This window comes from Kitasatospora sp. NPDC029312 (assembly GCF_055569215.1).
Map to the genome: position 1 here is coordinate 110,501 of NZ_JBVHXY010000009.1, position 56,594 is coordinate 167,094.

Consider the following 56,594-nt stretch of genomic DNA (forward strand, 5'->3'; position numbering starts at 1 on the left):
CGCTGGACTTCCATGAGCCGACGATGGGCGGCGGCGCCTCGGTGGTCGCACACCCCGCGCCCACGCCCCGCATCGGACGCCTCCGCTGCCGTTCTCCGTCACTCGGAATCGCTAGGGCGGGCGGAGTCATCCGAAGCGACATCCTTCCTGGTCCCATCAAGGGTGCCTGGGCGGGATGACCCGGCCCGGCTGATCTCGGACGGCGGAGGGCCCTCAGGTGTTCAGGGTGTGCCCCGTGGTGGCGTCGACGTGGTCGGGGACAGGGTCGTGGCGGTCACCGACGGTCGGGGTGCCGGCGGGCTCGAACATGAGGATCGCGGCGCCGGCCGGGGCATGGGGCTTGTGCTCCGTGCCGCGCGGCACGGTGAAGACGGCGCCCTGGGGAAGCACGACGGTGCGTTCGCCGACGGGTTCGCGCAGGGAGATGCGCAGCTCGCCGTCGAGGACGAGGAAGAACTCGTCGGTGTCGTCGTGGGCGTGCCAGAGGTGTTCGCCCTCGACCTTGGCGATGCGGACGTCGTAGTCGTTGACGCGGGTGACGATGCGGGGGCTCCACAGGGCGTCGAAGGTGGCCAGGGCCTGGGCGAGGAGGATGGGTTGGTTGCTCATGGGTCCATCCTGGGTCGTGACGGGCGCTCGGTGTGAGTGCTAGAAATGGCACATGCCGCAAGGATCCTCGCAGTCGGCGCGCCCGGCGGGCGGCGTGCACCGGGTCGTCGTGATCGTCGACGAGAACTCGAACCCCTTCGAACTCGGTTGCGCTACTGAGGTGTTCGGGCTGCGCAGGCCGGAGGTCGGCCGTGACCTCTACGACTTCCGGCTCTGCTCCCCCGAGCCGGGCATCCTGATGCGGGACGGCTTCTTCACCCTGACCGGGGTCGCCGGGCTGGAGGCTGCCGACACCGCCGACACCCTGATCGTGCCCAACCGCCCCGACGTCGAGGTGCCCCGCCGGCCCGCCGTACTGGACGCCGTCCGGCGGGCGCACGCGCGCGGCGCGCGCCTGGTCGGCTTCTGCAGCGGCGCGTTCACCCTGGCGGAGGCCGGGGTCCTGGACGGGCGCCGGGCCACCGCGCACTGGCAGTGGGCGGATTCCTTCCGGGCCAGGTTCCCGTCCGTCCGGCTCGAACCGGACGTGCTGTTCGTGGACGACGGCGACATCCTGACCGCCGCAGGCAGTGCGGCCGCGCTCGATCTCGGGCTGCACGTGGTGCGCCGCGACCACGGCGCGGAGGTGGCCAACGCGGTGAGCCGGCGGCTGGTGTTCGCGGCCCACCGGGACGGCGGCCAGCGACAGTTCGTGGAACGCCCGGTGCCCGACCGGCCTGGCGAGTCGCTGGCTCCGCTGCTGGCCTGGGCCCAGGGGCGGCTGGACGCGCCCCTCACCGTCGCCGACCTCGCGGCGCGCGCGGCCGTCAGCCCGGCAACCCTGCACCGCCGCTTCCGCGCCCAGCTTGGCACCACGCCGCTGGCCTGGCTCACCGGCGAACGACTCGCCCTGGCCTGCCGCCTGATCGAGCGCGGCGAACCCCGGCTGGAGGCGGTCGCGCGGCGCAGCGGGCTCGGCACGGCAGCCAACCTGCGCGCGCTGATGCGGCGCGAGACGGGCATCTCGCCGTCGGTGTACCGGCAGCGGTTCGGGCCGGGACGAGCTGACACGGGGGACGAACGGACGGCAGGGACGAACTGACGGGGACGAGGGGACGATCCGACGGCCGAGGACGAACCGACGGCGGGGGCGCTGTCGGCGGCTCCGGTCTACAGCGTCCGCACCTGCTGACCCGGCCCTGACCGCGCCGGCACCGGTCCCCCTCGCCCCACGGGAGCAAGAGGCCGCACGCGTGGGCCCAGCGGCTCAGCGCCGCGAGACACACCTGCGGAGCTCGACGCGCTTCGCTGCGAGACGGCCGTCGGGTCGCCCGTTCCCGGATACAGCCGTATCGAGGTCGCGGTGCGCCTCGCGGCGCGCGGCGCACGGCAAGGCCTGAGCGGACAACCCGCAGACTTCCCCCACCGCCCCGGACGGAGCCTGCCGAGGTCTCGTCGGTCCGGCTGCAGGCGGCCCTGGCGGGCGGCTGGCGCGGTTCGCCCCGGGGCGGGTGGGTGGAGCCGCCGAAAAGTGATCCGCGCGAGGTCGTCACACATCCGCGCCGGGATCCGTCGGATCAGTGAAAGCACCGATCACCCGAGAGGAACCCGACCATGACCGCCCCCGCGACCGCCGGCCGTTCGATCACCACCGAGATCCCGCGGCGCCCCCGCCTCGCCACCGACCCCGGGGAGCTCGTGCCCGAACTCGCCGAGGTGTCCGCCGCGTTGTTCAAGGCCGTCGGCAATCGCTCGGTCCCCCGCAGCACCATCAGCCTGGTCCAGCTGCGGGCCGGCCAGATCGCCGGCAGCACCTACCTGACCGTCCTGCACACCGGCTTCCTGCGCAAGGCCGGCGAGTCCGAGGAGCGCATCACCTCGGTCGCCACCTGGCAGGACTCCCCGTACTTCACCGCATCGGAGCGTGCCGCCCTCGCCCTCGTCGAGGCCTCGCTCCAGCCCAACCCGCACGGCGAGCGCGTCAGCGACGAGCTGTACGCCGAGGTCGTCGAGCACTACGACGAGAAGGCGCTCACCACGCTCATCATCGCCATCGGCCAGGTGAACTTCTTCACCGCCATCGCGCTCATCGCCAAGCCCGTCCCCGGGCGTTCGTTCACCGACCCCTGGGCCTGACCCGCCACCCCTCCACCCCGGGGGGGGGGGGGGGGGGGGGGGGGGGGGGGGGGAGGGAGGGCCGCCCCCCGCCTCCCGTGTGCCGTTGGGGGGAGGGGGGGGGGGGTGGTGTACGTAGGGCACGGTGTGGTGGGGTTGTTCCTTCTCCCCCCCCCCCCCCCCCCCCCCCCCCCCCCCCCCCCCCCCCCCCCCCCCCCCCCCCCCCCCCCCCCCCCCCCCCCGGGCCCGACCGCTTCGCACCCGCAGACCGAAGGATCAGGCCTGGTCAAGGTGCCACCGATTCCTCCGGCGCCGCTCACACGTGAATATGATCGCCGTCCCGAGCGTTGCATCAAGCAACTGCACCGCAGGACCGACGATCAAGGGGAACGAACGCATGATCGCACTCTCGGACGAGCCGATGACCTGGGTCATGGCCGGGGACAGCATCACCCAGGCCGTCCACCACACCCACGGCGCCCGCGGCTGGGTGGAGCACGTACAGGAACGCGTGTGCTGGCAGCTCGAGCGGCTGACCGACATCGTGATCAACTCGGGCGTCTCGGCCTGGAAGGCCACGGACGTGCTCGCGGCGTACGACTTCGTCATCGGACGGTTCGCCCCGGACGTGCTGTCGCTGTCGCTCGGCACCAACGACGCCCGCGCCGGCCTGGACGGCGTCAAGGAGTTCCGCGACGCGATGCGCGAGATCATCGACCGCTCCGCCGGCGCACAGATCGTGCTACACACGCCCCTCGTCGTCAGCCACGCCGGCCGTGCCTTCCGCGCCGAACAGCCCGCCTACTGCCAGGCCGTCCGCGAACTCGCCGAGGAGACCGGCGCCCAGCTCGTCGACCACGAGGCCCACTGGCTCGCCTACTTCCCCGACGGCGAGGCACTCGGCTGGCTGGACGACCCCGCCCACCCCAACGCCGCCGGCCACCTCCAGATGGCCAACCACACGCTGCGCAGCCTCGGCCTGGGCGAACTCACCGAGCTGTGACGGGCCGCGGGCTTACTTGTCGAAGCCGGGCGGCCGGCCACCGGCGCTGCCGCGCCTGCGGCGACCGGCCGCTGGTCGGCCTTCTCCGGGATGACATGCCGATGCCTCGTTTCCGCAGGTAGACAGGGCGCTGCCTAACTCGTGATCCGCAGTCAGGACCGGAGCCGTCGGAGAAAGCCAGGAGCGAGCGTTGAAGATCGCTGGGTATAGTGCAGGCGCTTTGCCCCGATGACCCCATCGCCGAGGAGGCCGTCCCATGGACCCCGTCACGCTGATCACCGGTGGCTCGACCGGAATCGGCGCCGCCACCGCCCGCGCCCTGCTCAAGCAGGGCCACCGCGTGGCCGTCACCGGACGCGACGCGGGCAAGCTTGCCGCCTTCGCGACCACCGCGGGGGCGGGCGAGCGGCTGCTGACGATCACCGGCGACGCCGGCGAAGCGGATGACGTCGCTGCCGCCGTCCGCCACGTGCTGGACACCTGGGGCCAGCTGGACAACGTCATAGCCAACGCTGGTTTCTCCCTGCCCGGCAACCTGGAGACCCACGCCCCTGAGGACATGCGCGCCATGATCCTCACCAACGTCCTGGGCCCCGCCCTGCTGATCCAGGAGACCCTGCCCCACCTGAGGACCTCCAAGGGCCGAATCGTGATCATCGGCTCGGTCGCCGGTGTCCGCCACACCCCCGGCAACCTCTACTCCGTCACCAAGTGGGCCGCCCACGCCCTCGCCGAGAACACCCGCCTCCTGGTCGGCCAGGACGGAGTCGGCGTCACCGTTGTCGCCCCCGGCATCGTGGACACCCCCTTCTGGCACGCCCGCGGCGGCACCCCCGAGGCAGCCGCCACGATGACCGCCGAGCAGATCGCGGACACGATCGTGTTCGCCATCAACCAGCCCGCGGGCGTGGACATCAACCACATCACGATGCGGCCGACGGGGCAGGTCGGCTGAGGTAGACCTGCCAAGGGTCGAAAGGCTTAGCGACTTACGTGATCGACCGAACAACCCCTAAATCGTAGTTCGCACCACCCCCGCCGAATTCGCCACGTTCCTCCGAGCCGCCGAAGCGGGCGAGTTCGACTATCACGCCATCTGACCCGGTGGCCCTTCGCTCCGTGGAGCGAAGGGCCACCCAGAAGGCGTATCCCGCCAGCGGCAGTAGCACCAGGCGATGATTCCGCCCTCAGGATGAGCAGGCCTGTTCGCCTGCCCGACGGCGTCGGATGTAGGCGATGGTGAGGGCAGCGACCAGGGGCCCCCAGGCCAGTAGGGGTGCGTAGCAGACGTCCATGATCACGCCTGCCGTGTCGTGCGGGAAGTCGGGGTTGTCGAGCGGCCCTCCTGGCACCAGGGTGACCGCGGCGCACAGCCCCGTCACCGCAATGGCGCCCGCTGTGGCGGGTACGGCCACCGCCGGCGGCGGGATGCGGCGGCCGCCCAACCGCGGAATCCAGCGCGGCACCCGTTCGCCCCACGGCTTCACCAGGCCCAGCGTCAGGCAGGCGGCCGCCTGCGAGACCACCGACAGGATCAGCACGTAGACCATGATCGGGGTCCCTGTGTAGAGAGAACCGAGTCGTCCGGTGAAACCGACATCCGCTCCGAACCCGAGGGCGAGCCGCCACACACACGAAGGCACTGTGCAGAGCACCGTCGCCCACGCCGCACGCACCGCCCAGCGAGGGGCCGTGATCGGAGAATCCGATGGTGGCGCGGGCATCTGACGAGACATTGCGGGCTCCAGGGTTGAGCGAGGCGGACCAGCCGGTTTCACCGTGCCACCGCGCGGGACGCAACGGGATCATCCGCAAAGGCGGGACTGCTCCCCCGCGAGTGGGACCTCACCTCAACGCCCGGGACGATTTCGCGTTGGCGGTGACGCCGGGCCAGACCCGGGGCGGGGCTGGGTAGGCTCGTTGCCGGGGCCCGTCTCAGTGGCGGTGGCGGTTGTCCGGTTGGGCAGGGTCGCCGGGGTGTTCCAGTCCTGCCACCAGGGTGACGCGTCTCGCCCGTTGCCGGTCGAGCCGGCGGACGAAGGCGGTGCGGCGGGCGGCTTCGCGTAGGGCGGGGGTGGGGTCGTGGTCCTGCGGGATGGTGGCGGTGTCGAGGAGGGCGGCTTTCCACGGGCCTCGTCGAGAAGCCCGAGAGTCATGCCTCCACCACCAGGGCGACGGTCGGGGCGTATTGGCAGCGGCCGAACCACATGACCTTCGCGAGCGCCCAGTACGCGCCGGGGTCGGTGGATTCGGGGGCGGTGATCGCCAAATCGACGGTTACGGATGTACCGGCTGGGACGGTGAAGCCTCGGACGGGGTCGGCGATGGCTTCCCAGGTGCCCCACGGGGAGACGAGTTGCAGCTCGCCCCGGATCTCGCCGCGGGTGCGGTTGGTGAGGGTGAGACTGAGGGTGGCGCGGCCGCCGGGGGTGACGCGCAGGGTCTCGTGCGGGACGGTGACGGACAGGCCGGTGTCGCGGCCGGTGTCGGCTTTGGTGCCCTGCGCCGCCGTCCAGTCCTCGGGGGTGTCCCCGGGGACGGGCAGCAGGTCGGGCAGGTCGCCGACGGCGATGGTCACCACGTCCTCGATCTGCTGGCCCTCGTACTCGATGCGGACGGCGGCGAAGTGGAGCCCGGGTTCGACGTCCGGCGGCGGTGTCAGCGTCACCGGGAACCGCAGATGCCCGCCGGCGGGCAGCCGGTACGGGCGGCTGGCGAGGCTGGTCGTCCACCCCTCCGGGGGCAGGACGACGGCCGTGCCCTCGACGGCGGTGTCCCGGAGCTGGGAGGAGAGGGCGACGGACAGCGTCACCGCCTCACCCTCCGTCCGCAGCAGTCCCGGCGAGGCGCCGACCGACACCGGCAGGTAGCCGAGCGGCGCGGGGCCGCGGTTGTGCAGCCAGTAGCGGGCGTGGACGGGCTGGGCGGATTCGGCGGTCGGGCCGAGGACCGGTCCGTCGAGCACGGCCGCGATGGCGGGGGCGGCGAGCAGGGTGGCGATCCGCGAGCCGGGGAGGTCCAGGGCGTCGACGGCGGTGCCGAGGGGGCGTTCCAGCAGGTCGGCTGGTCGGACGTCGGCCAGTCCTAGCGCGCCGGTGAGCTGTGCCGTCCGGCCGAGGCCCGTGGACTCGATGAGGCGGACGGTGAGGTCGCTCCCGCCGGACGACGTCGAGCCGTGGGCGATCGGGTTCCCGGCCGGCTTGAGGGCGCCGAGCAGCACCTCGCGCTGCGGTTCGACCCGTAGCCAGGAGAGGGTGGCGGGTAGCGGGCCCTCCTGGGCCGCCACGATCCGCGTGTACAGCGGGTGGTTGAACTCCTGGCCGCGCGCGGGCAGCGTCTGCTCCCGCCAGTCGCCGTTCCCGCCGACCAGTGCGTAGGTGAACTCGTGCGTCCACTGTTGGAGTTGGAAGGACGCGCCGTCCGGCAGGGTGCGCCGGGGCGGGTCGATCCAGACGCCGGACGGCCAGCCGGTGCACGAGCGCATCAGCGACAGGTGCAGTGCGCCGGTGGCGTCCACCGCGAAGCCGGGCAGTCCGAAGGTGAGCAACGCGACGCTGTGGTCCGCGAGTTGATCGGATACGGGGCCGGGGCAGACGGCCGTGATCCGGGCGTCGGCGAGGTCGTCTTCCAGCGCGGCGGGGTCGGCGACGATCAGCGCGGGCAGCGCCCGAAGGTCGCGTAGGTCCGCGTCCGGCCGCCAGACGTCGGCGAGCGGCGTCAGCGCCGGCACCCACACCGCGCCGTGCGCCTTCAGGGCGGCCGCGTACTCCTCGCCGGCCCGATCGGTCAACTCGCGCGCGGCTGCGTTCACTTCCGGTCCTCCGACCACGATCCGGAAGTCGGGCAGGTTGGAGTCGACGTCCAGCCAGCCGTACCGCGCCCAGTCCGCCCCCGAGGTGGTCGCGGTGACCCCGACCCGGGCGAGCGCGACCACCAGCGGCCGGGCATCGGCGGCGTCGTCCAGCGTCGGCACGACGACTTCCGCCACGCCGAGGGCCCGCGAGCCGGTCACCGTACCGATCGGGTCGGTCAGCACCACCCGTGCGGTGGCGCCCAGGCCGAACCAGGTGTTGGCCGGGTTGTCCAGGGTCCACGGCGCCTCCGCCGCGTCGACGTCCGGCATCGCGAAGCCGCGCCCGATGACGGCGCCCGCCACCTCGCTGACCGGCAGCCCGCCGGGCACGTCCACCGGGAAGCGCAGCCGCAGCAACCGGTCGGCGCCGGAGTAGTCCACGACCCGGGTGCGGCAGTCGACCCGGTCGAGGCCGAGCCACGAGGTCACGGTCTGTTCGTACCGGACGCCGTCGACCGTTCCCTCGATCACCAGCCGCTCGCCGAGCGGCCCGGTCTCCCGGCGGACCGAAGCAGCAGAGGCCCCGGAGCCGACCACCGGCCCGCTCGGCACCAGGTGCCACGGGCCCTCGCCGAAGTCGGGGTGCTGCGGGTACTCCTCGTACACCCGCAGCTCATTGCCGATCCGGCCGTTCTGGATCAACTCCCGCCCGTGCAGCTGGTCGTAGACCGAGGCGAGCCCGCCGCCGCGCGCCGGATCGGCCGTCACACGGTAGCGGGCGTTGGCGATCGTGGTGCCCTCGGCGGCCGACCACGCGGAGTGAGTCGCGCCCTCGACCAGCCGCCAGGTGCGCCAGCCGAGCGCGGGGACGTCCTCGGCCAGGAAGCGCAGCACGCCCCGGTCGACGGCGCTGGGCACGGGCCGGCCGGCATCGTCCAGTACCCGAACAGAGCGTTCGCCGGGCGGGAGTTGAACCGCGACCAGGTCCGTCCGGTCGAAGGACAACGTGTTGGTGACCACCACCGCCGAACCCGCGCCCACCGTCGCACCGGCGCCCACCGTCGAGATCCGCGCCGTGAGCGCGTCCAGCGCCGCGTCCCGGACGGCGGTCGCCAGGTCGTACGCCTCCCGCCAGCCTCCGAGCAGGTCCAGGTAGACCTGGTCCGACTCCGATCCGGTGATGGCGTCGTGGTGCGCGCCGTAGGCGAGTTGGCGCCACACCTTGTCGAGTGCGGCGCCGGGGTAGCGTCCGAGTCCGTTCACGACGGCCAGCGTGGCGAGCTTCTCCGCATCCACCGCCGCGACCTCACCCGCGCGTTGGGCCTGCTTGGTGTCGATGTACGAGACGTCCTTGCCGGTGTAGACCGGGTTCATGTCGCGGGTCTGCGGGCTGGGCCGGCGGCCGGTGGCGGCCAGTTCGGCGCGGACGGCGTCGAGGAAGTCGCGCGGGGTGGCGCAGACGAACCGGGGCCAGAGGTACTTGGCGGCCCAGGAGCGGTGGATCTCGGTGACCCACTTGTTCGGCGGGGTGTAGTCGGTGCCGACGGGCAGCAGCAGGTTCTTCGTCGCGCCGACCGGCTTGAGCTTCCGGTACAGCTCGTAGACGGCCTGCTCGGCGGTGGCAAGGTCCGGGGCGGAGTCCATCCACCAGCCGGCCGAGTAGTGGTGCGGCATGTAGTGGGTGAGGACGCCGTCGCCGCCGGGCGCGATCCACTCGAACTCGCTCGGGAACTGCATCACCCGGGCGTCGTCCTTGGCCTCGCCGAAGTTCTTCTGGATCGGGCCCCACTGGTGGAACGGCCCGCGCGCCCAGGCGCTGCCGGTGAGGCCGGCCGCGGCGAGGTGGCCGGGGAACTGCGGATCGTGCCCGAACACGTCGACCTGCCAGGCGGTTTGCGGGTCGCCGCCGAGGATGTCGCGCTGGTAGCCGATGCCGTAGACGATGTTGCGGATGGTCGTCTCGGCGCCGGTGAGGTTGGTGTTGGGCTCGTTGTAGGTGCCGCCGACCAGTTCGACCTGTCCGCGTTCCAGGAGCAGGCGCAGGGTCTCGCGGCGTTCCGGGTGCTGGTCGAAGTACGGCTTCAGGTAGTCGACTTCGGCGAGCACGAACCTGTAGACCGGATCCCGCAGCGCGAGGTCCAGGTGTGCGTCGACCAGCGCGAAGCCGTTGCGCTCCCACAGCGGCCGGGTGGTGGCGTCGGCGGAGAGCAGCTCCCAGGGGGAGGTGTAGGCGGCCTGGGTGTTCCACCAGACCGGGTCGTAGTGGAAGTGGGAGACCAGGAACATCGTCCAGCCGGGCTCCGCGACCTCCACGAGCGCCTCCGCCGCGGCCGCGCCCGCACGTACGGTGACGGGCAGTCGCGCCCCGACGGCCGCGCCGGTGATCTCCAGCGGAACGTCGACCAGCCCCGTGCCGGTCGCCTCGCCGTGAACGCCCGGGCCGCTGACGCTGATCCGGGCGGCCGGGCCCTCGGTCGTCACCCGCAGGATCTGGCGGGGGGCGTCCTCGGGGCCGACGAACAGGTCGGTGCTCTCGACGGCGGTGATGGAGATGACCGGCACGGGGGCTTCCTTTCCTTGCCGAACCGAAGATCCGCAGGAGCGGCGGGGTTACGCGCCCCAGGCCTCGAACTCGTAGATGCGGGCGGCCGGATCGGTGGTCTGCGTGGGTTTGGTGACGACCAGGCGGACGTAGCGGGCGGTGGTGTCGACCTGGTGGGTGGTGGTGCCCGCGGTGTTGCCGGTCACCGTGCTGACGGTCGTCCAGGGGTCGGAGGAGCCGGAGCGGACCTGGATCGAGAAGTCCCGGGTGTTGTACGAGGCGCTCTCGCCGCCCGCCTGGGCGTGCTTGACCACGAACTTGTTCAGCTTCTTCGCCGAACCGAGGTCCACCTCCAGCCACTTGGCAGAGGTGAGGGTGCACCACTTGTCGCTGGTTCCGCCGTTGACGCTGCCGTTGACGGCCTTGGCGGGCCCCTCGTTGGCGTTGCACTGGCCGGAGGCGGTGGCCGGGCGATTCAGCGCCAGGTTGGCCGAGGTCGGCGGGGTGGCGGTCCAACTCACCGTGGTGGAGGCGGCGGTGGAGCGTCCGTAGGTGGTGGAGACCGCCTCCACGTCCAGGGTGGTGGTCGGTTCGGTGCCGGCCCGGTCGAGCCGACCGACGAAGTAGGCGTCATTGGGCGTCGCGCCGAGGAGGGTCCGGCTGCCGTCCGCGTTGCGCCGGTACACCTCGTAGTGGTGGACGTTGCCGCCGGCTGCGGCCGTCCAGGAGAGGCGCAGCGACTGGCTGGCGCCGGGCGTCACGTCGTTCGCGCCGAGGACGGTCAGCCCGCTCGGTGCCGCCGGAGTCTGCACCGCCCCGTCGTAGAGGGCGACTTGGCCGACCTTGAGGTCGTAGGCCGGGTCGGAGCCCACCACTTGGAGGGCGAGCTGGGAGATGGTGCGGCCCGCGTACGGTGAGAGGTCGAGGGTGTGGCGTTCCCAGCCGGTGCCGGAGTTGGAACCGACGCCCACGGTGGTGAAACTGCGCGGGGAGTCGGTGAAGGAGACGGCCGCCCTGAGCTTGGTCGGCCCGGCGGCCGGCGTCTTGACCACCAGGTCGAGCTTGGTGTTCGCCGCGACCGGCAGGCTGGTCTCGTACAGCCGGACGGTGTTGGTCGCGTTGAGGGTGCCGGTCAGTCGCAGCGAGGAGCCGCCCTGGTAGGCGTCGGTGAAGTCGATGGTCGGGCTGAGCTTGCTGCCGGTCGAGTCGACCACCCAGCGGTAGGTCGGCGGGACGTCCTGGAGGGAGAGGTTGTTCCAGCCGCCGGTGGCGACCCGGGTGCCGGCCGCGTCGTAGAAGTCGCCCTGGCCGGTGTTGAAGCTGGTGACGAAGGGCTTGGCGGTGATCGGCGAGGACTCGGCGACGTAGCCGGCCAGGCCGGGCCAGCCGGACGAGAGGTCGATCTCCGAGGGGTCGTTGTTGCCGCCGACCCAGTAGCGGGCGTCCTTGGCGTAGAAGTCGGCTCGGTCGGTGGCGGACTTCCAGGTCCACTCGGGCCGGTAGAGGCCGAGCGAGGTGGTGTGCGGCTGCCCGGGCGGGAAGAGGGTGTTCCAGTCGACGGAGGTGTTGTAGCCGTTGGCCTCGGTGTCGATGCCGGAGTACAGCTCGTACTGGCTGCGGCCGAGTTGTCGGGCGAGCGTGCGGGAGGAGTCCAGTCCGTCGGTCGTCCAGCCGAAGTTGAGGAACATCGAGTCCGAGGTGCGCTTGGAACCGTCCTGGAGGAAGGGCGAATTGGCGGTCGTGAGGGCGTTTTGCCAGTCCACCGCGCCCGAGGTGGTCATCGCGTCGTACCACATGAAGTCGGTGCTGCTCTGCGCCTTGGTGTACTGCATCAGGTTGCGCAGCTCGGTCGCGAGGCCCGAATCCCCGCCGCCGGTCTCCTGGTTGATGAACCAGCCGTCGAAGCCGTAGTACTGGGCGGCCTGGGCCAGCTTGTCGGCCACGGGGTAGCGGGTGCCGGACTTCCGGACGAAGTCGCGGACCCACTGGATCTGCCCGCCGTACGCGGCGGGCGGGAAGAACACGGTGCCGTACACCTTGACGCCGTTGCGGTGGGCGGCGTCGATCACGGTCGGGTTGGGGGCGAGGATCAGGCCCTCGCCGGCCGAGCCGCCCCAGAACACCAGCTTGTCGACGTACTGCCAGTAGCCGAAGGCGTAGTAGTTGGGGTCGGCGGAGCCCTGGGAGGGATTGTTGGAGGTGGGGGCGAAGGAGACCAGCGAGGCGATCTTCCCTTCGCCCGCCCGGGCGTTGGGGTTCGCGGCGAGCGCCGGATCGCTGATGCGGGGCTGAAGCGGGACGCGGGAGCGGTTGAACCGGGCGTCGGGGTCGGTGGCCGGGTCCCAGTTCAGGATGGTGCCGGGGTACCAGGAGGAGGCGTACGGCTGACTGCCCGGGGCGGCGGTGACGGCGGGCGCCGGGGCCGGTCTCGGTTCGGCCGAGGCGGAGGGGGTGGCGGTCAGCGCGGCCGTCGCGAGGGCGGCGCTGAGCAGCAGGGGGAGGCGTCGTGACATGCGGTGGCTCCGATCGAGCGGAGGGGGTGGGGACGGGCCCGCCGTGGCGCAAGGGGGCCCGGATGCATGCGGGCGTGCCGGTGCTGATTCGGATGACTCAGACGGTTCAGGCGGTACACACGGATCAGACGGATCACGGATCCCATGGATCCGGTGGGAACGGCGCCGCTGCTCACGAACCAAGACACACGCGGACGTACAGGCGCAGCGGGAGAGCTGGGCGAGGCGGGGCTGAGCGAGGCGGCGGGGGAACGCGTCGAGCGTGGCCACTCGGCGCAGCGAGGCTAAACCGGTTCAGGACCGCTGTCAACGACTCGCGCAGCAACCACCCCGCCGGGGGAAGCGGAGCCTCAACCGCCGATCGGCCCGCCCGGGGCAGTGACACCCGGGCCAGTGACACCCGGGGCGATGGCACTCGGAACGGTGACACCCGGCGGCGAGGTGGACTCCCGCACGGTCAGCCGGGGCGTGGGCATCTGGAGGTCCCGGCCGGGACCGGCCTCCTCCACCGCCTCCAGCAGGCTGTGCGCGACCTGCTCGCCGAGCGCGAAGGTGTCCCGGCTGAGCGCCGTCAGCGGCGGGTGGACGATCCGGGCGAGCACCGAGTCGTCGAAGGACACGATGGACAGCTCGCCGGGCACCGCGACGCCCATCTCCCCCGCCACACCGAGCCCGGCGACGGCCATCACGTCGCTGTCGTAGACGATCGCGGTGGGCCGCCTGGCCCGGGAGAGCAGGGTACGGGTGGCCGCCGCACCCTCGGCGTCGCTGAAGTCGGTGGGCACGGACAGGGCCTCCTCCAGGCCGAGCCGGCGGGAGGCGTCGCGCAGGGCGCGGATCCGCCGCTGGGTGTGCTGGAAGTGCGGCAGCCCGGCGAGGTGGGCGATCCGGCGGTGCCCGAGGGCGGCGAGGTAGTCGACGATGGAGAGCATCGCCGCCCGGTCGTCGGCCCAGATCCGCAGCTGCCCGCCGCCCTTGCCCGGGCCGCCCAGGACGACGGCGGGCAGCGCGAGTTCGTCCAGCACCGGCAGGCGCGGGTCCTTGACCTGGAGGTCGACCACGATGAAGCCGTCCACCCGGTGTTCGGAGGCCCAGCGCCGGTAGACCTCGATCTCGGCGGCGGTGTCCTCGACCACCATCAGGTGGAGCGCGACGGAGCTGGCCGAGAGCACCGCCTGGAGGCCGGAGAGCAGTTGGCTGAAGAACGGCTCGACGCCGATGGTGCGGGCCGGGCGGGCGATGACCAGGCCGACGGCGTCCGCCCTGGCTCCGCCGAGGGCGCGCGCGGCGCTGTGCGGCCGCCAGTTCATCTCCTCGGCGACCCGCAGGATGCGGGCCCGGGTCGCCTCGCTGACCCCCGGGCGGCCGTTGAGCGCGAAGGACACCGCGCCCTTGGAGACACCGGCCTGGCGCGCGATGTCGGCGATCGTCGGTCTGCCCACAGAACCCGACTCCTCTCTTGACAGCCAAGTTTAGGCGGGAGCATAGTCCCTGCCATAGCTAGACCGGTTTAGTTCGTCAGGTTCTGATATCCGCGCCATCCCCACCCACCCCCAGGACCGGGAGACCCTCATGCGAAGAATCTGGGCGGCACTGACGACCACGGCCTTCACCGCGGCGGCCCTCACCGGCTGCGGACTCGGCTCCGGAGACAGCAAGAGCAGTGACAGCGTGGCGAGTGCGGCCGCCACCGGTGAGGTCAGGGGCAAGGTCTCGCTCCAGACCTGGGCGCTCAAGCCCAAGTTCACCGACTACATGCAGGGCGTCATCGACGGCTTCAAGAAGAAGTACCCCGGCGTCGAGGTCGACTGGCTGGACCAGCCCGGCGAGGGCTACTCCGACAAGGTGCTCAGCCAGGCGGCCTCCGGCACCCTGCCCGACGTGGTCAACCTCCCCCCGGACTTCGCCTACCCGCTCGCGAAGAAGGACGTCCTGCTGGACGTCGCCAAGGCCGACCCCAAGCTCGCCGACGAGTACGTCGCCGGCGGCGTCGAGGCCTACCGCTACCACGGCTACCAGGGCACCTTCGGCTACCCGTGGTACCTCAACACCGATGTGAACTACTGGAGTTCCGACCTCCTCACGAAGAACGGGCTGGACCCGAAGAAGCCCCCGACCACCCTGGACGAACTGATCGCCCAGGCCCGGATGATGAAGGAGAGGTCCGGCGGCCAGACCTACCTGATGAGCCGCAAGCCCGGCCTCGGCGACCTCTACAACATCGGCGTGAAGATCATGGCCGACGACGGCAAGTCCTTCACCTTCAACACCCCCGAGGCCGCCGCCCTGCTGGGCAAGTACCGCGACGCCTTCAAGGAAGGCCTGATGCCCAACGGCGTGCTGACCGACACCTACGCCGGCAACTCCAAGCTGTTCAGCTCCGGCACGGCCGCCTGGACCACCGGCGGCGGCAACTTCATCACCAGCCTCGCCACCGACAACCCGACGCTGGCGCCGAAGGTCGTCCCCTCCCCCGCGATGGCCACCCCGCCGCTGTACGTCCAGGGCCTGTCCATCCCCAAGAGCACCAAGAACCCGGCCGCGGCGGTCGCCCTCGCCCGCTGGGTCACCAGCCCCGAGAACCAGGCCGCCTTCGCCCACCTGACCAGCGTCTTCCCGTCCACCAAGGCCTCCGCGAACGACCCCTTCTTCAGCAAGAGCGACGGCACCAACGCGGGCGACGCCAAGGTGATCGCCTTCACCTCGCTCGCCAAGGCCAAGCTGATCCAGCCGGTCGAGGTGGATGACGCGATGGCCACCGTCATCAAGCAGCAGTTCGCCCTGGCCATCAGCGGCGAGACCAGCTCCCAGCAGGCGCTGGACGCCGCCGTCGAACAGTGCGACAAGCTGCTCAAGGGCTGAGCACCCGCCCGAGGACCGTACCGGAGAGGCGGCGGGCGCCCCCAGGCCCGCCGCCCCGGGAATGACCCGCACCCCCAGGCCCCGCGCCGCCCGCACCACCCCGGGCCCCGGCGGGGCCGAGCCCCAGGAAGGCAACGGCATGACCCACCGGCGCTGGTTCACCCCCTGGCTGCTCGCCGGGCCCGCGATACTCTGGCTGGCCGTCTTCAACCTCTGGCCGGCCGTCAACACGGTGATCCTGTCCTTCACCAACGCCAAGCCCCTGGGCGGCGGGCGGTTCACCGGCCTGGAGAACTACGGCCGCCTGCTCGACGACGACCAGCTGGCCGCCGCCCTGCTCAACAGCATCGTCTTCATGCTGGTCTGCCTCCCCCTGCTGACCGTCCTGCCGCTGCTGCTGGCGCTGCTCGTCCAGCGCCGCGTCCCCGGCATCACCTTCTTCCGCACCGCCTTCTACACCCCGGTGATCGCCTCCGCCGTCGTGGTGGCGCTGATCTGGGGCTGGGTGCTGGACGACCGCGGCCTGGTCAACGGACTGCTCCGGCAGACCGGGCTGGCCGACACCCCGGTCTCGTTCCTCACCGACCGCTGGCTGCTGCTGTTCAGCGCGATCGCCCTCACCGTCTGGAAGGGCCTCGGCTACTACATGGTCATCTACCTGTCCGCGCTCGCCAACGTCCCGCGCGAGCTGCACGAGGCGGCCGCCGTGGACGGCGCGGCCTCGCTGCGCCGGTTCTGGCACGTCACCCTGCCCGGGGTGCGCCCGACCATGGTGCTGATCTCGGCCCTGATCTCGGTCAGCTCGCTGCGCGTCTTCTCCGAGCTGTACGTGCTCTCCAACGGCCAGGGCGGCCCCGGCGGACGGGACATGTCCGTGGTGATGCTGATCCAGATGTACAGTCGCGGCTTCAACGGCCACCTGGGCTACGCCTCCGCGCTCAGCCTGCTGCTGTTCGTCATCACCCTCGGCCCGATGCTGTTCCTGATGCGGCTGAACCGGAAGGCGGTCTGAGCCCGTGACCACCCTCCGCCCGAAGACGGCCCGCGGCTTCAACACGCCGTCCCCCGCGCAGACCGCCGCCCGCTACCTGCTGCTGGTCCTCGTCCTGCTGCTGGTCATCGGCCCGTTCCTGTGGCAGCTGTCCACCTCCCTCAAGGGTCCTGCCGAGGACGTCTACACCAGCACCCCGGCCTTCCTGCCCGACCAGCCCACCCTGGGCAACTACGGCAAGGTCGCCGAGACCATCCCGGTGTGGACCTACGCCCTCAACTCGGTGATCGTGGCGGCCGTCTGCATCACCGGCAACGTGGTCGGCTGCACCCTGGCCGGCTACGCGCTGGCCAGGCTGCGGTTCCGCGGCGCCAAGCTGGTCCTCGGCCTCTTCCTGGCCACCCTGGTGCTGCCCGGCGAGGTCACCATCGTCTCCCAGTACGTGCTGGTGCGCGGCCTCGGCCTGGCCGACAGCCTGGCCGGCGTGGCCCTGCCGGGGGCGATCGCGATGCTCAACGTGCTGCTGATGCGCACCGCCTTCGCCGCCGTCCCGGCCGAGCTGGACCAGGCCGCGCTGGTCGACGGCGCCAACGTCTGGCAGCGCCTGTGGCACATCGGCCTGCCGAACGTGCGCGGCATGCTCAGTGTGATCGTCATCTTCACCTTCATCGGCGCCTGGGACGACTTCCTCTGGCCACTGATCGTGCTCAATGACCCGCAGAAGTACACCCTCACCGTCGGCCTCCAGTACCTCAACGGCACCTTCTCCGCCAACCCCCGGCTGATCGCGGCCGGCACCATGATCGCCTTCCTGCCGATCGTCGTGGTGTTCGCCGTCTGCCAGCGCTTCTTCTTCAAGGGCGTCGAGGAGGGAGCCGTGAAGGGCTGAGGCGCCCGGAGCCCCGCTCCGCAGGACCGCTCGCCGTCCGTACGTCCCGAATCCCGTGGGAGAAAGCCCTCCGTGACCACCGCCCCGCGCTTCGGCGTCAACTACACCCCCAGCAACGGCTGGTTCCACCACTGGCTCGACTTCGACCTCGACTCCGTGCGCGCCGACTTCGACTCCATCGCCGCCCTCGGGCTGGACCACGTCCGGGTCTTCCCGCTGTGGCCGGTGTTCCAGCCCAACCGCACCCTGATCCGCCCGCGCGCCGTCGAGCAGCTCGCCGCCCTGGTGGACGCGGCCGGCGAGCGCGGCCTGGACGTCGCGGTGGACGGCTTGCAGGGCCACCTGTCGAGCTTCGACTTCCTGCCCTCCTGGACCCGGACCTGGCACCGGCGCAACCTCTTCACCGACCCCGAGGTCCTGGACGGCCAGGAGGCCTACCTGCGCACCCTGGCCGCGGCGCTGCGCGAGCGGCCCAACTTCCTCGGGATGACGCTCGGCAACGAGATCAACCAGTTCTCCGGCGCCCCGCACCCCGACCCGGACCGCGTCACGCCCGCCGAGGCGCAGGCCTGGCTGCGCCGGATGCTCGCCGCCTGCGAGCAGGGCGCGCCGGGGCGGCTGCACCTGCACGCCTCGTACGATGCGGCCTGGTACCTGGACGAGCACCCGTTCACGCCCTGGCACTCGGCCCGGATCGGTGCCGCCACGGCCGTGCACTCCTGGGTGTTCAACGGCACGGCCCAGCGCTACGGGGCCCGCTCCACCGCCACCGCCCAGCACGCCGCCTACCTGGTCGAGCTGTCCAAGGCCTGGGCGGACGACCCGGCTCGCCCGGTCTGGCTGCAGGAGGTCGGCGCGCCCGCCCCGCACATCACCGCCGAGGACGCGGCCCGGTTCACCGGCGCCACCGTGGCGGCCGTGCTGGACTGCCCGGACCTGTGGGGCGTCACCTGGTGGTGCTCGCACGACGTGGACCGCTCGCTCGCCGACTTCCCCGAACTGGAGTACAGCCTCGGCCTGTTGACCACCGACCGGCAGGTCAAGCCGGCCGGTGCCCGGCTCGCCGGGGCGGCAGCCGAGGCCCGCCGCTCCTGGCAGCCGCCCAAGCCCCGAGCCACCGCCGTGGTGGTGACCACCGGCGACGAGGTCACCTCACCCCGGCGTTCGGTCTGCGGCCCCGGCGGCCCGGTGTACGAGGCGTTCATGCGCCTCGCCGAGGAGGGCGTCCGCCCGACGACCGTGCTCGCCGAGCGCGCCGAGGACCGGGCGCACCTGGCCGCGCGGGGCATCACCGAGGTGGTCCGCCCCGACGACGTACGTTCTCTCTAGCCACCGCCGACCCCCGCCACGCAACGGAGCCTGCCGACATGCACGATGACCGCACCCTGGTCGAGTCCCGCCTCAAGCGCGTCCTGGAGGAGCGCATCCTCCCGGCGGTCTACCCCGAGTCCGTCCCGCTGGAGGCCGGCATCTGGACCGCCTCCGGTGAGCCCGTCCCGGTCGCCGAGGGCCTGGCCGCGCCGCGCACCCCGATCGCCGTCGGGGACGCCTGGGGCGCGCCGTGGAGCACCAGTTGGCTGACGGTGAGCGGCACCGTCCCCGAGGCCTGGGCCGGGCGCACCGTAGAGGCGCTGATCGACCTCGGCTTCGACGCCAACATGCCCGGCTTCCAGTGCGAGGGTCTGGTCTACCGCCCGGACGGCAGCCCGGTGAAGGGCCTCAACCCGCGCAACCAGTGGGTGCGGATCGCCGCTTCGGCAGCCGGCGGCGAGCAGGTGCTGCTGCACGTCGAGGCCGCCGCCAACCCGGTGATCCTGGACTACCACCCCTTCCTGCCCACCGAGTTGGGCGACCGCGAGACGGCGGGCGACCAGCCGCAGTACAAGCTGGCCCGGATGGACCTGGCGGTCTTCGACGAGACCGTCTGGCAGCTTTCGCTGGACCTGGAGGTGCTCGGCGAGCTGATGGCCGAGCTGCCGGTGGAGGGCGCCCGCCGCTGGGAGATCCTGCGCGCCGTCGAGCGCTGCCTCGACGCGATCGACCTCCAGGACGTCAACGGCACGGCCACAGCGGCCCGTTCGGAGCTGGCCGGCGTCCTGGCCGCACCCGCCGTGCCGTCCGCGCACCGGATCAGCGCGATCGGCCACGCCCACATCGACTCCGCCTGGCTGTGGCCGCTGCGCGAGACCGTCCGCAAGGTGGCCCGCACCACCGCCAACATGACCGCCCTGCTGGAGGAGGAGCCGGAATTCCTCTACACCATGTCCCAGGCCCAGCAGTACGCCTGGATCAAGGAGCACCGCCCCGAGGTCTACGCCCGGGTCCGCAAGGCGGTGGCCGAGGGGCGGTTCGTCCCGGCCGGCGGCATGTGGGTGGAGTCCGACACCAACATGCCGAGTTCGGAGGCGATGGCCCGGCAGTTCGTCCACGGCAAGCGGTTCTTCCTGGAGGAGTTCGGCGTCGAGAACCAGGAGGCCTGGCTGCCGGACACCTTCGGCTTCACCGGCGGCCTGCCGCAGATCATCCGCAACGCGGGCTCCAAGTGGTTGCTCACCCAGAAGATCTCGTGGAGCCAGGTCAACACGTTCCCGCACCACACCTTCCTCTGGGAGGGCATCGACGGCACCCGCATCTTCACCCACTTCCCGCCCGTGGACACGTACAACTGCTCGATGAAGGGCAGCGAGATCGCCCACGCTGCACGGAACTTCAAGGACAAGGGGGTGGCCAGGCACTCGCTCGCCCCGACCGGCTGGGGCGACGGCGGCGGCGGGACGACCCGCGAGATGGTCGCCAAGGCCGCCCGGATGCGGGACCTGGAGGGCTCGGCCACCGTCCGCTGGGAGAAGCCCGCCGAGTTCTTCGCCAAGGCCGAGGCGGAGTACCCGAACCCGCCGGTGTGGGTCGGCGAGCTCTACCTGGAGCTGCACCGGGCCACCCTGACCAGCCAGGCGCGGACCAAGCAGGGCAACCGGCGCAGCGAGAACCTGCTGCGCGAGGCCGAACTCTGGTGCGCGACCGCCGCGTTGCGCACCGGCGCCGAGTACCCGTACGAGCAACTGGACCGGATCTGGAAGACCGTGCTGCTGCACCAGTTCCACGACATCCTGCCCGGCTCCTCGATCGCCTGGGTGCACCGGGAGGCCGAGGCGACGTACGCGGCGCTGGCCCGCGAGCTGGAGGAGCTGATCGGGGCGGCCCAGCAGGCGCTGGCCGGCGAGGCCTCGGGCGGCCGCGAGCTGGTGTTCAACGCGGCGCCGCACGCGCGCTCGGCCGTCCCGGCGGGCGGGGCGGCCGCCGTCGCCGGTGCCGCCGGGGACGGAACGGCCTGTACGGCGGTCGAGCGGCCCGAGGGCGGCTATACGCTGCGCAACGGGCTGCTGGAGGTCGAGGTCGACGCGGACGGCCTGATCAGCTCGGTGGTCGAGACGGCGAGCGGTCGGGAGACCGTCGCCCCCGGCAGCCGCGCCAACCTGCTCCAGTTGCACCCGGACTTCCCCAACATGTGGGACGCCTGGGACGTCGACCAGTTCTACCGCAACACCGTCACCGACCTGACCGGCGTGGACGAGCTCACCGCCACCGTGGAGCCCGACCGCGCCCGCGTCCGGGTCGCGCGCTCCTTCGGCTCCTCCACCGTCGTCCAGACGCTCACCCTGCGGGCCGGCGAGCAGCGGCTCGACATCGACACGGAAGTGGACTGGCACGAGACCGAGAAGTTCCTCAAGGCCGCATTCCCGCTGGACGTCCACGCCGAGCGCTACGCCGCCGAGACCCAGTTCGGCCACCTCTACCGGCCCACCCACACCAACACCAGCTGGGACGCCGCCAAGTTCGAGGCCTGCAACCACCGCTTCGTCCACCTGGACGAGCCCGGCTGGGGCGTCGCCCTGGTGACCGCCTCCACCTACGGCCACGACGTCACGCGCACCGTGCGCGCCGCCGACGGCGGCACCACCACCACGGTCCGCTTCTCGCTGCTGCGCGCCCCGCGCTTCCCCGACCCGAAGACCGACCAGGGCCCGCACCGCTTCCGGCACGCCCTCGTCCCGGGCGCGGTGATCGCCGACGCCGTCCGCGAGGGCTACCGGATCGGCCTGCCCGAGCGGCGGGTCACCGGCAGCGCCGAGCGGGTCGCGCCGCTGGTCGAGCTGGACAACGACGCCCTGGTGGTCAGCGCGGTCAAGCTCGCCGACGACCGCAGCGGGGACCTGATCGTCCGGGTCTACGAGGCGGGCGGCGGGCGCGCCCGGGGCCGGCTCACCACCTCCTTCCCGCTGGCCGACGCCGTCCCGTGCGACCTGCTGGAGCGGCCCTGGGGCGGCACCCGCGGCGAGGTCGCGGTGGAGGACGGCGTGGTGCGACTGGCCCTGCGGCCGTTCGAACTGGTCACGCTCCGGCTCAGCGCGGCCGCCTGACCGACCGGTCCGCCCGAGCCGGCGCAGCGCCGGTCCGCCTACGCTGTCCGGTGCCCCGGCCATCGCGGCCGGGGCACCACCGCCCCCGCCCCCGCCCTGTCCTGTCCTGGAGCCCCATCGTGCCGCTCACCCCCCTGTTCGCCGCCGTCGACATCGGCGGCACCAAGATCGCCGGCGCCCTGGTCGACGGCGACGGACGGCTGCGGCACCGGCTCCAGCTGCCCACCCCCGCCCAGGAGCCCGGCCCGGCCGTGCTCGCCGCCGTGCACAAGGTGCTGGACCAGCTCGCCGGTACGGCCGACTGGGCCGGCGTGACGGCCGTCGGCGTGGGCAGCGCCGGCCCGGTGGACCTCGCCGGCGGCACCGTCAGCCCGGTCAACATCCCGGGCTGGCGCGGCTTCCCGCTGGTCGCCGAGATCGCCGCGCACCCCGCGGTGGCCGCCCGCGCGCTGCCCGTCCGGCTGGCCGGGGACGGCGTCGCGATGGCCGCCGCCGAACACTGGCAGGGCGCCGCCCGCGGCGCCGCCAACGCGCTCTGCCTGGTGGTGTCCACGGGCGTCGGCGCCGGACTGGTCCTCGACGGCGCCGTCCGCCCGGGCCCCAGCGGCAACGCCGGGCACCTCGGCCACATCACCGTCGACCTGGACGGCGAGCCCTGCCCGTGCGGCTCGCGCGGCTGCCTGGAGGGCCTGGCCAGTGGCACCGCGATCGCCCGCCGGGCCCTCGCCGACGGCTGGCGGCCCCCCGGCGAGGACCGGACCGCCCGGGCCGTCGCCGTCTGCGCCGCGGCGGGCGATCCGATCGCCGTCGCCTCCTTCGACCGCGCCGCCCAGGCGCTGGCCGCCGGGATCGCCGCCACGGCCGCCCTGGTCGACCTCGACCGGGTGGTGGTCGGCGGCGGCGTCGCCACCGCCGGGGAGGTGCTGTTCGCCCCGCTCGCCCGGCACCTGGACCGCTACGCCGCCCTCTCCTACATCCGCGGGCTGGACGTGCGCCGCGCCGAACTCGGCACCGACGCCGGGCTGGTCGGCGCGGCCGCGCTCTGCCGTTGACCGCCCGTCAAGGCTGACGACCCGCCAAGGCTGACCACCCGTCAAGGCTGACCACCCGCCATCGCTGACCGCTCGCCGCCGGAGGCCGCCACCGGCGGCGGCCCCGCGCCCCGGCCGCTGTTCGGAGACCCGCGCCATGCCGCCCTACGCCCTGCTGCACAACCCCGTCCGCCACTACGCCTGGGGTTCCACCACCGCAATCCCCGCACTCACCGGCACCGAGCCCGACGGCACCCCGCAGGCCGAACTGTGGATGGGCGCACACCCCTCGGCGCCGTCCCGGCTGGACGGCCGGCCACTCGACGAGCTGATCGCCGCCGACCCGGACGGCCTGCTCGGGCCGGAGACCGTACGGCGGTTCGGCCCGACGCTGCCCTTCCTGTTCAAGGTGCTGGCCGCCGAGCGGGCGCTCTCCCTCCAGGTCCACCCCTCCCGTGCGCAGGCGGAGGCCGGATACGCGGAGGAGGAGGCCCGGGGCATCCCCGCGGACTCCCCGCGGCGGGTGTTCAAGGACCGCTCCCCCAAGCCCGAACTACTCTGCGCATTGGGCGACTTCGAGGCGCTCTGCGGTTTCCGCCCGGCCCCCGGCACCGCCCGGCTGCTGGACGCCCTCGGCGTGTTCGCCCCCTGGGCGGCCCTCCTGCGCACCCGGCCGGCCGCCGAGGCACTGCCCGTCCTGCTGCGCCGGGCCCTGGCCTGCGGCCCCGCCGAACTGGCCGCCGTCACCGGGGCCGTGACCCGCACGGCGGCGGCCGGCGGCCCGTACGCCGAGGTGTGCGCCGGCTACGCCCGGGTCGCCGGGCAGTACCCCGGCGACCCGGGACTGGCGGCCGCGCTGCTGCTCAACCACGTCCGGCTCACCGCGGGGCAGGCGCTGTACCTGGACGCCGGGGTGCCGCACGCCTATCTGCGGGGCGCCGGAGTGGAGTTGATGGCCAACTCGGACAACGTGCTGCGCTGCGGGCTCACCGACAAGCACATCGACGTCGACGGTCTGCTAGCGGTGACGTCCTTCCGCGCGGCCCCGCCCCGGATCCTCACCCCCGACCTGCGGACCGCCGAATTCCCCACCCCGGCCGAGGAGTTCCGGCTCTCCCTGGTGCACCCGGACGACCACCCCGTCCGCGTCGACCGGCCCGCCCCGCAGATCCTGCTCTGCGTCGCGGGCCGCGCCCTGCTGCGTGCCCCCGGTCACCCCGACCTCGCGCTGCCCCCGGGCGCGTCCGCCTACCTGCGCCCGGGCGCCGGGCCGGTCGAGGTGACCGGCCCGGGCGCGGAGCTGTTCCGGGCCACCACGGGGCGGTAACCCGCCCGGCGTGGCACGCGGCCGTGGCCCGCGCGCCGCGGCGAGGGGGCGCTCAGGCCGGCAAGGGGTGGCCGAAGAGCAGGTCGTACCCGTCCGGGAGCTGCTCGATCACCCGCTCGATCAGTTCCCCCGGGACCAGATCGGCCACCGTGCTGAGCACCGCCCCGATGTCCCACTGCGCGGTGGCCGGCGTCGCCCCGTCGATCCAGCCGACCACGGCCGACACGAAGCGCTCGGCGGTCAGTGGCTCGTCGGCGGGCTCGGCGTCACGCAGCAGCGAGGCGTACGTCGCGGGCAGCGCGTCGGCGAGTTCGCTGCGTTCTGCACCCACCAGGTGCTCGCCGAGCAGGGCGAGCACGACCCGGGTGGCGTGGTCCGCCTCCGCCTCGCCTCGGTACTCGCCGCGTTCCACGACGCGGGCGAGGAATTCCTGCCAGGAAATGGTCATCGCTTCCTCCATCCGGTCGGTCCGCGGGTTCCGGCCGGACCGGCGGCCGAGGGTCCGGGGCTGCCTCGTCGCAGCCCGTGACCGCCGGGGGACGTACCGGTTCCCGTGCTGCTCAGCGTACTGCGGTCGGAGCGGACCGACGCCGGTGGATTCGCGCCGGATTCCCGGCCCCGGAGGAGGAGGTCAGCCCGGCCCCGCTGCCCGCCCACAGGGGTGCGCCGGTGCCGGTGCCGGTGCCGGTGCCGGTGCCGGTGCCGGTGCCGGTGCCGGTGCCGGGCGAACGGATCGACGCCGTTGTCGATCACGCCGCCGGCCCGCGCCGTCACCGGCACGGGAGGTCACGGTTCGGGCGACGGGTCAGCCCACCGAGGCCCGGCACCGTCTGCGTGTGCCGCGCGGTGCGCCCACCACGGGGCCGGAGCGGGCCGCGACCCGCTGGGCCGACGCGGCCGCCTGGGGAGCCGGGGCCAGGGCTTCGCCACGCGCCGTGTCCGGCATAAACGCCGAGAGAAAGCGCCGCTCGTTCTGGCTCAGTTTGCGCGAACGACCTGATTCCCGGTCCCGCGCGACCACCACGGTCCGCGCCCGCATAAAGGTGAGCGGGTCCCGGCAGACATTCACCTCGACGTGGGCGGAACTCCGCCCGATCCGTTCGACGGTCAGCCGCACCGACAATGGCTCGGGCCGGTGGTGCAGCTGCTCCAGGTAATCGATCTCGTGCCGCGCGATAATGAAACCGGACGGGAACAGCGATTCCCGGACGGCCGTCGCGTGGTGACAGAACAGGTCGTAAATCCCCTCCTGGATGTAGCCGACCAGCCGGGCGTTGTTGATGTGCCCGTTCTCGTCGACGTCGCTCCACCGGGTGGGGCAGGACAGCACGTGCGCGCGGGAGAACACCGTGCTCACTGCTGGGTCAGCCCGGCCGCGACACCGACGGGGAGCAGCGCCCGCTGCAACCTGGCGTAGTAGCCGGAGTGTTCGGCCGCCATCCGGGCCGCGGTCCAGCCCTCCTCGGCGGCCTCGGCGGCGGCCTGGACGACCAGGCTGTCCAGCACCGCGTCGACCGAGCGGCAGAGTGAGGCGACAGCCGAGAGCCTTTCCGTGACGTCGGCCGCGCCGGCCGCGGTCCCGGACGGGAACGCGGCCAACGAGTCGACCGCGAGCTGCAGATCGTCGATGGCGTCCGACCGCTTTTCCTCAGGCGAATTACGCATGATTTTCTCCAGGGCGAATTCGAGCCATTACGGCCCGGTAACTGACGTTCGAATACACCGGATCGGTGCCAACCCCCCGACAGCTTCGACGCTATCCCAGTCGACGCGGGTCAGCGGATGGTTTGCGGACGGTGACGGGAAACTGACTTCTATTGGAGTAGTTTGCCGGGGTACACAATATGCCCCATCAGCCGAACGCGGTAAGCAGAACGAGTGGTATCGCCGACCCGCCGAGCAAGATCAACTACGGTCCGCCCCACATCTGCTACTGCGGCGCCCACCACCGCGCCTTGTACAGCTGCGCCCCGCGCAGCGTCCGCCTCCCCTCCGGGCGGTGCAGCCGGATCACCGAGGCGCACCAGCCGCACGGGCCGAGGTGATCGGGGTGCACCGTGAGCAGCCGCCCGGCACCCGGGTCGTCGCCGATGCTCTTGACGTCCCGCTCGTCGGCCGGATCGGCCAGGTGGACGGCGGTGAAGCCGTCGCCGGCGGGGTCGTACTGCCAGAGGCCGTTCAGTGAGCTCACCCAGAACCGGCCGGGCGCGCCCAGCACCGGCGCGAGGTCATGGCCGCCCTGGTCGGGCAGCGGCGCGCTGCGGACGGCACCGAGGGTGGGCTCGTCCGGGGTGCCGCCGACCCGCAGCCCGGTCAGCTCGTCGTCACCGAGCACCCAGAGCAGGCCGGTCCGTTCGTCCCAGGACACCCCGTGCGCACCGGCGAGGCGGAAGGTGGCGTGAGCGGTCGCCCGGGGGCCCTGCGAGGCGGCGTACAACCGCACCCAGCCGCCGTCGCTCGCGGCGACCGCGACATTGCCGTCCGGGAGCAGCTCGATGCTGTGCGGATTGACGCCCCTGCCGAGGTTCGCCGCCCATCGGCTGCGGCCGGTGGCGGTGTCGACGACGGCGGCGAGCCCGCCGGAGGCGGTGGTCAGCAGGTAGCGGTGGCCGCCCAGGGTCCGACTCTTGGCCTCGTCCGGATTGGTCCAGCTCCGCGCCGGGTCGAGGTCGTCGAGGTCGGGCGCCCGATCGGCCGTCCAGGACCACGTAGGCCTTGGCGCGTCATAGTTCTGACTTCCCGTCAGGTCGTCGCCCAGCTCCAGGACGAGGACGCGGCGGGACGCCTGGTCCACGGCGACCACCTGCGCGTCGGGCGAGGCCGCGTACGCGTGGCTCGCGGACGCGCAGAGCAGCAGGGCGAGGCACAGGGCGGGGAGGGCTCGGCTCGGCACGCCTCCTACCGTGCGCGGTTCACGGCGGAGAGCATGCGGTGCGGTCGCCCGCGCCGCCCGAACGGGCCGTCAGGTTCGCCCGGAGATCAGGTCCGCCACCCTGGCGATCGGCGAGGTGGCGGCTCGTTCGGCCGCCTCCTGCCGGTCGGCCGCGTGGTACGCGGCGTACATCGCGTGCACCCCGAGCCAGCGCAGCGGCTCCGGCTCCCAGCGGCGCACGGTGTGGCCCACCCAGGGCAGCCCGGTCAGTTCGGTGTCGCGCTCGAGCACCAGGTCGCGCAGGGTGCGGCCGGCCAGGTTGCTCGTGGTCACGCCGCTCCCGACGTACCCGCCGGCCCAGCCGAGTCCGCTCACCCGGTCCAGTTCGACCGTGGCGCACCAGTCCCGGGGCACACCCAGCACGCCCGCCCAGGCGTGGTCGATCCGGGAGTGCGCGGCGGCCGGGAAGAACCGGTTCAGGACCGCGCGCAGCTGGCGGACGGTCTCCACCTGGGTGCCGCCGTCCGAGTCCGTCCGGGAGCCGAACCGGTAGGGGACGCCGCGGCCGCCGAGCGCGATCCGGTCGTCGGCGGTGCGCTGGGCGTACATGTAGGCGTGCGCGAAGTCGCCGAGGACCTCCCGGTCGTGCCAGCCGGTCTGCTCCCAGAATTCGGCGGGGAGCGGCTCGGTGGCGATCATCGCGGAGTTCATCGGCAGCCAGGTGCGCCGCTCGCCGCGCAGTCCCGCGGTGAACCCCTCGGTGGCGCGCAGGACCCGGTCGGCGGTGACGGTGCCGTACGGGGTGACGGCGCGGGGCCTGCGGTAGGCGGAACCGGGCAGCACGGCGGTGACCGCCGTGTCCTCGTAGAGCTCGACACCCAGTGCTCGCACCGTCCTCGCCAGTCCGCGGACCAGCTTGGCGGGCTGGATCCGGGCGCCGTACGGGGACCACGCGCCGCCCAGGGCGCCGGCGACGGCGATTCGGTCGGCGGTCTCCTTGGCGGTGAGCTCCTCCACCCGGCCCTCGCCGTACCCGCGCTCCGCCGCCGCGTGCGCTTTCAACCGCTCCAACTGCGGCTTGCTCCGGGCGACTTCCAGTACCCCGCCGCGGACGAGGTCGGCGTCGATCCGCTCCGCGGAGGCCACGGCCGCGACCTCGCCCACCGCTTCGTCCATCACCCGCTGCATCGCCGCCGCGGCGGGCCGCCCGTAGCGCTTGGCGAAGGCGCCGCGCCCGGCGAAGCCGTTGTACAGCCAGCCGCCGTTGCGGCCGGAGGCACCGTACCCGCAGAAACGGCGCTCCAGCAGGGCGATCCGCAGGGCCGGGTCGGCCTTCTTCAGGTAGTAGGCCGTCCAGAGCCCGGTGTACCCGCCGCCGACGATGCACACGTCGACGTCCCGGTCCCCCGGCAGCGCGGGCCCGGGCTCCGGGACACCGCTCGCCGCGTACCAGAACGACACCTCGCCGTTGACCGCTGCCACCGGGACCTCCCGCACCGTCGCTGACCTGCCCGGACGCTACCGCCGGGAGATCGCCGGGGACCACCCCTCACACTGCCAGGATCCCCGGGCCCGGCCAGCCACCCTGTCAGCTCTCCAACAGCCCGAGCACCCGCGTCCAGCTGTAGGCCCCGGGTGTGAAGTCGGCGATCCGCACGCCCATCCGCCGCAGCTTCGCGAGGCTCTCGCCGTACGCCGGGTGCGCCGCCTGGGCGGCGCTGAGGCACGGCTGCACGGCGACGGGGATTCCCCACCCGTAGGACTCGCAGAGGATCCCCAGCGCGAGGGTGTCCGAGATCCCGGCGGCCCACTTGTTGATCGTGTTGAAGGTCGCCGGCGCGACGACGACGGCGTCCGGGTCCGGCAGCGGCCGGGGATCGCCCGGTTTGCGCCAGGCGGAGCGGACCGGGTAGCCGGTCTGCGCCTCGATCGCGCCGACGTCGACGAACCCCATGGCGAGCGGGGTCGCCACCACGCCTACGTCCCACCCCCGGTCCTGCGCCGCGGAGATCAGCTCCCCGACCCCGCCCGCGACCCCCGCCGCGCACACCACGACGTAGAGCACGGGCCTCCTCGCCTCTGCCATCCCGGGCACTCCCCTCTCGCCATCGCCGGACCACCGGGCCCCGGGGCGCGATCATCGCCTCGCGTCGGCCCGGAGCCCCGTCCACGCTAGCCACTGCCCCGGACGGCGGCGCGCCGGCCCCGCGCGCAGGGGTGGGGGCGGGCGGCGCAGTGTCAGCGGCCTCAGCCGATGGTGGAGGCGGTGACGGGTTCGGAGAGTCCGACCGTCTTGCCGTTCAGCCCGGCCTTGACGAACTGCCAGGTGAGGCCGTTGATGACGCCCTTGTCGAGCGGAGCCAGCTTGGCGAAGGCCGGCTGGCTGAGGTCGATGTGGGTGGAGTCGCAGGAGGGGCACTGGTCCTTCACCGGGACGGTGATGGTCTTGCCCTGGTACGTCACCTTGACCGAGATGCCCTTGCAGAGCGGGTCGTTGTTGGGGTTGGCGGAGGTCCACCAGCTGTGCGGGACGGCGACCAGCAGCTGGGTGGCCGCGTTGATCTGGGTGCCGCAGGCGCCGTAGCCGGCGTCGTTGTAGTAGGTGGCCTTGCCGGTCATGGGCTTGTTGATCGGTATCGCGGCACTGGCGGAGCCGGCCGTGAGGGCGAGGAGAGCGGCTGCGGCGAGCGGGGCGCCCGCGAGGATCCTGAGGTTCTTGCCGATGGCGCGCATGGTTCGTTCCCTCCGGTTCGATGAAGCGTGCGGCGGCCATGGGCATGACAATGACAACGCGCCGAAGCTACCGCGCAGTTCGGCAAGCGCCGCGCCCTCGACCACCGGGATGAGGGGAACGTATGCGCTTCTTCCCGACCTGGTCCAGACCTCTCCGATGTTGTCATGAACACAAGTCAGGAAGCTTTACCAATGCGCCCGAAGGAGCGAAGATACGTGACCGCCTCGGCCCGGCGGGGGTTGACAGCCCGTCACCCCCACCTGCTCCGGAGGACCGCCCCATGCGCACCGCACTCGCCGCCCTGCTCCTCGGCTTCGCCCTGACCCCGGCGCTCGCCGCACCCTCGGCGGCCGCGCCCCGCGAGGTGAACCAGGGCTACAGCATCCCGGTCGCGGGCATCACCGACCTCGGCGCGCTGCCCGTCCTCGGCAGCCTCGGACTGGACTTCGCCCGACTGCTCGGACAGTGACCGGGGTTCCCCACCGGTAGACCGAGGCTGCCCGCCGGTAGCGCGACGCGGCTCGGCGCAGCCCGGCGAGGAACGCGGGAAGGTCGGCGAAGAGCACCGACCGGAGCCACCCACCGGGTTACGCTCGTCCCGCGCGAAGCCCGTTCGCGCGGCCGACCGAGGGGGGAACGCATGATCGGGGACCTGCTGCCGGACGCCGTCGTGACCGAGGTGGCCTACGACGATCCGCCCCTGGCGCGGCTGGAGCCGGCCGAGGAGGCGGTCATCGCGAACGCCGTCGACAAGCGCCGCCGTGAGTTCACCACCGTCCGGCACTGCGCCCGCGCCGCCCTGGCCCGCCTCGGCGTCCCGTACCGACCGCTCGTCCCCGGCCTGCGCGGCGCCCCGAGCTGGCCGGACGGCGTGATCGGCAGCCTCACCCACTGCGACGGCTTCCGCGCGGCCGCCGTCGCCCGGGCCGGCGCCCTGGCCTCCGTCGGCATCGACGCCGAGCCCGCGCTGCCACTGCCGGAGGGCGTGCTGGACGCCGTCGCCCTGCCCGTCGAGCAGCAGCGGCTGGCCAAGCTGGCCGCCGAGCGCCCGGACACGCCCTGGGACCGCATCCTGTTCAGCGCCAAGGAGTCCGTCTACAAGGCCTGGTTCCCGCTGACCTCGCTCTGGCTGGACTTCCACGAGGCCGAGCTCGACCTCTCCCCCGACGGCACCTTCTCGGCCCGGCTGCTGGTACCCGGCCCGCTGCTCGGCGGCCGCCGCCTCGACGGCTTCGACGGCCGCTGGGCGGTGCGCGACGGGTTGCTCGCCACGGCGATCGCCGTCGAGCCGTAACCGCCCGTCGACGGCCCGTTCGCCCTCCCGGGCATATCCTCGGGCGTGTGACGGTGACCTACGTGATCGACGGCAGCGGGATCGGCGACCTGGACGACTTCTGGGACGCGGTCGGACGGGAAATCGGCGCGGACGGCTACTTCGGCCGCAACCTGGACGCCTTCGCCGACTGCCTGCGCGGCGGCTACGGCACGCCCGAGGACGGCGACTACGTCATCGAGTGGCGCGACCACGAGGTCTCCCGCCGCAACCTCGGGTACCCGGAGACGGTCCGGCAGCTGGAGCAGCGACTGACGCGCTGCCATCCGGCCAACCGGGAACAGGTCGCCGCCGAGCTGGCCGCCGCCCGGGCGGGCGAGGGGCCGACGGTGTTCGACTGGCTGGTCCGGATCATCCAGGAGGAGCACCCGGACGGCCTCCGTCTGGCCTAGCGCCGCCACGATGCCGGGAGGCCTGGCCTAGCACCGCCGCGGCGCGGGGCGCCGGGCCGCCGGGCCGCCGGGCCGCCGGGCCGCCGGGCCGCCGACCGATCCCACCTCGGCCGTCCACCGGAACGCTCCGGCCCGGCCTCACATCACGTCGGACAGCCGGACGAACCGCCGCCCCGCCCCCAGCAGCCCCGGCACCGCCGCCGCGATCCCGGGGGCGGTGCCGCCGCCCGGGTGGTTCATGTGGCCGATCACGATCGCCCCGGGCGGCGCCGAGGCCACCTCGGCGCGCACCTCGGCCGCGCTGAGCGTGGCCCCGCCGTCCCCGTTCACGGTGAAGCCCGCGACGCGTTCGCCCAGCTCGGCGACCACCCGGGTGGCCACGTCGTCGTAGTGCGCGGTGCCGGAGCGGAAGAACCGGGGCGGGCGCCCGAGCAGCTCGGCCAGCTTCCGGGCGTTGCCCGTGACCTCGTCGTACACCTCGCCGACGTCGCCCGTTCCGGCGATGCCGTAGGCGGACCGGCCGGTCACCGAGAGCGGCCGGTGGACGGTGCCGTGGTTGCCGATCTCGAACAGCGGGTCGCCGGCGAGCTGCTCGAACGCGTCCGGGTTGGCGTCGATCCAGCGGGCATTCAGGAAGAGCGTGGCCGGGACGCCGTTCGCGCGCAGGAAGTCGATCAGGTCGGCGTCGTAGCCGTTCCCGCCGGGGCCGCCGCAGGCGTCGAAGGTCAGCGCCATCGCCCGCTCGCCCTCGGGCAGCTCGGTGATCACCCCGGCGACGTCCAGGCCCCAGTCGCCGGGGGCCGCGTCGCCGTACCGCTGGACCACCTCCGCCCGGGTCGGCTCCCGGCGGGCCGAGGGAGCGGCGGACGGCGTGGCGGACGGCGTGGCGGTCGGCACGGCGGTGGGCGTGGCTGACGGCGTGCCGGACGGTGTGGCGGTGGGCGCCGCCGCCGGCGGGACCGGAGCCGAGGGCGACGGGGCCCCCTCGGTGGCCCGCCTGGTCCGGCACCCCGCCAGCGCGCCACCGGCCACCGCCGCTGTCAACAGCGCCCGCCGACTCAGTGCCACACCGGCCTCCCGATCCATCGCCACTGGTCATATGAACTGACTACATGACTATGAACCGACCAATCGTCACTCCCCGCAACTCGCCCCCGCCCCCGCCCGCACCCCCTTTCACCGGCCCGCCCCGCCCTGGTGCGCCCCGCCTCACCCCCGGTTCACCCCCCGAGGGGAGACAGCCGGCACCACCGCCCACGCCAGCCCGGAGGCCCCGATGCCCGCCGACCCACCCGGACCGACCGCCCCTCAGCCCGACACCCCGCACCCCGCCCGCCGCGACCTGCTCCGCACCGGTCTGGTCACCGGCGCCGCCACCGCCCTCGGCCTCACCGCCGCCACCGGCCCGGCCGCCGCGGCCGCACCGAAAACCGGCCGGCAAGCCGCCCAGCGGGCCGACCGGACCCTCACCCTCACCGGCCACCTCCCCACCGGTGCCCCCGACTTCGTCTACCTCCCGGTCGAAGTCCCGGACGACGTCCGCGAGATCGCCGTCTCCTACGGCTACGACAAGCCGCAGGTCCCGACCGGCACCCCCGGCAACTCCTGCGACATCGGCCTCTTCGACGAACGCGGCACCGACCTCGGCGGCCCCGGCTTCCGCGGCTGGTCGGGCGGGTTCCGCACCGAGTTCACGGTCGCCCGGGACACCGCCACCCCCGGCTACCTCCCCGGCCCGATCAACCCGGGCACCTGGCACATCGCCCTGGGCCCCTACCAGGTGGCCCCCCAGGGCCTGGACTACCACGTCCAGGTCACCCTGCGCTTCGGCGCCCCCGGCCCCGAGTTCACCCCGCACTACCCGCCGGAGCGGGCCCGCGGCCGCGGCCGCGCCTGGTACCGGGGCGACTGCCACCTGCACACCGTCCACTCCGACGGGCGCCGTCTGCCCGAGGAGGTCGCGGCCGGTGCCCGCGCGGCCGGCCTGGACTTCATCGTCTCCACCGACCACAACACCAGTTCCTCGCACGCCGTCTGGGGCCCGCTGGCCGGCCCGGACCTGTTGATCCTGCCGGGCGAGGAGATCACCACCCGCAACGGCCACTGGCTGGCCCTCGGCCTGGAGGCCGGCCAGTTCGTCGACTGGCGCTACCGCTCCCGCGACGAGGAGTACCCGCGCTTCGTCCGGCAGGTCCACCGCTCCGGCGGCCTGGTGGTGCCCGCGCACCCGTACTGCCCGTACGTCGCCTGCCAGTGGAAGTTCGGCTACGAGCACGCCGACGCCGTCGAGGTGTGGAACGGCCCCTGGACGTACGACGACGAGTCGGCCGTCGACACCTGGGACTCCCAGCTCGCCGTCGCCCTGCGCGGCGGCCGCTCCTGGCTGCCCGCGATGGGCAACAGCGACGCCCACAGCGCGCCCCAGGTGATCGGCTCCCCGCACAACGTCGTCCTCGCCGAGGACCTCACCCGGGACGCGGTCCTCGACGGGCTGCGCGCCGGGCGCAGCTGGCTCGCCGAGTCCGCCGCCGTGCACCTGGACTTCACCGTCACCGGCGACGGACGCCGGGCCGGCATCGGCGAGGAGCTGACCGTTCCGGCCGACGCCCCGCTGGACGTCCGGCTCACCGTCTCCGGAGTGCCCGGCGGCACGGTCCGGCTGCTCACCGACGAGGGGCAGCTGCACCAGGAGTCGCTGCCCGCCGACGGCTCCGGGACGGTGGTCTGGCGCACCACCGCCTCGCTCGCCGCGTACGTCCGCGCCGAGGTGCGCCACCCGAGGGCGGACGGCACCCCGGGCAAGGGCAACACCATGGGCGGGGAGCTGCCCTGGGGCCCGATGGCGGCGCTGACCAACCCGATCGTGCTGCGCGCCGAGGAACGCTGACGGCCCGCGCCGATCGCCCGCGGACCGGGAGGGGGACGACTCGGGGCACCCGTTTGGACTAGGTTGATCCCCGAAACCCATCAGTCGTAGGGATGAGGCGGTCTGCTGTCCGCATCCGGGCCGACCGGCTCCTTCGCACTCCGACCGCCTCGCCCCGGCTATCCGCCCGTCCCCGGCCCGCGAAGGGATCAGCAGCTGTGAACCGTACGACCGTAGGTGGGCCGGAGCTCGGGGGCGGCCGGGGTGCCGGGGGCGTCCTGGTCCTCGTCGACCCGACCGGGGGCGGGCACAGCCCGGTCGCGGGGCTGCTCGCACGGGAGCTGCGCCCGAGCGTCCACCTGCGGACGGACGACTTCCTGCGGGTCATCCGCAACGGGCAGCTGGCGCCGCACCTCCCCGAGGCCGGGCGGCAGAACGCCACGGCGCTCGCGGCCGCGGCCCAGGCCGCCTTCGCCTACGCCACCGGCGGCTACCAGGTCATCGTCGAGTGCCCGGCTCCCCCGGCCACCCTCGCCACCTTCCGCCGCGAGAGCCGCACGACCGGCGCCGCCCTCCACTACGTCGTCCTCGAGCCCGCCCCCTCGGCCCCCGACGCCCAGGAAGTCCCGGAGGCCCAGGAGCCTCAGGACGCCCAGGAACCCCAGAACGCCCCGGACGCCCGCCACACCCTCGGCACGTCCGCCCTCACCTCCGAAGCCACCGTGAAGGCCGTCCTCACCGCCCTCACCACCCGCACCCACCTCCTCGGCTGGTAGGACCGCGGGCGGCCGCTACGCGCCGACCACGCCGTCGATGGCCTCGCGCAGGAAGTCGGCGTGCCCGTTGTGACGGGCGTACTCGTGGATCAGGTGCAGCATCACCAGGCGCAGCGAAACATCGGCCTCCCAGCGGGGCTGGTGTCCGGTGACGTCGAGGGTGGGTGCGGCGAGTTCGATCCGGCGGGAGTGCTCGACCTCGGCCTGCCAGGCGGCGAAGGCCTCGGCGCCGGTGGCGTCGGTGGTGTCGTACGCCACCTGGTAGTCGCCGTCGGCGGACCACACCAGCGGGAGGTCCTCGCCGTTGATCACCTTGCGGAACCAGGTGCGCTCGACCTCGGCCATGTGCCGGACCAGCCCGAGCAGGCTGAGCGTGGACGGCGGGCTGGACCGCTGCCGCAGTTGCTCGTCGGTGAGGCCCTCGCACTTCATGGCGAGGGTCGCCCGGTGGTAGTCGAGGAATCCGCGCAGCATCTCGCGCTCGCCATCGGTCAGCCCGGGCACGGGGCGGTTGTCGGTGCTCATCTCTGGTCACTCCTGTTCGTCGGTGATCGCCTGGAAGTCCCGGCGGACTGTAGCGAACCGGCCGCCCGCAGCACATCGGGTTTTCTCCTTGAGCACGCCCCGGTTCTGCCCGTCACCCAGCGTGTTCGCGACACCGCAGGTTTGGGTACGTACCTCGGCACGCCCGACGGCCGGGCGCCCATCGAGCAGGAGACCCAGCGGCCCATGGACCACAACCACATCCCACCGACGGTGCGCCGGACGTACGGCAGGGACGATCTGTCGCAGACCGCCGGTTTCGCCGGCGGCTTCATCAACTTCGGCGACTGGCAGGGCATCGACCTCACCGCTCCGACCATCGAGGACCGGGTGCGCAGCCAGGAGCAGTTGTACCGGCGGGTCCTGCGGGCCTTCCCGGAGCCGCGCGAATCCCTGCGGCTGGCGGAGGTCGGCTGCGGGCGCGGGCTGGGGGCTGCACTGGCGCTACGGGAGTTCCGTTTCGCGGCGGTGACGGGTGTGGACATCCATCCGGACCAGGTCGAGCGCGCCCGCGCCGTCAACGCGAAGGCCCTGGCCAGCTATCCCGACCGGCTCTCCTACACGATCGGCGCGGCCGACGAGCTGCCCTTCGCCGACGGCTCCCTGGACGGCCTGTACTCCGTGGAGGCCGCCCAGCACTTCCGTGAACTCGCGGGCTTCGCCGCCGAGGCCGCCCGGGTGCTGCGCCCCGGCGGCCGCCTGGTGGTCACCACCTTCTTCACGGCCCCGGGGCCGGAGGCCGCCGAGCGCCTCAAGATCCTGCTCGCCAGTTTCGCCGACGGCCTGGACGTCGCCCATCCCCTCGACGGCTTCGTCGCGAGCCTCACCGGGGCCGGCTTCGCCACCGTGGCCACCGAATCGATCGGTTCGGACGTCTGGCGGGGCTTCGACCGCTACCTCGCCGACGCCATCCCGGCCGGCCACTGGACCCACCACTTCCTCACCGCCTGGCGTGACGGCCTGCTCGACTACCACGTCGTCACCGCCGACCGCGCCTGACCCGCACCGGCCGGGGCGCGGTCCGGTCCGGGTCGCGCCCGCACCTGCGCGGAGCGTACGAAGGGCCCGTCCGCGCGGCTCACGGACGGGCCCAGCCGGGGCTCGGGGGCTTCTCGCCCCGCGCGATCGCTCCGCGCGATTGCCCGCGCGATCGCCCCGCGCGACAGGAGGCAGGGCCTCCTGGCTCCCGGCCGGGTGCGGAGACCCGTCGGGCCACCACGAGGCCCTGTGCGTGACGCCCCGGCCGCTCCACGAGCACCCGATCGAGACCCGGCTCGATCGGCGCGCCCCACGAGCGGCCCGGCGGCGCTTCCCGCAGCGGCACCCGTCAGACGTCCACGGTCTGGGCCTCCAGCGGCGCGGCCGCGTCCTGCGAGGTCTTCGCCGGCCGGTCGGCGAGCTTGAGCCAGATCACCCCGGCGATGATGACGGCCAGCCACGCGGCCTGGACGGCTGTGAGGGTCTCGTCGAAGATGACGGGGCCCAGCAGCGCCGCGCCGACGGACCCGATTCCGGCCCAGACGGCGTAGCCGATGCTGACCTCGATGGTGCGCAGTGCGGCACTCAGCGCCCAGAGCGTCAGGAGGAAGAAGACGACGGCGACCAGTGACCACGTCAGCCGGGTGAAGCCGTGGCTTCCACCGACGGAGAGCGCGTAGCCGACTTCGAACCCGCCGGCGAGGAGGAGCATGATCCAGGAATTGGCTGAGCTGCGCCCGGTGTTGGACATGTGCGCGAGTCCTTTCGAGGGGAGGGGTCGGATGGGGACGGGATTCTCAGGCGGCGCCGCTGAGCTGGAGGCCGACGACCCCGGCGATGATGACGGCGATGCCCACGGCCTTGCGCCAGTTCAGGCGCTGGCCGAAGAGCAGGGCGCCGAGGAGGGTGATGCCGATGCCGGCGACGGAGGTCCAGATCGCGTAGCCGACGCCCACGTCGAAGGTGAGCAGCGCCTTGCTGAGGAAGAAGGTTCCGAGGGCGCCGGTGATCAGGGTCACGGCGGTCCACGGACGGTTCTTGAAGCCTTCGGCCTTACCGGCGGCGATGGCGACCGCGATCTCGAAGAGGTCCGCGATCGCGAGGTAGAACCACTGCATGACTGGTCCTTTCGTTCGTTGGAGGTCGGCGTTGCACGGGGAGGGGGGCGGGTCCGCCGTGGAATCCGCGGGGCGGTCGGCGGGCACGGCGAAGCGGTGTCCCGCTGCACGTCGGCAGGCGGAAGCCAGTGGTGGGGCGGGTCGACTCGGCAGCGGCGGGTCGGCCGGGCGGGCGTGATCGGGTGTCGCCCGCAGCCGGGCGGCACGGCCGGCGGGACGGCGTCAGTGACGTTCCGTCCGCCGGCCGGTCCGGCGGCCCGGCGCTCGGGTCAGCTCAGCAGCCGTCGATCCGGCAGGCGGGAGCGTCCCCGGTGGCGGCCTGTTCGGCCTGGGCGTCGAGCACGGCCTTGCGGATCTGGGCCACGCCGGGGACGCCTTCGATCCGGTGGCGCCCGTCGATGATGATCGTGGGAGCGACGGAGATGCGGAAGGCCTGGGCGGTCCGCAGCGCCGCCTGGTGGGCCTCGGTGTAGGTGCCGGCGGTCAGCGCCTGGGTGAACCCCGCTGCGTCAAGGCCCAGTTCGGCGGCGATGTCGGCGAGTACCTCGGTCCGGCCGATGTCCCGGTTCTCCTGGAAGAAGGCCCGCAGGACGCGCGGGGTGTACTCGGCGGCCCGGCCGTGCTCGGCGGCGTACTGGTAGCCCTCGAAGGCCAGCCGGGTGTAGGGCTGCGGGGAGACCGTGGGCAGGGTGATGTCCACGCCCATCCGCCGGGCCATCGGGTAGACCGAGCGCTCCCAGATCGCCGGCAGGTACGGGTCCTCCGGGCGCAGCGTCGGGGTGGGGTGGGGCCGCAGTTCGAACGGCATCCACTCGATCTCGACGTCGAGGTCGCGGGTGGCCTCGTGCAGCGGGCCCTCGGCGAGCATGCAGAACGGACAGACGTAGTCCGACCAGACCTTGATGCCGACCTTGCCGGTCGTCGTAGCGCTCATGACCGCCCCTGCTCCATCGCGAGGAACTCCTCGAACGGCTTCGTCCCCTCCGGGACCTGCAACCAGGTGACCTTGACCGGCCAGTTCTCCGGATCCTCGGCGAAGATCGAGTACGAGCTCGTGTAGTCGAAGCCGTACCGGGCGGCCGTCTTGCGGTCGACCACGTTCACGATGTGGCTGACGTTGAAGTACAGCGAGGCCATGTAGCACAGGGCGCACGGCTCGCCGGAGGCGAACAGGGTGGCCCCGGCGGTGGCGTGCAGTCCGTACGTGGCGGCGGCCTCGCGCAGTGCCGTCACCTCGGCATGGGCGGTGGGGTCGTTCTCCTCGCGCACCCGGTTGACGCCGGTGCCGAGGATCCGGCCACGGTTGACCACCACGCCGGAGAACGGGATGCCGCCCTTGGCGACGTGCTCGCGGCTGATCCGTACCGCCTCACGGGCGTATTCGGTCAGTTCGCTCTGTGAAAGCTCGGAGTTACGCAACGCTGCTCCCCCGCTCAGACCGCGGCCGGGGCGTGGGCAGTGGGCGCCGTGACATCAGGCATGGAGTCCCCAGTAGTTGCTTGTATGTACATGTTCTTTGAGCCCGCAAGCGGCTCAAGCGCGTAGGTAGAGCTTGCATGAACATACATCTTGCTGTCAATCGCAACTACGGGGAACGGCCCCGGAAGTTCGCCCGCCGCCCGGCCACCGGCGGCCGGGTGACGGCCCGGCAGGCGTTCGCCGGGCCGTCCGAGCGGCGTGGCGGGCTACCGCCGCCACCTCCCCGGGCGCCGCGGGGGCGGCTCAGACCGCGAGGGGGTAGCTCAGCGCCTTCTCCTCCGCCCACCGCGCGTGGGGCGCCAGCGGCGGCCTGGCCCGGCCGTCACCGCCCGCCCCGGGCCCGGGGCGGGGGCACTGCTGATCGGGGTCGGCGGCCAGGCGGCTGTAGGTGAAGGCGGCCGAGACCAGCGCCATGTGGTGGTGCCAGCCCGGGAAGGAGCGGCCCTCGAAGTCCCTGAGCCCAAACCTTCGTTGGAGCAGATCGACGGTCTCGCCGGTCGCCGGGTGCCGCTCCGCGTACTCCAGGAGCGACTCGACCGGACGGTGCGTCATATTGGTGATCCACAGCTGCCCCGGCCCCGCCGGGTGGCCGTCGGACTGGGTGAACAGGCGGAAGGGCTGGGGCCGTTGGTCGGCCGCGACCACCCCGGGGATCTGGACCATGCCCTCATGGACCACCCCCCGGACAGGTCTCGCCGCGGTGGGACGGACCTCCGAGCCCCGGTCGCTCAACTCCCGGGCCGCCGTGATCACCGGCCGGCGCGCACCGGAGGGATGCGGCTCCATCGGGGCCAACGGGAAGCCGTCGGGGATCGCGACGACGAAGTCCAACCGGCGCTTGATCAGTCCGTGGAGGAGCCGGCGCGAGTCCAGGTAGCCGTCGAGGTCCACGACCACCGGGACCGGCTCGTACTGCGAACGCCGCACCATGACGTCGAGCACGTCGAGGAGTTGACTCTCGGACGAGGACGTGGCGGTCCGCGGGATGCGGGCCCGCTCACGGAGGGGGCCCCGGGCCCACGGCTCGGGCAGCACGAGGCACCAGCCCACGGGAAGCTCGCCCGCGTCGGTCGACATGAAGACGGCAGCGCTCACCTGGCAGTTGACGGTGCGTCCGGTCTGCGGGATGAACCGACGGTGCACTCCGCAGGACTTCTCACCACGCTTGGGCAGGACGACGGGGGCGGCCGTCCAGGCCCGGGGGCGCACCCGGGCTTCGGCCCACCGGCGCAGCTGGTCGCACACCGGCTCCCACTCCCAGGGGCTCTCGTTGATGAACTGGTGCAGAGCCTGCGCTGCCGTCGGGGAGTCACACGCCACGGCCGCGAGCCGGCGGATGGACTTCTTGCCGGGTGTGCTGAGGAGGCCGTTGACGTACGCGTGGGCCCACCTGCGCTGGTCGGCCCTGCGCAAGTGGCCGAAGAGCTGGTCCGTGAACAGGGCGACGGAGTCCCATCCCCTCATAGTTTCCCCTCCGGTGCTGCGGCTGCGGGCTTTCACACAGCCACCCACAATAAAGAATGACCAGTATTTTTTTCTGGGGGAAAGGGATTCCGGCCGCCACTTCGCCAACTTCCCACGCGTCATGGCGCAAAACCCACCGGATGGGAGATGAGGCGGGTGCGAACCGGTCCGCTTGTCGACGGGATCTCCGTGACGGGTGTGACCGGGGAGGGGGTGCGGCCAGGGCGGAGGGGCCGCCGGAGCGCGGTTCGATAGACCGGCGTTCAACCAACCGCCGTCCGATCAGCCGCCGTTCGGCCCAGCACCGTTCGGCCGAGTACCGTTTGGCCGAGCACCGTTCGGCCGATCGCCGTTCGGCCGATCGCCGTTGGATCAGCCGCCGTTCCGGTCGGATCCCTCCCGGGCTTCCCCGTGCGAGAGGGGCGGCGAGGGCATCCGGTCGTGGGAGCAGGGATCGGGGTCGGGTTCCGGCCGGGCGCTCAGGCCCGCGGCGGCCCGCCGCCACAGCTGGCCGAGTTCGTGCTCCACGGTCCGCACCGGGCGGCCGGCGCGCAACCGCGCCTCGGCGCCGGCCAGCAGGTAGGCGACCAGCAGCTCGATGTCGGCGAGCTCCAGGTCGGTGGTGCCGCCCGCCCGGGCGAGATCCAGGGCGTGGAGCAGGGTGGGGCGCCAGGCCTCCTCCCAGGTGGGCTGGGAGCCGGGGCACTCGTACGCGAGCCGCATGGCCGCATGGGCCCGGACGTCCTGCAGGAGGAAGGCGGCCAGCAGTTGGGTGAGCCGGCTGACCGCGACCAGCCCCGGCGTGGTGAGCTGCTGCACCTCGTGGAGCGCCGAACTGACCGCGGCCGCCCCCGCCTCGACGACCGCGAGCGCCAGCTCCTCCTTGGTCAGGAAGTGGAAGGTCAACGCCCCGGAGGTGACACCGGCGGACTGGCTGATGCGCGCGAGTGTGGCACCGGTGTAACCGTGGGTGGCGAACTGCTCGGCGGCGGCGTCGATCAGGGCGGACCGGGTCTGTTCCGCGCGCGCCTGCCTCAGCACAGTGGCGCGCTCCGGGCCTGCGTGCCGGGTGCGGTCGCGGACCGCTGGGCGCCCTGGGGACATCGTGTGAGTTGCATAGCCCCTCCGACTGGTTCGTGTACCTGCCCCGCGACGACGCGGCAAGCATACCCCGGCCGCCGACGGGCTGACGCGTGGTCGGAGGCCCTCGTCCGCCCGGCTCGGGAGGGAAGGGGCGGACGGGCACGGCTCCGCGTACCGGGACAGAAGGGAACCGCACCGACCTGGGCGAGGAACGCTGTTCGCGTCCGGACCGACCGGGCGTGACGACAGCGCTCCTCACCCAGGGGCGCGGTGGATCGCAGTACGTGCCCATGGGCCGGGTGCGCACCGGCCGGCACGTGGCAGGGTCTTCCATTCAGGTCTGCGGCGAATACCCGCCGAAACGGATTCCTCAGGGGGGCGCGCGAGTTGATTACCGGGGGGCCTCGGGAAAGGCCGGACCACCGGATCCCGTTTATGTGAGCGTGGGGCTTCACAGGGGGGCGCGGCAAACCCGTGGTTGCCTGCGTCTTTACGCGCGCATGAGGATCACCGCAGAGCCGGCAGGTGCGATCCGTCCGGCCGGCTCTGCGCCGCCGGAACGTCGAAGGCGTCCTGGGCGTCCTGGCGTCGGGCACCGTTGCGGCAGTCGTACTGCAGGAAGTTCTGCAGCTGGTCCGTACGCCGCAGGTGCCCCTTGATCAGGACCATGCCGTACATGTGGTCGCCGGTCTCCCGCCAACAGACCAGCGGGAGGCGGTAGGTGTCGCCCTCCGGGGTTCCGAAGACGGCCTCGTAGCCGTGGGCGTCCAGCAGGGTCACGAGTGGTCGCCCTTCGGTGTCGTGGCGAACAGGTGCCCGTAGTCGGTGATGCCGTGGGCGGTGGCGGCGGCACCGGCGAGGTGGAGGGCGTGCCAGAGGATCACCTGGTTCGCGGTGACGACGTTGAAGCCGAGCTCGTCCTCCAGAGCCTTGATGGTGCCGACCGCCCGGATGCCGTTGCCGGCCACGAGGACGGCCTCCGGCCGGTGGGCGGCCACCGTGGTGCGGATCCACGCCGACAGGTTCTCGGGCGTGATGGCCTTCTGGTTGGAGGGCAGTCCACAGGGGCCGTGGTAGACCACGTCGTACCCGAACTCGGCGAAGTAGCCGGCACCTTGGCCGGAGAGCTCGTCGTCGAACCACGGCGGGTTGACCACCGCGATCCGGCGGGCGCCGAGCGCGTCGAAGGCGGCGCGGGCGGCCCTGGTCGTACCGGTGATCGGCAGGCCCCGGGTGACGGGCAGCAGCCGCTCGTACAACTCCCGCTCGCCCTGGGCCTTCAGCGCGTAGCTGGAGGAGGTGAAGCCGAGGGTGAGGGCGTGCAGCGGGGAGGCCGCCAGCAGTTCGACGGCGTTGTCCAGGTACGGGGCCTGGACGAAGGCCAGGATCGGGTCGTGCGGGATCTTCTCGTCCATCTCACCGCCCGGGCGCATGGCGGCGAAGTGGATGCGCGAGCCGTGGATGGACACCGAGGCGGGGGCGATGGCCTGCAGTTCGGCCTCGGGGCCGACGTCCGCGTGCGGCACGACGACGCCGATGCGGGTCGAGGCGTCCCATCCGTCGACGGGCGAGGGAATGCTGGTCATGGGCTTCTCTCCTACCGGGTGAGCGCGGACTCGTCGGCCAGGCGGCCACCGCTGACGGTGCCGGTGCCGCCGGCGTCGAGGAACTTGGGGTGCTTGCGGCGCATGGCCTGGAGGACGAAGTCGTAGGGGACGTCGTCGAAGGCGCCGTGGTCGGTGAGGAACTCCATGGCGCCGCCGCCCTGGTGGGGGTGGTACAGGCTGTCGCCGAGCCCGTCGAACTCCAGGGCCTGCATCCCGTACAGCTTGCAGAGCAGCTTGTTGAACACCGGGGTGGCCTTGACCCACTTGCCGTCCAGGTGGACCTGGGTGAGGCCGTGGAAGAACACGTCGCCGCCGATGTGGTCCAGGAGGCGGGGCGAGGCGAGGTGGTTGCGCACGTCGCCGTACACCAGGCGGGAGGGCACGCCCAGGGCACGCACGGCGGCCGCGTACAGCGCGGACTTGTGCAGGCAGAAGCCGGACTTGGTGGTGGCGGTGTGCGAGGCCCTGAGGCCCTCCCGGGACAGGGGGGCGCCGTAGACCTCGTAGTCGACGCCGTCGCGCACCGCGTAGTACAGCTCGACGGCGTTGGTCCGCCGGTCGGCGGAGCGGTCCTTGACGGCGTGGTCGATGAAGGCCTGCACCGCTTCGGTCTCGTAGTCGAGGAACTCGGTGGGGCGCGTGAGGTGGTCCAGCTGGTCGGTCATGTCGGGATTCCTGTCCGCTCAGAGTCCGAGGAGCATGGCGATGCGGTTGCGCTGGATCTCGGAGGTTCCGGAGTAGATCGTTCCGGCGATCGAGTTGCGCAGGTCGCGCTCGATCCCGTGCTCGGTGAGCACGCCCCGTCCTCCGTGGATCTGCACCGCGTCCAGCGCGGTCTGCACGTTGGCCTCCGACACGACGGTCTTGGTGGCCGCGAGGTCGAGCGAGGCGTCCTCGTTGCGTTCGACCTTGGCGCCGGTGTCGGTGAGCCACTTCCGGGCGGTCTCCACCTGGATCTTCATGTCCGCGATCTTGTGGGAGACGCCCTGGTAGGAGCTGATGGGCCGGCCGAACTGGCGGCGCTCCTTGGCGAAGGCGATGGTCTCCTCCAGGCGCCTGGTCATCTCGCCGAGGGTGATGGAGAAGCCGAAGAGGACCTCGCGCTTCATCACGTAGTCCAGGACGCGGAAACCGGCGCCCTCCTGCCCGACCCGCCGGCTGACCGGGACGCGCATCCCGTCGAAGGCGAGCGTACCGATCGGGCTGGTGCGCAGGCCGATCTTGTCCATCGCGGGGCCCACGGTCAGGCCGGGGGTGTCGGCGTCGACCAGCAGCGTGGTGAGGCCGAAGGGGCCGGGCTTACCGGTGCGGACGTACAGCAGGAACAGGTCGGCGACCGGGGCGTTGGTGATGAACATCTTGTCGCCGGTGACGACGTAGTGGTCCCCGTCGCGGCGGGCGACGGTGGACAGGTTCATCGCGTCCGACCCGCCGGACTGCTCGGTGATCGCGTGCGCGGTGATCGCCTCGCCGGACATGATCCTCGGCAGGTGCTCCTCCTTCAGTTCGCGACTGGCGAACCGTTGCAGGGGCGTGCCCACGGACACGATCTGCGTCGAGGCCGAGAAGGACAGGCCCGCGTCCCGGGAGGTGTAGCCCAGGCCTTCCAGGGCGCGCATCGTCTCGGTGAGGCTGTGGCCGGCGCCGCCGAACTCCGGGGCGAAGGGGACGCGCAGCAGGCCGGTCTCCTGGAGCGCCTTCCACTTGTCGCGGGGGAAGGCGCCCGCCGCGTCCAACTCGCGGGTCTCGGCGTTGAGTTGCTCGGCCCACGGGGCGGTGAGGTGAAAGAGGTCATCGGTCACGGGAGATCCTGGGGTCCGTTTCGGCAGTGGATCGGGCAACAGTGGATCAAGGTCATGCCATGACGACGTTCGCGGCTCGCGCGGACGGCCGCGGGTCCGGACGCCCGCGTGGCCGGGGCGCGGCCCGGGCCCGGCCCGGATCCCGACGGCGTACGGGGTCCGGGCCGGGGCGTGCACTGGCGGCCGGAGGGGTGGCGGCGGCTCAGTACTGGGAGAACCCGTCCGCGGACAGGGTGTGCTTCTCGTCCCCGTTGATCGGCGGGTTGAAGATCGAGACCAGGTGGAGGTCCTCGTCGGCGGAGGCCACCAGGTAGTGCGGGTCGTGCTTGTCGAGGACGTAGATGGTGCCCGGCACGATCTTGTGGCGGGTGCCGTCCTTCTCCACGACCTCGCCCGAACCGCCGATGCAGTAGCAGGCCTCAAGGTGGTTGCGGTACTGCAGGGCGCTCGAAGTCCCCTTGCGCACAAGGGTGTCGGCGACGGCGAAGCCCATGCCGTCACGCTTGGTCAGAAGCCGGTAGCTCAGGCCGTTGCCCCACTCGACTGCGGCGACGTCATCGAGGCTGCGGGTGAACATCTCTCTGGTTCTCCTTCGATATCGGATGGTGCGTCGGTTCTGTTCGGTGCGGTGCGGTTCCGCGCGGCTCGGTGCGGTTCCGTTCCGTGCGGTGCGGTGTGGTGCGGCTCGGTGCGGTGCGGCTCAGTGCGGCTCAGTGGGCCGGACCGCCGGGGCGGATGCTCAGGCGGCCGCGGCCGGGCGGTGGTCCGCGATCATCGCGACGATGGCGTCGATGGTGCGGAAGTCGTCCGGGCCGAAGTCGATGTCGTCGACCGGGATCCGGTAGACCGAGGTGAGGTGCCCGAGCATCTTCACCAGGCCGAGGCTGTCGATGACTCCGGAGTCGAGCAGGTCGTAGTCACCGGTGAGGTCCGAGACGTCCTCCCCGGCCAGGAACTGGTCCACGATGTAGGCGCGGACCTCGGCGGCGATGGCGGCGGTGCTCATGCGTCACTCCCCTTCATGAGGTTCTGCTTGATCAGGTTCCGGTCCGGCTTGCCCGTCGAGGTGCGGGGCAGCGGAGCGGCGGTGAGGTACACCGAGGCCGGGATGGCGTGGCGCGGCAGCTGGCGGCCCAGGTGGGTGCGCAGCCGGAGGCTGGTGAGGTCGGTGCCCGGACGCTGGGTGACGTGGGCGTGCAGCCGGACGCCGGCCTGCGGGTCGGGCAGCGGCACGACCACGGCCTCCGCGACGTCCGGGTGGGCCGCGATCACGTTCTCGACTTCTTGCAGGTTGGTGCGCACGCCCCTGACCTTCACGTGCCAGTCCGCGCGCCCTTCGAGGAAGTAGAGGCCCTCGGCGGTGCGGGTGACGATGTCACCGGTGCGGTAGAAGACCCGGCCCTCGAGTCGGGTGAACACCGCGTCGTTCAGGTCCTGCCGCAGGTAGCCGCTGGTCTGGAACGGTGTGGACACCAGGAGTTCGCCGGTGCCGGCCGCGTCGAGGCGCCCGCCCTCGCCGTCGACGACCAGGGCGTCGGTGCCGCGGATGGGACGGCCGATGGGCATCGGGCCGTCCACGGCGGTGGGGTCGACGCGGTGGATGAAGGAGTCGTTGGTCTCCGTGCAGCCGAACACGTTGTGGAAGGCCGCCCGGGGGAACGCCGGCGGGACGCGTCGCAGGAGGTCGGCCGGCATGCGGTCGCCGGTGAAGATCGCGTGGCGTACGGCGGCGAAGGAGCCGCCGCCCTCCAGGAGCAGCCGGTACATCATCGGCACGCCCTGGACGAACGTGACGTCGTGCCGGGCGACCAGTGCGGCGAGGTGTGCGGCGTCGGTCGCCCGCTGCTGCTCCACCAGGACGACGCACGCTCCGAGCCGGAGGAAGGTCCAGATGTCGAGCAGGGCGAGGTCGAAGTTGAGGGGCGCGTACGACAGGGCGGTCTCGTCCGGCGTGAGCGCGAACTCGTCGACGGCCCAGTCGGCGAAGGCGTCGAAGCCGGCGGTCTCGATCGGTACGATCTTCGGCGTGCCGGTCGAGCCGGAAGTGGTCAGCAGCAGCCGGGTCCGCGCCGGGTCCGGCACCGCGAATCCCTCGGCCTCGCTCTCCTCGGCCCGTGTCGGCAGCGCGGTGAGCGCGCCGTCGTCGGCGGCGGTGAGGAGGTGGGAGACGCGCGCCTGCTGCGCCAGGCGTTCGAGTGCCGCGCTGCCCAGGTCCGGTGAGGGGGCGAGGGCGATGTGGCCCTCGTGGAAGACGGCCAGCAGCAGCGCGATGGTCTGCGGGTTCTTGTGCGCCGGGACGCACAGGGTGCTGCCTGCCGGGAGGTTGAGCTGTGACAGGTGGCTGCGCAGCCGGCGGGTCAGGTCGTTCAACCGGCCGTAGCTGACGGCCAGGTCGTTGAAGTGGAGCGCGATGCGGTGGGGCCGGTTCTCGCCGTGAGCGGCGACGGTCGCGGCCAGGAGGGACGATGGCACGGCGGGATTCCTCGCGGTCGGCTCAGCCGTCGGTACGAGTAGCGATCGGCTGTTCGAATTCGTGCGGTGTCGACGTTGAAGGTACCCGGCGAACTGGATGCTTGGTCAAGCATGCACTTGGCGAAGTGAGTGTGACGCAGGCCACCAGAGTTGCATGTCCAAGCAAAAACCCCGAACGCGGAATGCGTTCGGGGTGAGGTCGGGGCGGCCGGCCTGCCGGGCCGGCGCGGGTCAGACCTGGGTGGCGCGGAGGGCCTGGACCGTGGGGCCCAGTTCGGGGTCGGCGGTGAAGGTGTTCAGCGCGGACGACAGCACCTCCGCGTAGGTGGCGCGTGCGGCCTGGTAGCGCTGGCGGCCCTCGTCCGTGATGACCGCGTAGACGCCGCGCTTGTCCGAGGGACAGAGGTCCTTGAAGGCGAAACCCGCCGTTTCCAGGCGGCCCACCAGGCGCGTCACCGACGACTGCCCCAGACCGACCTTGTCGGCCAGGTCCTGCATCCGCAGTTCGCTCGTCTTGGAGTGGTGCAGGTGCTCCAGCGAGCGGTACTCCGACAGACCGATCCCGTGCCGCCGCTGTAGCGCCAGGGCCAGTTCGCGCTCCACGTACGCGTGGAGCGAGAGCACCCGGTTCCATGCGGCCTGGTCGGAGGTACGCAGGGGCGCGTGGGATGAAGTTGCCATAAGGGCCTCCGTTGCAAGGGTGTTGCTTGACAGAAGAGTACATGCGCATGCAAGATCCTGGCGCCCCAAAGTTTGCTTTTCCGAAGATTTACGGGCTCACGCTGCTTGCACGTACAAGCAATCTCTTTGATGGAAACACCACCCACAAGACGCAGGCGACCCACGGCTTCGACCGTGCCGGCTCGTGCTCCATCCCCTCCGCCGACCACGGCACCCCGCCCACCGCATCGAAGGACGCCGCTGACATGAGCATCCGCGCCCACTTCGCCCCGATCGATCAGTCACCCGACCCGGGGCGGGAGCGCCACGTCCTGGCCACCGTCACTTACGGAGCCACCGCCGGCCTCGCCCGCATCCAGCACGGCCACCCCGACCTGTCCATCCCGATGGCCGTCACCGGCGGCGACGCCTTCCGCGAGGTCTGGACCGTGGACGACCGGCCGCGCTGGGTCCTGCGCGGGGACAACGCCTATGCCCACGACGGCCGGCACCTCTTCGTCGCCGGGCTCCTGCCGGAACAGGACGTCTACACGCCCCCCGTGCGCGACCTGTACGAGAAGGCCTTCGCGCTCGTCAACCACCTCGACTACAGCCACATCTTCCGGATGTGGAACTTCGTCGGCGACATCATCGGCACCAACGCCGAGGGCATGGAGGTCTACCAGGACTTCGTCCAGGGACGCGCCCAGGCGTTCCACACCTACATGGGGAACACCACCGCCCAGCTCCCCGCCGCGACCGGCATCGGCACCCAGGGGCGCGGCATCGCCTTCTTCCTCCTGGCGACGAGAAGAGGAGTGCCCCGCCACCTAGAGAACAGCCGGCAGACGTCCGCCTACCACTACCCCGACCAGTACGGCCCCAAGCCGCCGAGCTTCGCCCGGGCCACCCTGCTGGACGACACCCTCTACGTCTCCGGCACCGCGTCCATCCTCGGCCACGAGACCGTCCACCGCGGGGACGTCCGGGCGCAGACCCGGGAGACCCTCGACAACATCGCCCACCTCATCTCCCGCGAGAACCTCGCCGCCCAGGGCGTCGACGCGGGCCACGAACTGAAGGACCTGCGGATGATCAAGGCGTATGTGCGGCACGAGGCCGACATCCCGGCGGTGCGCGCGGTCTGCGAGGAGAAGCTCGGCCTCGGTGTCGAGGTGAAGTACCTCAATGTCGCGGTCTGCCGCGACGACCTCCTCGTCGAGATCGAGGGCCTCGTCCCCGCGCAGGGGTGGGACCTGTGACCGACCTCAAGGTGGGCGTCGTCCTCCCCGGTCGCGAGTGCGTCATCGACGAGGGCCCCTACCCCGCCAACCTCGCCTCCGTCGCCGCCCTGGCCGAGGAGTCGGGCTTCGACTCCGTCTGGGCCGGCGAATCACCCCTCGCCCGCTCCCGGATGAACCCGCTGCTCGCCCTCGCCGCGGCCGCCACCGCCACCGAACGGGTCCAGCTGGGCACCGCCGTCCTCATGCCGCTGCGCCCGCCCGTCCACCTGGCGCACGAACTCGCCTGCCTCGACCGGATCTCCGGCGGCCGCCTCGTCGCCGGCATCGGCTCCGGCTTCGCCTCCCCCGCGACGGAACGCGAATTCGCCAACTACGGGCTGGACTTCACCACCCGCTTCGGACGGATGCGGGAGACGGTCGAGATCTGCCAGGCCCTGTGGGCCGCCCGCGGCGAGCCCGTCTCGTACGAAGGACGGCACTACCGGCTCCAGGACGCGGCCCTGCTGCCCCTGCCTCAACAGCCGCAGGGCCCCCCGCTGTGGATCGCCCACTCAGGGCCCAAGATGCTGCGGCGCGCGGGCGAGCGCTTCGACGGCTGGATGCCCACCTCCACCACCCCGGAGAAGTACGGCGAGGGCTGGGAGCAGGTCGACGCCGCGCGCCGGGAGGCGGGCCGCCCCGCCGACGCCGTCACCGGCGCCGTCTACCTCTCCGTCGCGGTCAACCGCGACCGCCGGCAGGCCGAGGACACCCTCTGGTCCTACTTCCGCGCGTACTACGGCCTTCCCCTCACCACCATGCGCACCACCCAGGGGATCTTCGGCGGCACCCCGCAGGAGGTCGCCGACTGGCTGCACCAGTACGTCGACAAGGGCGCCCGCCACCTGATCCTGCGCCTGCCCACCGACGAACTCACGGAGGCCGGCTACCGCACCGCCGTCCAGCGGACCGCGCAGGAACTGCTGCCGATCCTCCGCAGCCTGTGAACCGCGAACCGCAGGCACCGGCATGGGCGGTGTGGGCGGCGGCCTGGCCGATCACCGCGGTGTTCATGCTGTCCAACATCCCCACCCCGCTGCTCGGCGTCTGGCAGGAACGCATCGGCTTCTCCACCGGCACCGCGACGGTCATCTTCGCCGCCTACATCGGGGGCCTGCTCCTCGCGCTGCCGTTCACCGGCGCCCTGGCCGACCGGTACGGCACCCGTCGCGTGCTGGTCCCGGCGCTGGCCGCCGGCCTCGTCTCCTGCGTGCTGTTCATGACGGCCACCCACGTCCTGAGCCTGATCGTCGCGCGACTGCTCACCGGTGTGGCGGTCGGCGCGGCGCTCTCGGCGGGCACGGCGGCGGTCGCCCACGTCGGGGGGCCCGAACGGCGCCCGCAGGCGGTCCTCGCCGGGTCGGTGGCGATCGGCACCGGCCTGGCGACCGGGCCCCTGCTCGGCGGCAGCGTCTCGCAGTACTGGGCGGCTCCCACCGTGACGGTGTTCGTCCTCGAAGCCGTCCTGCTGCTGACCGCCCTGGCGGTCGTCCGGGCCGTCCACCTGCCGCCCGCGCCGGTCCCCCGGGAGGCGCCCGCCGGGGGGTGGCTGCGGCTGCCGTCGGTCCCCCGGGTCAACCGCCGGGGCCTGGCCACCAGCCTCATGGCGTACATCCCCGGCATGACGGGGACGTCCCTCCTGCTCGCCCTGGGGCCGATCCTGCTCGGCTCCCTGCTGCACACCGGCAACCGGCTGGTCACCGGCGGGATCGGCTTCCTGATGTTCGGGGCGTCCACCGGAGTCCAGTTCCTGGTCAAGAAGCTGCCGCTCCGACGGATCCTCACCGCCGCCGGCGTCATCACCGGGATCGCCATGCTCGGCACCGCCGCCGCCGTCCGCACCCACTCCCTCGCCCTGCTGACCCTGGCGGCGGTCCTCGCCGGCACCGGACAGGGCATGGGCCAGTACGGCGGCTTCTCCCGCCTCGGGACCGAGGTCGCCCCCGGCCGCCTCGCCGAGGCCAACGCGGCGCTCAGCGCGGGCGGTTACCTGTTCGCCGGCATCCTCCCGATCCTCACCGGGTACCTGAGCGACGCCGCCGGGATCGCCACCTCGTCCACCGTGTTCGCGGCCCTCACCGGCGCCGCGGCGTTCGCGGGTTCGCTCCTGGTCAACTCGGCCCGGGTGCGGACACCGGCGCCCGCCGCGTCCGCCACCGGCTCCGACTCGCCCCGGCTCCCGTCCGACCGCCCTTCCCCGTCGAGGAGATGACCAGCACCGACCGGTCCGACGGGGCCGGCTCGCGCGGCGGCCGGATGTCGCGCGTCCGGTCCCGGGCCGGATCAGCCCACCGCCACGGCGACCTGATCCGGCGCCGCCGGGCCCGCGAGCTCCGCCAGCCGTCGCGAACTCGCCCGGCGCTGGAGTGCGCTGAGGCCGGTGGACACGGCGCCGAGCGCCAGCCAGCCGACCGGTCCGGCGACCATCACCGCGCCGGTCAGCAGCATCGGCCCCACCGACTTCTGCACCGACTGGGACATCCCCGCCACCCCCAGGTACGAGGCCCGGGCGCGCGGCGGCGCCAGGCTGACCGCCAGCTCCCACGAACTCACCGACCGCATCAGCTCCGCCAGGGTGACCACGGCCGCGGCGGCCAGCAGGACGATCGAGGCGGTCCAGGGGCCGCCGCCGGTCGAGAGCGCGATCAGCAGACAGGTCGCGAGCATCATCGCCCCGTACCACCCCACCGCCGTGGTCGCCCCGCACGGACGCTCGGCCCAGGCGGAGACGCGCAGTTGCAGCAGCACCACCAGCACGGTGTTGAGGGTCAGGAAGACCGGAACGAGGGCGTGCGGCGCGTCGGTGTGGTGGATGAGCCACAGCGGAAGGCCGACGTTGAGGACCGAGTCGTCCAGGCACATCGGCAGGTCGAGCAGGACGAACAGCAGATAGCCGCGGTCCCGCCAGGGGCTCGGCACGGTCGGTGGCTCCCCCGCCGGGGACCCACCGACCGACGACGCACCGCCCGAGGGCGCGCCGACCCGGGACTCACCGCCCGGGGGCGCGCCGGTCGGCTCCGCGGGCTGGGCTGCCACCACCAGCCCGCGGCCCGCCGGCTCCCCGGTGCGCCGGATCAACGCGGCGGCCAGCACGAACGAGAGGGCGTTGGCCACGATCAGCGCACGGTAGGCGGTCGTCGTCCCCACCGCGAGGCCGATCGCCGCGACGCCCGCCCCGACCGCGTACCCGGCGTTGGCCACGCTGCGGAACAGCGCCTGGTACGTGCCCCGCCGCTCGCCCGCGACCCGGGTGGCGAAAAGCATCTCCAGGGTCTTGGCGCCGCGCTCGGCCAGACAGGTCAGGGCGACGGCCACCAGCAGCGCGGCGAAGTGGTCGACCACCAGCAACAGGCCCATCGTCCCGACCCGGAGCAGGTGGCACCCGATCAGCAACCCCCGTACGGGCAGCCGCTCGGCGGCCCGGCCGGCCAGCGGCGACCCGGCGATCCCCGCCGCCGCGCCCACCCCGAGCAGCAGGCCGAGCCGGCCCGCGTCCATCCCGCACACATAGGTGAAGTACAGCACCGACGCGGCCGCCCAGACCCCGCTGCCGGTCCGGTCCACGCCCTCGGCCAGCAGCATGGTCCGCGCGTCCCGCCCTCCCGGCGGCCGCCGCAGTTGTGCCAACAGTCCGTCTCCCCGCATGCGAGGTCCCCCGTTCCGCGATCAGGATTAATCTCGACATCAAGATACTTCATATCGAGAGACCTGCGGAACCCCGTGATCCGGGGTACGGCGTCCGGCGGACGGCGGGCCCCACGCTCCCCGTCGGCACCTCCACTCCCACGCACCGTCACCCGCACCGACAACGCCCTACCGACTGTCAGTGCCGTCGGCTACGGTCGCTCCCGAACGACCGCATTCTCACCGGGGGGCACACCATGACCGCACCGGGCACCAGCCCGCTCACCACCGCCGAACTCCTGGCCGGCTGGCGCCGGGTCGGCGTGCGCGAGGGCATGTCGCTGATCGTGCACTCCTCGCTCTCCAGCCTCGGCCGGGTCGAGGGCGGCGCGCAGGCCGTGGTGGCCAGTCTGCGCGAGGCGGTCGGGCCGGGAGGCACCGTCGCGGTGCCCACCTTCACCACCGACACGGTGGGCGACCCGGCGCCCGGCCACGCCGGGCCGCCCACCCCCGAGCTCGCCGAACTCCGGGCCGCCGTCCCGCTGTTCCACTCCGACCTGCCCTCCCGCATGGGCGCGGTGGCCGAGGCGCTGCGCACCCTGCCGGAGAGCCACCGCAGCACCCACCCGCAGGTCTCGGTCGCCGCCGTCGGCGCGCACGCCCGGGAGGTCACCGCCCGCCGCTCGCTCGGCTTCGCCGTCGGCCGGGAGTCGCCCTTCGGCGCGCTGCACGACCTCGGCGGGCACGTGCTGCTGATCGGCGTCGGGCACAACCGCAACACCTTCCTGCACTACGCCGAGACCTTCGCGCCCAACCGCCGACTCAAGCTGCGGCGCTTCCCGATGGCGATCCAGGGCGAGCGGGTGTGGATCGAGGCACCCGACGTCGGGGACGACAACGACACCCACTTCCCGGCGGTGGGGCGGGAGTTCGAGGAGCGGGCCGGCATCCGCGCGGTGCCGGTCGGCAACGCGGCCTGCCGGCTGCTGCCGGTCCGCGACCTCATACCCTTCGCCGTCCGCCGCCTCACCGAACTGCTCGGGCGGGTCTGAGCAGCGGACGGCCCCGGGAAGCGCGGCCCGGCGGTTCCTGTTCCCGTGCCGGAGCGCGAAGAACCGCCAGGCCCTGCCCGTCACCTCATGTCACGCCGGGGCGTCAGTGCTTCGCGTCGTGCACCGCGTTGGTCTCCTGGATCTTCTTCCACGACTTCGGCTCCGCCGGCGGCTGCCCGTCGCGCCGGTCCGCCGCGCCCGGCGCCAGCGCGGCCGCAGCCGGGGTGCCCGCCGGCACCGGCCCGACGGCCGGCTTGGCGGCGGTGAACAGCCAGGTGCGGAAGAGGTCGCCGAGCTTCTGCCCGGAGACCTTCTCGGCGTACGCCTGGAACTCCGGGATCGTCGCGTTGCCGTAGCGGCGCTCGGTGGGCCAGCCCTTGAGGATCCGGAAGAACTTCTCGTCCCCGACGGCGTTGCGCAGCGCCTGGATGGCCACCGCCCCCCGGTCGTAGACGGCACCGGCGAACTGGTCGTCCGGGCCCGGGTCGCCCGGCTTGACGCTCCAGAACGGGTCGTCGGCCGGGTGCGAGGCGTAGACGTAGTCGGCCAACTCCTGTGCGGTGCCCTCGTTCTCGTGCTCGGACCAGAGGAACTGCGCGTAGCGGGCGAAGCCCTCGTTCAGCCAGATGTCGCTCCAGCGGGAGAGCGAGACGCTGTCGCCGTACCACTGGTGGGCCAGCTCGTGGACGACCACCGAGGTGTTGGCGCCCTTGGCGAACTGCCGGGGGCTGTAGAAGACCCGGGTCTGGGTCTCCAGGGCGAACCCGGTCGGGACGTTCGGGACGTAGCCGCCGACCGAGCTGAACGGGTAGTCGCCGAAGATGCCGCTCAGCCAGTCCACCAGTTCACCGGTGCGCTCGACGCTGGCCCGGGCCGCGTCGGCGTTGTCGCCGAGGTCCTTGCTGTACGCGTTGTAGACCGGCAGCCCGCTCGGCGTGGTGTCCGTGCTGATGTCGAACCTGCCGACCGCGAGGGTGGCCAGATAGGTCGCCTGGGGCTTGTTCTCGCGCCAGCTGTAGCGGGTCCAGCCGGCCTGCGAGCTGGTACCGGTCAGGATGCCGTTGCTGATCACCTGGTTGCCGTCCGGCACCTGCACCGAGACGTCGAAGGTGGCCTTGTCGCTCGGGTGGTCGTTGCTCGGGAACCACCACCAGGCCGACTCGGGCTCGCCCGCCGCGACCGCGCCGTCCGGGGTGCGCAGCCAGGCGGTGAAGCCGTACTTCTTCACGGTGGACGGCACGCCCTTGTAGCGCACCACCACGGTGGCCTGGCTGCCCTTGGCCAGCGGCCGCGCCGGGGTGATCTGCAGTTCCTGCTCGCCGCTGGTGGCGAAGGCCGCGGGCCGCCCGTTGACCCGGACCTCGGAGACGTTCAGCGCGAAGTCGAGGTTGAACCGGGAGAGGTCCTGGGTGGCGGTGGCGAGGAGGGTGGTGGTGCCCTCCAGTTCGTCGGTGGCGGGCTGGTACTTCAGCCGGATGTCATAGTGCGAGACGCGGTATCCGCCGTTGCCGTAGGTCGGGTAGTAGGAGTCGCCGACCCCGGCCGCGCCGGGTTGGAAGTCGGACGCCGAGGCGGGGACGGCCAGGAGCAGGCTCAGGGCACCGGCAGCGGAGACGATCAGCCTCTTGCGCAACGTGGTCCTCCAGGATCACCGGAACGATGGGTCGGATCGATCCTTGTCCCGGTGAACCCCGGACCACTCCCCGATCATGAGATGTTCATGAAAAGAAACCGGCCGAAATGATCCGCCCGGCGCCAGGCCCCGGTACCGAGCGTCAGGCCCCGAGCACCACCGGCGCCCGGACCAGCGAGCCGTACTCCGTCCACGAGCCGTCGTAGTTCTTGACGTGCGGGTACCCCAGCAGCTCGGTGAGCGCGAACCAGGTGTGCGCGGACCGCTCGCCGATCCGGCAGTAGGCGATCACCTCGCGCTCCGGTCCCACGCCCTTGGCCCCGTAGAGCTCGCGCAGCTCCTCCGCCGAGCGGAACGACCCGTCGTCGTTGGCCGCCTGTGACCAGGGCACGTTGACGGCGCCCGGAATGTGCCCCGGCACCTGGGCCTGCTCCTGCGGCAGGTGCGGCGGCGCGATCAGCTCGCCCCGGAACTCCGCCGGCGAGCGGACGTCCACCAGCACCGCGTCCGCGCCGGGCTTGGCGAACACCTCGGCCTTGGTCAGCACCTCGTCGCGCAGCGCCCGCAGCTCGGGCCGTTCCGGCCCGGTCAGCCGGTAGGCGGTGTGCTGGTAGTCCATCACCTCGCGGGTGAGCTCCCGCCCCTCCAGCTCCCACTTCTTGCGTCCGCCGTCGAGCAGCTTCACCGGCCCGAAACCGCGCAGCCGCAGCAGCCAGTAGGCGTACGCGGCGAACCAGTTGTTGTTGCCGCC

At 72.5% G+C, this 56,594-nt stretch carries 52 protein-coding genes (1 of these 52 cut by a window edge); 21 read left to right on the forward strand and 31 right to left on the reverse strand.

Annotated elements, in window-relative coordinates:
- Positions 1 to 213 precede the first annotated feature (213 nt).
- Positions 214 to 609 carry a cupin domain-containing protein gene (locus tag ACZ4WV_RS10505; RefSeq protein WP_465744867.1) on the reverse strand — a complete coding sequence of 132 codons (396 nt, stop codon included), beginning with the start codon at positions 607 to 609 and terminating at the stop codon, positions 214 to 216.
- Positions 610 to 661: 52 nt separating this feature from the next.
- On the opposite strand from ACZ4WV_RS10505, the gene ACZ4WV_RS10510 reads away from it, so the two are divergent.
- The 4 genes from ACZ4WV_RS10510 (at position 662) to ACZ4WV_RS10525 (ending at position 4,661) form a co-directional block, all read left to right on the forward strand.
- Positions 662 to 1,690 (forward strand): helix-turn-helix domain-containing protein, encoded by a 1,029-nt coding sequence (locus tag ACZ4WV_RS10510; RefSeq protein ID WP_465744869.1) that lies wholly within the window; start codon positions 662 to 664, stop codon positions 1,688 to 1,690.
- A gap of 512 nt (positions 1,691 to 2,202) precedes the next feature.
- Positions 2,203 to 2,724, forward strand: coding sequence for a carboxymuconolactone decarboxylase family protein (locus tag ACZ4WV_RS10515; protein WP_465744871.1), 522 nt, complete (start codon positions 2,203 to 2,205; stop codon positions 2,722 to 2,724).
- A 376-nt stretch (positions 2,725 to 3,100) separates the two neighbouring features.
- Positions 3,101 to 3,706: an SGNH/GDSL hydrolase family protein gene (locus ACZ4WV_RS10520; RefSeq protein WP_465744873.1), complete on the forward strand. Its 606-nt coding sequence runs from the start codon at positions 3,101 to 3,103 to the stop codon at positions 3,704 to 3,706.
- A 256-nt stretch (positions 3,707 to 3,962) separates the two neighbouring features.
- The gene (locus ACZ4WV_RS10525; protein WP_465744875.1) at positions 3,963 to 4,661 is read left to right on the forward strand and encodes an SDR family oxidoreductase; all 699 of its coding nucleotides are present in this window, start codon (positions 3,963 to 3,965) and stop codon (positions 4,659 to 4,661) included.
- Between the two features lie 232 nt (positions 4,662 to 4,893).
- Here ACZ4WV_RS10525 and ACZ4WV_RS10530 read toward each other — a convergent pair whose 3' ends face one another.
- The 4 genes from ACZ4WV_RS10530 to ACZ4WV_RS10545 all read right to left on the reverse strand — a co-directional run bounded on the left by ACZ4WV_RS10530 (position 4,894) and on the right by ACZ4WV_RS10545 (position 13,996).
- Positions 4,894 to 5,256, reverse strand: coding sequence for a hypothetical protein (locus tag ACZ4WV_RS10530; protein ID WP_465744877.1), 363 nt, complete (start codon positions 5,254 to 5,256; stop codon positions 4,894 to 4,896).
- 602 nt (positions 5,257 to 5,858) lie between these two features.
- Positions 5,859 to 10,061, reverse strand: a complete 4,203-nt coding sequence (locus ACZ4WV_RS10535) for a glycoside hydrolase family 38 N-terminal domain-containing protein (protein WP_465744879.1) — start codon at positions 10,059 to 10,061, stop codon at positions 5,859 to 5,861.
- Positions 10,062 to 10,109: 48 nt separating this feature from the next.
- A complete protein-coding gene (locus ACZ4WV_RS10540) occupies positions 10,110 to 12,554 on the reverse strand; it encodes an endo-beta-N-acetylglucosaminidase (protein WP_465744881.1) in 2,445 nt (814 codons plus the stop codon).
- A 350-nt stretch (positions 12,555 to 12,904) separates the two neighbouring features.
- Positions 12,905 to 13,996: a LacI family DNA-binding transcriptional regulator gene (locus ACZ4WV_RS10545; RefSeq protein WP_465744883.1), complete on the reverse strand. Its 1,092-nt coding sequence runs from the start codon at positions 13,994 to 13,996 to the stop codon at positions 12,905 to 12,907.
- 130 nt (positions 13,997 to 14,126) lie between these two features.
- Between ACZ4WV_RS10545 and ACZ4WV_RS10550 the strand changes: the two genes are divergently transcribed.
- The 7 genes from ACZ4WV_RS10550 to manA all read left to right on the forward strand — a co-directional run bounded on the left by ACZ4WV_RS10550 (position 14,127) and on the right by manA (position 24,072).
- A complete protein-coding gene (locus tag ACZ4WV_RS10550; RefSeq protein ID WP_465744885.1) occupies positions 14,127 to 15,416 on the forward strand; it encodes an ABC transporter substrate-binding protein in 1,290 nt (429 codons plus the stop codon).
- A gap of 139 nt (positions 15,417 to 15,555) precedes the next feature.
- Positions 15,556 to 16,428 carry a carbohydrate ABC transporter permease gene (locus ACZ4WV_RS10555; RefSeq protein ID WP_465744887.1) on the forward strand — a complete coding sequence of 291 codons (873 nt, stop codon included), beginning with the start codon at positions 15,556 to 15,558 and terminating at the stop codon, positions 16,426 to 16,428.
- Positions 16,429 to 16,432: 4 nt separating this feature from the next.
- A complete protein-coding gene (locus ACZ4WV_RS10560) occupies positions 16,433 to 17,296 on the forward strand; it encodes a carbohydrate ABC transporter permease (protein WP_465744889.1) in 864 nt (287 codons plus the stop codon).
- A gap of 72 nt (positions 17,297 to 17,368) precedes the next feature.
- Positions 17,369 to 18,625: a glycoside hydrolase 5 family protein gene (locus ACZ4WV_RS10565; protein WP_465744891.1), complete on the forward strand. Its 1,257-nt coding sequence runs from the start codon at positions 17,369 to 17,371 to the stop codon at positions 18,623 to 18,625.
- Between the two features lie 38 nt (positions 18,626 to 18,663).
- Complete coding sequence (locus tag ACZ4WV_RS10570) at positions 18,664 to 21,714, forward strand: alpha-mannosidase (protein ID WP_465744893.1); 3,051 nt, start codon at positions 18,664 to 18,666, stop codon at positions 21,712 to 21,714.
- Positions 21,715 to 21,833: 119 nt separating this feature from the next.
- Positions 21,834 to 22,766 (forward strand): ROK family protein, encoded by a 933-nt coding sequence (locus ACZ4WV_RS10575; protein WP_465744894.1) that lies wholly within the window; start codon positions 21,834 to 21,836, stop codon positions 22,764 to 22,766.
- 136 nt (positions 22,767 to 22,902) lie between these two features.
- A complete protein-coding gene (manA, locus tag ACZ4WV_RS10580) occupies positions 22,903 to 24,072 on the forward strand; it encodes a mannose-6-phosphate isomerase, class I (RefSeq protein ID WP_465744896.1) in 1,170 nt (389 codons plus the stop codon).
- Between the two features lie 52 nt (positions 24,073 to 24,124).
- Here the strand turns inward: manA and ACZ4WV_RS10585 are convergent, their stop codons facing one another.
- The 7 genes from ACZ4WV_RS10585 to ACZ4WV_RS10615 form a co-directional block, all read right to left on the reverse strand.
- The gene (locus ACZ4WV_RS10585) at positions 24,125 to 24,520 is read right to left on the reverse strand and encodes a DUF2267 domain-containing protein (RefSeq protein WP_465744898.1); all 396 of its coding nucleotides are present in this window, start codon (positions 24,518 to 24,520) and stop codon (positions 24,125 to 24,127) included.
- A 357-nt stretch (positions 24,521 to 24,877) separates the two neighbouring features.
- On the reverse strand, positions 24,878 to 25,429 hold the full coding sequence (locus ACZ4WV_RS10590; protein WP_465744900.1) for an acyl-CoA thioesterase: 552 nt from the start codon (positions 25,427 to 25,429) through the stop codon (positions 24,878 to 24,880).
- A complete protein-coding gene (locus tag ACZ4WV_RS10595; RefSeq protein WP_465744902.1) occupies positions 25,426 to 25,737 on the reverse strand; it encodes a hypothetical protein in 312 nt (103 codons plus the stop codon). Before ACZ4WV_RS10595 ends, ACZ4WV_RS10590 begins: the two co-directional genes overlap by 4 nt.
- Before the next feature lie 265 nt (positions 25,738 to 26,002).
- Positions 26,003 to 26,965, reverse strand: coding sequence for a DUF6528 family protein (locus ACZ4WV_RS10600; RefSeq protein ID WP_465744904.1), 963 nt, complete (start codon positions 26,963 to 26,965; stop codon positions 26,003 to 26,005).
- A 69-nt stretch (positions 26,966 to 27,034) separates the two neighbouring features.
- Positions 27,035 to 28,426: an NAD(P)/FAD-dependent oxidoreductase gene (locus ACZ4WV_RS10605; RefSeq protein ID WP_465744906.1), complete on the reverse strand. Its 1,392-nt coding sequence runs from the start codon at positions 28,424 to 28,426 to the stop codon at positions 27,035 to 27,037.
- A gap of 106 nt (positions 28,427 to 28,532) precedes the next feature.
- Positions 28,533 to 29,030, reverse strand: coding sequence for a flavoprotein (locus ACZ4WV_RS10610; RefSeq protein ID WP_465744908.1), 498 nt, complete (start codon positions 29,028 to 29,030; stop codon positions 28,533 to 28,535).
- Positions 29,031 to 29,191: 161 nt separating this feature from the next.
- Entirely contained in the window at positions 29,192 to 29,677 is a 486-nt protein-coding gene (locus ACZ4WV_RS10615) for a cysteine/serine endopeptidase inhibitor (protein ID WP_465744910.1), read from the reverse strand.
- Positions 29,678 to 29,958: 281 nt separating this feature from the next.
- On the opposite strand from ACZ4WV_RS10615, the gene ACZ4WV_RS10620 reads away from it, so the two are divergent.
- The 3 genes from ACZ4WV_RS10620 (at position 29,959) to ACZ4WV_RS10630 (ending at position 31,403) form a co-directional block, all read left to right on the forward strand.
- Positions 29,959 to 30,147 carry a hypothetical protein gene (locus ACZ4WV_RS10620; RefSeq protein ID WP_465744912.1) on the forward strand — a complete coding sequence of 63 codons (189 nt, stop codon included), beginning with the start codon at positions 29,959 to 29,961 and terminating at the stop codon, positions 30,145 to 30,147.
- A 171-nt stretch (positions 30,148 to 30,318) separates the two neighbouring features.
- Positions 30,319 to 30,972: a 4'-phosphopantetheinyl transferase family protein gene (locus ACZ4WV_RS10625; protein ID WP_465744914.1), complete on the forward strand. Its 654-nt coding sequence runs from the start codon at positions 30,319 to 30,321 to the stop codon at positions 30,970 to 30,972.
- Positions 30,973 to 31,019: 47 nt separating this feature from the next.
- Positions 31,020 to 31,403: a barstar family protein gene (locus ACZ4WV_RS10630; RefSeq protein WP_465744916.1), complete on the forward strand. Its 384-nt coding sequence runs from the start codon at positions 31,020 to 31,022 to the stop codon at positions 31,401 to 31,403.
- A gap of 138 nt (positions 31,404 to 31,541) precedes the next feature.
- On the opposite strand, the gene ACZ4WV_RS10635 is transcribed toward ACZ4WV_RS10630, so the two are convergent.
- Positions 31,542 to 32,300, reverse strand: coding sequence for a polysaccharide deacetylase family protein (locus tag ACZ4WV_RS10635; protein WP_465744918.1), 759 nt, complete (start codon positions 32,298 to 32,300; stop codon positions 31,542 to 31,544).
- A gap of 379 nt (positions 32,301 to 32,679) precedes the next feature.
- Between ACZ4WV_RS10635 and ACZ4WV_RS10640 the strand changes: the two genes are divergently transcribed.
- Together ACZ4WV_RS10640 and ACZ4WV_RS10645 are read left to right on the forward strand one after the other, a co-directional pair.
- Complete coding sequence (locus ACZ4WV_RS10640) at positions 32,680 to 34,290, forward strand: CehA/McbA family metallohydrolase (protein WP_465744920.1); 1,611 nt, start codon at positions 32,680 to 32,682, stop codon at positions 34,288 to 34,290.
- A gap of 197 nt (positions 34,291 to 34,487) precedes the next feature.
- Positions 34,488 to 35,045, forward strand: coding sequence for an ATP-binding protein (locus ACZ4WV_RS10645; protein WP_465744922.1), 558 nt, complete (start codon positions 34,488 to 34,490; stop codon positions 35,043 to 35,045).
- A 15-nt stretch (positions 35,046 to 35,060) separates the two neighbouring features.
- Here the strand turns inward: ACZ4WV_RS10645 and ACZ4WV_RS10650 are convergent, their stop codons facing one another.
- Positions 35,061 to 35,570, reverse strand: coding sequence for a DinB family protein (locus ACZ4WV_RS10650; RefSeq protein ID WP_465744924.1), 510 nt, complete (start codon positions 35,568 to 35,570; stop codon positions 35,061 to 35,063).
- Positions 35,571 to 35,711: 141 nt separating this feature from the next.
- On the opposite strand from ACZ4WV_RS10650, the gene ACZ4WV_RS10655 reads away from it, so the two are divergent.
- A complete protein-coding gene (locus ACZ4WV_RS10655; protein ID WP_465744926.1) occupies positions 35,712 to 36,587 on the forward strand; it encodes a class I SAM-dependent methyltransferase in 876 nt (291 codons plus the stop codon).
- Positions 36,588 to 36,915: 328 nt separating this feature from the next.
- Here ACZ4WV_RS10655 and ACZ4WV_RS10660 read toward each other — a convergent pair whose 3' ends face one another.
- The 14 genes from ACZ4WV_RS10660 to ACZ4WV_RS10725 all read right to left on the reverse strand — a co-directional run bounded on the left by ACZ4WV_RS10660 (position 36,916) and on the right by ACZ4WV_RS10725 (position 48,272).
- Positions 36,916 to 37,317, reverse strand: coding sequence for a DMT family transporter (locus tag ACZ4WV_RS10660; protein WP_465744928.1), 402 nt, complete (start codon positions 37,315 to 37,317; stop codon positions 36,916 to 36,918).
- A gap of 46 nt (positions 37,318 to 37,363) precedes the next feature.
- Positions 37,364 to 37,684, reverse strand: coding sequence for a DMT family transporter (locus tag ACZ4WV_RS10665; RefSeq protein ID WP_465744930.1), 321 nt, complete (start codon positions 37,682 to 37,684; stop codon positions 37,364 to 37,366).
- A 274-nt stretch (positions 37,685 to 37,958) separates the two neighbouring features.
- Entirely contained in the window at positions 37,959 to 38,618 is a 660-nt protein-coding gene (locus tag ACZ4WV_RS10670; protein ID WP_465744932.1) for a DsbA family oxidoreductase, read from the reverse strand.
- Complete coding sequence (locus tag ACZ4WV_RS10675) at positions 38,615 to 39,103, reverse strand: nucleoside deaminase (protein ID WP_465744934.1); 489 nt, start codon at positions 39,101 to 39,103, stop codon at positions 38,615 to 38,617. The genes ACZ4WV_RS10670 and ACZ4WV_RS10675 overlap by 4 nt, the downstream gene beginning before the upstream one ends.
- Before the next feature lie 303 nt (positions 39,104 to 39,406).
- Positions 39,407 to 40,627 (reverse strand): IS701 family transposase, encoded by a 1,221-nt coding sequence (locus tag ACZ4WV_RS10680; RefSeq protein ID WP_465744936.1) that lies wholly within the window; start codon positions 40,625 to 40,627, stop codon positions 39,407 to 39,409.
- A gap of 372 nt (positions 40,628 to 40,999) precedes the next feature.
- Positions 41,000 to 41,668 (reverse strand): TetR family transcriptional regulator, encoded by a 669-nt coding sequence (locus ACZ4WV_RS10685; RefSeq protein ID WP_465744938.1) that lies wholly within the window; start codon positions 41,666 to 41,668, stop codon positions 41,000 to 41,002.
- A gap of 549 nt (positions 41,669 to 42,217) precedes the next feature.
- A complete protein-coding gene (locus ACZ4WV_RS10690) occupies positions 42,218 to 42,490 on the reverse strand; it encodes a DUF6253 family protein (protein ID WP_465744940.1) in 273 nt (90 codons plus the stop codon).
- Positions 42,487 to 43,296, reverse strand: a complete 810-nt coding sequence (locus ACZ4WV_RS10695; RefSeq protein WP_465744942.1) for a maleate cis-trans isomerase family protein — start codon at positions 43,294 to 43,296, stop codon at positions 42,487 to 42,489. Before ACZ4WV_RS10695 ends, ACZ4WV_RS10690 begins: the two co-directional genes overlap by 4 nt.
- An 11-nt stretch (positions 43,297 to 43,307) precedes the next feature.
- Positions 43,308 to 43,982: a transglutaminase-like domain-containing protein gene (locus ACZ4WV_RS10700; protein WP_465744944.1), complete on the reverse strand. Its 675-nt coding sequence runs from the start codon at positions 43,980 to 43,982 to the stop codon at positions 43,308 to 43,310.
- Between the two features lie 18 nt (positions 43,983 to 44,000).
- Positions 44,001 to 45,119 (reverse strand): acyl-CoA dehydrogenase family protein, encoded by a 1,119-nt coding sequence (locus ACZ4WV_RS10705; protein WP_465744946.1) that lies wholly within the window; start codon positions 45,117 to 45,119, stop codon positions 44,001 to 44,003.
- 202 nt (positions 45,120 to 45,321) lie between these two features.
- Positions 45,322 to 45,696, reverse strand: a complete 375-nt coding sequence (locus ACZ4WV_RS10710; RefSeq protein ID WP_465744948.1) for an ectoine synthase — start codon at positions 45,694 to 45,696, stop codon at positions 45,322 to 45,324.
- A 162-nt stretch (positions 45,697 to 45,858) separates the two neighbouring features.
- Positions 45,859 to 46,125 carry a phosphopantetheine-binding protein gene (locus tag ACZ4WV_RS10715; protein WP_465744950.1) on the reverse strand — a complete coding sequence of 89 codons (267 nt, stop codon included), beginning with the start codon at positions 46,123 to 46,125 and terminating at the stop codon, positions 45,859 to 45,861.
- On the reverse strand, positions 46,122 to 47,591 hold the full coding sequence (locus ACZ4WV_RS10720; RefSeq protein WP_465744952.1) for an AMP-binding protein: 1,470 nt from the start codon (positions 47,589 to 47,591) through the stop codon (positions 46,122 to 46,124). The genes ACZ4WV_RS10715 and ACZ4WV_RS10720 overlap by 4 nt, the downstream gene beginning before the upstream one ends.
- A gap of 231 nt (positions 47,592 to 47,822) precedes the next feature.
- The gene (locus tag ACZ4WV_RS10725) at positions 47,823 to 48,272 is read right to left on the reverse strand and encodes a MarR family winged helix-turn-helix transcriptional regulator (protein ID WP_465744954.1); all 450 of its coding nucleotides are present in this window, start codon (positions 48,270 to 48,272) and stop codon (positions 47,823 to 47,825) included.
- 245 nt (positions 48,273 to 48,517) lie between these two features.
- Between ACZ4WV_RS10725 and ACZ4WV_RS10730 the strand changes: the two genes are divergently transcribed.
- From ACZ4WV_RS10730 to ACZ4WV_RS10740, 3 genes are read left to right on the forward strand one after another with little or no spacing between them, the layout of a single operon-like run.
- Positions 48,518 to 49,513, forward strand: coding sequence for an FkbO/Hyg5 family chorismatase (locus tag ACZ4WV_RS10730; RefSeq protein WP_465744956.1), 996 nt, complete (start codon positions 48,518 to 48,520; stop codon positions 49,511 to 49,513).
- Positions 49,510 to 50,481 carry an LLM class flavin-dependent oxidoreductase gene (locus tag ACZ4WV_RS10735; protein ID WP_465744958.1) on the forward strand — a complete coding sequence of 324 codons (972 nt, stop codon included), beginning with the start codon at positions 49,510 to 49,512 and terminating at the stop codon, positions 50,479 to 50,481. The genes ACZ4WV_RS10730 and ACZ4WV_RS10735 overlap by 4 nt, the downstream gene beginning before the upstream one ends.
- Positions 50,478 to 51,746, forward strand: a complete 1,269-nt coding sequence (locus tag ACZ4WV_RS10740; RefSeq protein WP_465744960.1) for an MFS transporter — start codon at positions 50,478 to 50,480, stop codon at positions 51,744 to 51,746. Before ACZ4WV_RS10735 ends, ACZ4WV_RS10740 begins: the two co-directional genes overlap by 4 nt.
- Positions 51,747 to 51,817: 71 nt before the next feature.
- Here the strand turns inward: ACZ4WV_RS10740 and ACZ4WV_RS10745 are convergent, their stop codons facing one another.
- Complete coding sequence (locus ACZ4WV_RS10745; protein WP_465744962.1) at positions 51,818 to 53,179, reverse strand: MFS transporter; 1,362 nt, start codon at positions 53,177 to 53,179, stop codon at positions 51,818 to 51,820.
- A gap of 236 nt (positions 53,180 to 53,415) precedes the next feature.
- Here ACZ4WV_RS10745 and ACZ4WV_RS10750 point away from each other — a divergent pair, with 236 nt between their 5' ends.
- Entirely contained in the window at positions 53,416 to 54,210 is a 795-nt protein-coding gene (locus ACZ4WV_RS10750; protein ID WP_465744964.1) for an AAC(3) family N-acetyltransferase, read from the forward strand.
- Positions 54,211 to 54,313: 103 nt separating this feature from the next.
- On the opposite strand, the gene ACZ4WV_RS10755 is transcribed toward ACZ4WV_RS10750, so the two are convergent.
- On the reverse strand, positions 54,314 to 55,843 hold the full coding sequence (locus ACZ4WV_RS10755; RefSeq protein ID WP_465744966.1) for a M1 family metallopeptidase: 1,530 nt from the start codon (positions 55,841 to 55,843) through the stop codon (positions 54,314 to 54,316).
- Between the two features lie 142 nt (positions 55,844 to 55,985).
- Positions 55,986 to 56,594, reverse strand: partial view of a sulfurtransferase gene (locus ACZ4WV_RS10760; RefSeq protein ID WP_465744968.1) — the 3' portion only. The gene runs 264 nt beyond the window's last position; 609 of the gene's 873 nt are visible here — the last part of the coding sequence; its start codon lies off the right edge, out of view — the gene reads right to left on this strand; its stop codon occupies positions 55,986 to 55,988.

Coding starts and splice junctions, on each gene's coding strand:
- ACZ4WV_RS10695 (WP_465744942.1), bottom strand. CDS start 43,296: ATGACCAGCATTCCCTCGCCCGTCGACGGATGGGACGCCTCGACCCGC.
- ACZ4WV_RS10515 (WP_465744871.1), top strand. CDS start 2,203: ATGACCGCCCCCGCGACCGCCGGCCGTTCGATCACCACCGAGATCCCG.
- ACZ4WV_RS10660 (WP_465744928.1), bottom strand. CDS start 37,317: ATGTCCAACACCGGGCGCAGCTCAGCCAATTCCTGGATCATGCTCCTC.
- ACZ4WV_RS10640 (WP_465744920.1), top strand. CDS start 32,680: ATGCCCGCCGACCCACCCGGACCGACCGCCCCTCAGCCCGACACCCCG.
- ACZ4WV_RS10505 (WP_465744867.1), bottom strand. CDS start 609: ATGAGCAACCAACCCATCCTCCTCGCCCAGGCCCTGGCCACCTTCGAC.
- ACZ4WV_RS10745 (WP_465744962.1), bottom strand. CDS start 53,179: ATGCGGGGAGACGGACTGTTGGCACAACTGCGGCGGCCGCCGGGAGGG.
- ACZ4WV_RS10555 (WP_465744887.1), top strand. CDS start 15,556: ATGACCCACCGGCGCTGGTTCACCCCCTGGCTGCTCGCCGGGCCCGCG.
- ACZ4WV_RS10520 (WP_465744873.1), top strand. CDS start 3,101: ATGATCGCACTCTCGGACGAGCCGATGACCTGGGTCATGGCCGGGGAC.
- ACZ4WV_RS10650 (WP_465744924.1), bottom strand. CDS start 35,570: ATGAGCACCGACAACCGCCCCGTGCCCGGGCTGACCGATGGCGAGCGC.
- ACZ4WV_RS10715 (WP_465744950.1), bottom strand. CDS start 46,125: ATGAGCACCGCCGCCATCGCCGCCGAGGTCCGCGCCTACATCGTGGAC.
- ACZ4WV_RS10625 (WP_465744914.1), top strand. CDS start 30,319: ATGATCGGGGACCTGCTGCCGGACGCCGTCGTGACCGAGGTGGCCTAC.
- manA (WP_465744896.1), top strand. CDS start 22,903: ATGCCGCCCTACGCCCTGCTGCACAACCCCGTCCGCCACTACGCCTGG.
- ACZ4WV_RS10525 (WP_465744875.1), top strand. CDS start 3,963: ATGGACCCCGTCACGCTGATCACCGGTGGCTCGACCGGAATCGGCGCC.
- ACZ4WV_RS10730 (WP_465744956.1), top strand. CDS start 48,518: ATGAGCATCCGCGCCCACTTCGCCCCGATCGATCAGTCACCCGACCCG.
- ACZ4WV_RS10585 (WP_465744898.1), bottom strand. CDS start 24,520: ATGACCATTTCCTGGCAGGAATTCCTCGCCCGCGTCGTGGAACGCGGC.
- ACZ4WV_RS10710 (WP_465744948.1), bottom strand. CDS start 45,696: ATGTTCACCCGCAGCCTCGATGACGTCGCCGCAGTCGAGTGGGGCAAC.
- ACZ4WV_RS10700 (WP_465744944.1), bottom strand. CDS start 43,982: ATGACCGACCAGCTGGACCACCTCACGCGCCCCACCGAGTTCCTCGAC.
- ACZ4WV_RS10680 (WP_465744936.1), bottom strand. CDS start 40,627: ATGAGGGGATGGGACTCCGTCGCCCTGTTCACGGACCAGCTCTTCGGC.
- ACZ4WV_RS10725 (WP_465744954.1), bottom strand. CDS start 48,272: ATGGCAACTTCATCCCACGCGCCCCTGCGTACCTCCGACCAGGCCGCA.
- ACZ4WV_RS10620 (WP_465744912.1), top strand. CDS start 29,959: ATGCGCACCGCACTCGCCGCCCTGCTCCTCGGCTTCGCCCTGACCCCG.
- ACZ4WV_RS10550 (WP_465744885.1), top strand. CDS start 14,127: ATGCGAAGAATCTGGGCGGCACTGACGACCACGGCCTTCACCGCGGCG.
- ACZ4WV_RS10510 (WP_465744869.1), top strand. CDS start 662: ATGCCGCAAGGATCCTCGCAGTCGGCGCGCCCGGCGGGCGGCGTGCAC.
- ACZ4WV_RS10530 (WP_465744877.1), bottom strand. CDS start 5,256: ATGGTCTACGTGCTGATCCTGTCGGTGGTCTCGCAGGCGGCCGCCTGC.
- ACZ4WV_RS10750 (WP_465744964.1), top strand. CDS start 53,416: ATGACCGCACCGGGCACCAGCCCGCTCACCACCGCCGAACTCCTGGCC.
- ACZ4WV_RS10595 (WP_465744902.1), bottom strand. CDS start 25,737: ATGCGTAATTCGCCTGAGGAAAAGCGGTCGGACGCCATCGACGATCTG.
- ACZ4WV_RS10610 (WP_465744908.1), bottom strand. CDS start 29,030: ATGGCAGAGGCGAGGAGGCCCGTGCTCTACGTCGTGGTGTGCGCGGCG.
- ACZ4WV_RS10670 (WP_465744932.1), bottom strand. CDS start 38,618: ATGAGCGCTACGACGACCGGCAAGGTCGGCATCAAGGTCTGGTCGGAC.
- ACZ4WV_RS10615 (WP_465744910.1), bottom strand. CDS start 29,677: ATGCGCGCCATCGGCAAGAACCTCAGGATCCTCGCGGGCGCCCCGCTC.
- ACZ4WV_RS10665 (WP_465744930.1), bottom strand. CDS start 37,684: ATGCAGTGGTTCTACCTCGCGATCGCGGACCTCTTCGAGATCGCGGTC.
- ACZ4WV_RS10570 (WP_465744893.1), top strand. CDS start 18,664: ATGCACGATGACCGCACCCTGGTCGAGTCCCGCCTCAAGCGCGTCCTG.
- ACZ4WV_RS10540 (WP_465744881.1), bottom strand. CDS start 12,554: ATGTCACGACGCCTCCCCCTGCTGCTCAGCGCCGCCCTCGCGACGGCC.